The 55,908-nt window shown below is 59.5% G+C and carries 54 protein-coding genes (1 of these 54 only partly in view); 30 read left to right on the top strand and 24 right to left on the bottom strand.

The features are described 5' to 3' along the window. Positions 1-46: the end of an inorganic phosphate transporter gene (locus tag AC1Q6D_RS11755; protein WP_103403545.1), read on the top strand. The gene continues 1,430 nt to the left of window position 1, outside the view; 46 of the gene's 1,476 nt are visible here — the last part of the coding sequence; the start codon falls outside the window, past its left edge; it ends in the stop codon at positions 44-46. Between the two features lie 187 nt (positions 47-233). On the opposite strand, the gene ccoM is transcribed toward AC1Q6D_RS11755, so the two are convergent. The 3 genes from ccoM to AC1Q6D_RS11740 all read right to left on the bottom strand — a co-directional run bounded on the left by ccoM (position 234) and on the right by AC1Q6D_RS11740 (position 1,107). Continuing rightward, positions 234-350 carry a cytochrome c oxidase subunit CcoM gene (gene ccoM, locus AC1Q6D_RS11750; protein ID WP_305887962.1) on the bottom strand — a complete coding sequence of 39 codons (117 nt, stop codon included), beginning with the start codon at positions 348-350 and terminating at the stop codon, positions 234-236. Between the two features lie 153 nt (positions 351-503). Continuing rightward, complete coding sequence (locus AC1Q6D_RS11745; protein WP_007998358.1) at positions 504-665, bottom strand: hypothetical protein; 162 nt, start codon at positions 663-665, stop codon at positions 504-506. A gap of 100 nt (positions 666-765) precedes the next feature. Next, entirely contained in the window at positions 766-1,107 is a 342-nt protein-coding gene (locus AC1Q6D_RS11740; RefSeq protein ID WP_103403546.1) for an aspartate-semialdehyde dehydrogenase, read from the bottom strand. A gap of 230 nt (positions 1,108-1,337) precedes the next feature. Here AC1Q6D_RS11740 and rapA point away from each other — a divergent pair, with 230 nt between their 5' ends. Continuing rightward, the gene (gene rapA, locus AC1Q6D_RS11735; RefSeq protein WP_103403547.1) at positions 1,338-4,184 is read left to right on the top strand and encodes an RNA polymerase-associated protein RapA; all 2,847 of its coding nucleotides are present in this window, start codon (positions 1,338-1,340) and stop codon (positions 4,182-4,184) included. A gap of 175 nt (positions 4,185-4,359) precedes the next feature. Here the strand turns inward: rapA and AC1Q6D_RS11730 are convergent, their stop codons facing one another. Then, the gene (locus tag AC1Q6D_RS11730) at positions 4,360-5,709 is read right to left on the bottom strand and encodes a spinster family MFS transporter (RefSeq protein ID WP_103403548.1); all 1,350 of its coding nucleotides are present in this window, start codon (positions 5,707-5,709) and stop codon (positions 4,360-4,362) included. Between the two features lie 358 nt (positions 5,710-6,067). Between AC1Q6D_RS11730 and AC1Q6D_RS11725 the strand changes: the two genes are divergently transcribed. After that, a complete protein-coding gene (locus AC1Q6D_RS11725) occupies positions 6,068-8,218 on the top strand; it encodes a putative bifunctional diguanylate cyclase/phosphodiesterase (protein WP_492573971.1) in 2,151 nt (716 codons plus the stop codon). Here the strand turns inward: AC1Q6D_RS11725 and AC1Q6D_RS11720 are convergent. Then, positions 8,175-9,071 (bottom strand): NAD(P)-dependent oxidoreductase, encoded by an 897-nt coding sequence (locus AC1Q6D_RS11720; RefSeq protein ID WP_178083110.1) that lies wholly within the window; start codon positions 9,069-9,071, stop codon positions 8,175-8,177. The genes AC1Q6D_RS11725 and AC1Q6D_RS11720 overlap by 44 nt on opposite strands. Positions 9,072-9,268: 197 nt before the next feature. Between AC1Q6D_RS11720 and AC1Q6D_RS11715 the strand changes: the two genes are divergently transcribed. Further along, a complete protein-coding gene (locus tag AC1Q6D_RS11715; RefSeq protein WP_103403550.1) occupies positions 9,269-11,473 on the top strand; it encodes a hypothetical protein in 2,205 nt (734 codons plus the stop codon). Between the two features lie 242 nt (positions 11,474-11,715). On the opposite strand, the gene AC1Q6D_RS11710 is transcribed toward AC1Q6D_RS11715, so the two are convergent. Next, positions 11,716-12,021, bottom strand: coding sequence for a DUF2288 domain-containing protein (locus tag AC1Q6D_RS11710; RefSeq protein WP_103403551.1), 306 nt, complete (start codon positions 12,019-12,021; stop codon positions 11,716-11,718). Between the two features lie 352 nt (positions 12,022-12,373). Here AC1Q6D_RS11710 and AC1Q6D_RS11705 point away from each other — a divergent pair, with 352 nt between their 5' ends. From AC1Q6D_RS11705 to AC1Q6D_RS11685, 5 genes are all read left to right on the top strand, one after another. Then, on the top strand, positions 12,374-13,501 hold the full coding sequence (locus tag AC1Q6D_RS11705) for a branched-chain amino acid ABC transporter substrate-binding protein (RefSeq protein ID WP_047526476.1): 1,128 nt from the start codon (positions 12,374-12,376) through the stop codon (positions 13,499-13,501). A gap of 232 nt (positions 13,502-13,733) precedes the next feature. Next, positions 13,734-14,657, top strand: a complete 924-nt coding sequence (livH, locus tag AC1Q6D_RS11700) for a high-affinity branched-chain amino acid ABC transporter permease LivH (RefSeq protein ID WP_047526475.1) — start codon at positions 13,734-13,736, stop codon at positions 14,655-14,657. Further along, complete coding sequence (locus tag AC1Q6D_RS11695) at positions 14,654-15,910, top strand: high-affinity branched-chain amino acid ABC transporter permease LivM (protein ID WP_103403552.1); 1,257 nt, start codon at positions 14,654-14,656, stop codon at positions 15,908-15,910. The genes livH and AC1Q6D_RS11695 overlap by 4 nt, the downstream gene beginning before the upstream one ends. Continuing rightward, on the top strand, positions 15,907-16,674 hold the full coding sequence (gene livG, locus AC1Q6D_RS11690; RefSeq protein ID WP_047526471.1) for a high-affinity branched-chain amino acid ABC transporter ATP-binding protein LivG: 768 nt from the start codon (positions 15,907-15,909) through the stop codon (positions 16,672-16,674). Before AC1Q6D_RS11695 ends, livG begins: the two co-directional genes overlap by 4 nt. Beyond that, complete coding sequence (locus tag AC1Q6D_RS11685; RefSeq protein WP_047526470.1) at positions 16,675-17,376, top strand: ABC transporter ATP-binding protein; 702 nt, start codon at positions 16,675-16,677, stop codon at positions 17,374-17,376. Between the two features lie 187 nt (positions 17,377-17,563). Here the strand turns inward: AC1Q6D_RS11685 and AC1Q6D_RS11680 are convergent, their stop codons facing one another. Continuing rightward, entirely contained in the window at positions 17,564-18,478 is a 915-nt protein-coding gene (locus AC1Q6D_RS11680; RefSeq protein WP_103403553.1) for a LysR family transcriptional regulator, read from the bottom strand. 105 nt (positions 18,479-18,583) lie between these two features. Between AC1Q6D_RS11680 and AC1Q6D_RS11675 the strand changes: the two genes are divergently transcribed. The 3 genes from AC1Q6D_RS11675 to AC1Q6D_RS11665 all read left to right on the top strand — a co-directional run bounded on the left by AC1Q6D_RS11675 (position 18,584) and on the right by AC1Q6D_RS11665 (position 21,617). Then, positions 18,584-19,183 carry a short chain dehydrogenase gene (locus tag AC1Q6D_RS11675; protein ID WP_047526466.1) on the top strand — a complete coding sequence of 200 codons (600 nt, stop codon included), beginning with the start codon at positions 18,584-18,586 and terminating at the stop codon, positions 19,181-19,183. A 59-nt stretch (positions 19,184-19,242) separates the two neighbouring features. Beyond that, positions 19,243-19,908, top strand: a complete 666-nt coding sequence (locus AC1Q6D_RS11670; RefSeq protein WP_103403554.1) for a COG3650 family protein — start codon at positions 19,243-19,245, stop codon at positions 19,906-19,908. A 95-nt stretch (positions 19,909-20,003) separates the two neighbouring features. Continuing rightward, positions 20,004-21,617: an NAD(P)/FAD-dependent oxidoreductase gene (locus AC1Q6D_RS11665; protein ID WP_103403555.1), complete on the top strand. Its 1,614-nt coding sequence runs from the start codon at positions 20,004-20,006 to the stop codon at positions 21,615-21,617. Positions 21,618-21,672: 55 nt separating this feature from the next. Here the strand turns inward: AC1Q6D_RS11665 and AC1Q6D_RS11660 are convergent, their stop codons facing one another. Next, the gene (locus AC1Q6D_RS11660) at positions 21,673-22,767 is read right to left on the bottom strand and encodes a PLP-dependent cysteine synthase family protein (RefSeq protein WP_103403556.1); all 1,095 of its coding nucleotides are present in this window, start codon (positions 22,765-22,767) and stop codon (positions 21,673-21,675) included. A gap of 250 nt (positions 22,768-23,017) precedes the next feature. Between AC1Q6D_RS11660 and nhaA the strand changes: the two genes are divergently transcribed. Beyond that, the gene (gene nhaA, locus AC1Q6D_RS11655; RefSeq protein ID WP_047526460.1) at positions 23,018-24,205 is read left to right on the top strand and encodes a Na+/H+ antiporter NhaA; all 1,188 of its coding nucleotides are present in this window, start codon (positions 23,018-23,020) and stop codon (positions 24,203-24,205) included. Positions 24,206-24,349: 144 nt separating this feature from the next. Here nhaA and AC1Q6D_RS11650 read toward each other — a convergent pair whose 3' ends face one another. Continuing rightward, complete coding sequence (locus tag AC1Q6D_RS11650) at positions 24,350-24,814, bottom strand: outer membrane lipoprotein (RefSeq protein ID WP_047526458.1); 465 nt, start codon at positions 24,812-24,814, stop codon at positions 24,350-24,352. 167 nt (positions 24,815-24,981) lie between these two features. On the opposite strand from AC1Q6D_RS11650, the gene AC1Q6D_RS11645 reads away from it, so the two are divergent. Next, the gene (locus tag AC1Q6D_RS11645; RefSeq protein WP_047526457.1) at positions 24,982-25,218 is read left to right on the top strand and encodes a hypothetical protein; all 237 of its coding nucleotides are present in this window, start codon (positions 24,982-24,984) and stop codon (positions 25,216-25,218) included. Positions 25,219-25,222: 4 nt separating this feature from the next. Here AC1Q6D_RS11645 and pdxH read toward each other — a convergent pair whose 3' ends face one another. The 5 genes from pdxH to dinG form a co-directional block, all read right to left on the bottom strand. Then, on the bottom strand, positions 25,223-25,870 hold the full coding sequence (gene pdxH / locus AC1Q6D_RS11640) for a pyridoxamine 5'-phosphate oxidase (protein ID WP_103403557.1): 648 nt from the start codon (positions 25,868-25,870) through the stop codon (positions 25,223-25,225). A gap of 24 nt (positions 25,871-25,894) precedes the next feature. Further along, positions 25,895-26,875, bottom strand: a complete 981-nt coding sequence (locus AC1Q6D_RS11635) for an OmpA family protein (RefSeq protein WP_103403558.1) — start codon at positions 26,873-26,875, stop codon at positions 25,895-25,897. A gap of 113 nt (positions 26,876-26,988) precedes the next feature. Then, positions 26,989-28,134, bottom strand: a complete 1,146-nt coding sequence (locus AC1Q6D_RS11630) for a serine hydrolase domain-containing protein (RefSeq protein ID WP_103403559.1) — start codon at positions 28,132-28,134, stop codon at positions 26,989-26,991. A gap of 181 nt (positions 28,135-28,315) precedes the next feature. Further along, a complete protein-coding gene (locus AC1Q6D_RS11625; protein WP_103403560.1) occupies positions 28,316-30,829 on the bottom strand; it encodes a beta-galactosidase in 2,514 nt (837 codons plus the stop codon). Between the two features lie 95 nt (positions 30,830-30,924). Continuing rightward, a complete protein-coding gene (gene dinG / locus AC1Q6D_RS11620) occupies positions 30,925-33,069 on the bottom strand; it encodes an ATP-dependent DNA helicase DinG (protein WP_047526450.1) in 2,145 nt (714 codons plus the stop codon). Positions 33,070-33,168: 99 nt separating this feature from the next. Between dinG and AC1Q6D_RS11615 the strand changes: the two genes are divergently transcribed. Continuing rightward, positions 33,169-33,633, top strand: a complete 465-nt coding sequence (locus AC1Q6D_RS11615) for a CopD family protein (RefSeq protein ID WP_103403561.1) — start codon at positions 33,169-33,171, stop codon at positions 33,631-33,633. A 103-nt stretch (positions 33,634-33,736) separates the two neighbouring features. Here the strand turns inward: AC1Q6D_RS11615 and AC1Q6D_RS11610 are convergent, their stop codons facing one another. The 4 genes from AC1Q6D_RS11610 to AC1Q6D_RS11595 form a co-directional block, all read right to left on the bottom strand. After that, positions 33,737-34,495, bottom strand: a complete 759-nt coding sequence (locus AC1Q6D_RS11610) for a collagen-like triple helix repeat-containing protein (RefSeq protein ID WP_047526448.1) — start codon at positions 34,493-34,495, stop codon at positions 33,737-33,739. After that, the gene (locus AC1Q6D_RS11605; RefSeq protein WP_103403562.1) at positions 34,488-34,766 is read right to left on the bottom strand and encodes a DUF1145 domain-containing protein; all 279 of its coding nucleotides are present in this window, start codon (positions 34,764-34,766) and stop codon (positions 34,488-34,490) included. Before AC1Q6D_RS11605 ends, AC1Q6D_RS11610 begins: the two co-directional genes overlap by 8 nt. Before the next feature lie 148 nt (positions 34,767-34,914). Beyond that, positions 34,915-35,634: a PA1041 family peptidoglycan-binding anchor lipoprotein gene (locus AC1Q6D_RS11600; protein ID WP_103403563.1), complete on the bottom strand. Its 720-nt coding sequence runs from the start codon at positions 35,632-35,634 to the stop codon at positions 34,915-34,917. A gap of 90 nt (positions 35,635-35,724) precedes the next feature. Further along, positions 35,725-36,420: a PA1041 family peptidoglycan-binding anchor lipoprotein gene (locus AC1Q6D_RS11595; protein ID WP_103403564.1), complete on the bottom strand. Its 696-nt coding sequence runs from the start codon at positions 36,418-36,420 to the stop codon at positions 35,725-35,727. A 190-nt stretch (positions 36,421-36,610) separates the two neighbouring features. On the opposite strand from AC1Q6D_RS11595, the gene AC1Q6D_RS11590 reads away from it, so the two are divergent. Genes AC1Q6D_RS11590 through AC1Q6D_RS11575 form a run of 4 tightly spaced genes read left to right on the top strand, consistent with a single transcriptional unit; the run spans position 36,611 to position 38,324 of the window. Next, a complete protein-coding gene (locus AC1Q6D_RS11590; RefSeq protein ID WP_103403565.1) occupies positions 36,611-37,108 on the top strand; it encodes a DUF6231 family protein in 498 nt (165 codons plus the stop codon). Positions 37,109-37,112: 4 nt separating this feature from the next. Further along, positions 37,113-37,589 (top strand): YchJ family protein, encoded by a 477-nt coding sequence (locus AC1Q6D_RS11585; protein WP_090467491.1) that lies wholly within the window; start codon positions 37,113-37,115, stop codon positions 37,587-37,589. 43 nt (positions 37,590-37,632) lie between these two features. Continuing rightward, positions 37,633-38,118, top strand: a complete 486-nt coding sequence (locus AC1Q6D_RS11580) for an LEA/WHy family protein (RefSeq protein ID WP_103403566.1) — start codon at positions 37,633-37,635, stop codon at positions 38,116-38,118. 5 nt (positions 38,119-38,123) lie between these two features. After that, on the top strand, positions 38,124-38,324 hold the full coding sequence (locus AC1Q6D_RS11575; RefSeq protein WP_034146774.1) for an SEC-C metal-binding domain-containing protein: 201 nt from the start codon (positions 38,124-38,126) through the stop codon (positions 38,322-38,324). 102 nt (positions 38,325-38,426) lie between these two features. Here the strand turns inward: AC1Q6D_RS11575 and AC1Q6D_RS11570 are convergent, their stop codons facing one another. Further along, a complete protein-coding gene (locus AC1Q6D_RS11570) occupies positions 38,427-38,984 on the bottom strand; it encodes a cysteine hydrolase family protein (RefSeq protein WP_103403567.1) in 558 nt (185 codons plus the stop codon). Between the two features lie 190 nt (positions 38,985-39,174). Here AC1Q6D_RS11570 and AC1Q6D_RS11565 point away from each other — a divergent pair, with 190 nt between their 5' ends. From AC1Q6D_RS11565 to AC1Q6D_RS11540, 6 genes are all read left to right on the top strand, one after another. Next, complete coding sequence (locus tag AC1Q6D_RS11565) at positions 39,175-41,625, top strand: penicillin acylase family protein (protein WP_103403568.1); 2,451 nt, start codon at positions 39,175-39,177, stop codon at positions 41,623-41,625. A 351-nt stretch (positions 41,626-41,976) separates the two neighbouring features. After that, on the top strand, positions 41,977-42,759 hold the full coding sequence (locus AC1Q6D_RS11560) for a transporter substrate-binding domain-containing protein (RefSeq protein WP_047526433.1): 783 nt from the start codon (positions 41,977-41,979) through the stop codon (positions 42,757-42,759). 56 nt (positions 42,760-42,815) lie between these two features. After that, the gene (locus AC1Q6D_RS11555) at positions 42,816-43,544 is read left to right on the top strand and encodes an ABC transporter permease (RefSeq protein ID WP_090467485.1); all 729 of its coding nucleotides are present in this window, start codon (positions 42,816-42,818) and stop codon (positions 43,542-43,544) included. Next, on the top strand, positions 43,541-44,251 hold the full coding sequence (locus AC1Q6D_RS11550) for an ABC transporter permease (protein ID WP_047526431.1): 711 nt from the start codon (positions 43,541-43,543) through the stop codon (positions 44,249-44,251). Before AC1Q6D_RS11555 ends, AC1Q6D_RS11550 begins: the two co-directional genes overlap by 4 nt. Before the next feature lie 12 nt (positions 44,252-44,263). Next, positions 44,264-45,382, top strand: a complete 1,119-nt coding sequence (locus AC1Q6D_RS11545; RefSeq protein WP_103403569.1) for a succinylglutamate desuccinylase/aspartoacylase family protein — start codon at positions 44,264-44,266, stop codon at positions 45,380-45,382. A 13-nt stretch (positions 45,383-45,395) separates the two neighbouring features. Next, positions 45,396-46,160, top strand: a complete 765-nt coding sequence (locus AC1Q6D_RS11540) for an ABC transporter ATP-binding protein (RefSeq protein ID WP_047526429.1) — start codon at positions 45,396-45,398, stop codon at positions 46,158-46,160. Positions 46,161-46,211: 51 nt separating this feature from the next. On the opposite strand, the gene AC1Q6D_RS11535 is transcribed toward AC1Q6D_RS11540, so the two are convergent. From AC1Q6D_RS11535 to dcd, 3 genes are all read right to left on the bottom strand, one after another. Further along, positions 46,212-46,592: a hypothetical protein gene (locus AC1Q6D_RS11535; RefSeq protein WP_103403570.1), complete on the bottom strand. Its 381-nt coding sequence runs from the start codon at positions 46,590-46,592 to the stop codon at positions 46,212-46,214. A gap of 337 nt (positions 46,593-46,929) precedes the next feature. Continuing rightward, on the bottom strand, positions 46,930-47,139 hold the full coding sequence (locus AC1Q6D_RS11530; RefSeq protein WP_017336784.1) for a hypothetical protein: 210 nt from the start codon (positions 47,137-47,139) through the stop codon (positions 46,930-46,932). A 107-nt stretch (positions 47,140-47,246) separates the two neighbouring features. After that, a complete protein-coding gene (gene dcd / locus AC1Q6D_RS11525) occupies positions 47,247-47,813 on the bottom strand; it encodes a dCTP deaminase (RefSeq protein ID WP_007904652.1) in 567 nt (188 codons plus the stop codon). 354 nt (positions 47,814-48,167) lie between these two features. On the opposite strand from dcd, the gene AC1Q6D_RS11520 reads away from it, so the two are divergent. Next, the gene (locus AC1Q6D_RS11520) at positions 48,168-48,377 is read left to right on the top strand and encodes a cold-shock protein (RefSeq protein ID WP_002554837.1); all 210 of its coding nucleotides are present in this window, start codon (positions 48,168-48,170) and stop codon (positions 48,375-48,377) included. A gap of 108 nt (positions 48,378-48,485) precedes the next feature. Here AC1Q6D_RS11520 and AC1Q6D_RS11515 read toward each other — a convergent pair whose 3' ends face one another. Beyond that, positions 48,486-49,493, bottom strand: coding sequence for a DUF481 domain-containing protein (locus AC1Q6D_RS11515; protein WP_103403571.1), 1,008 nt, complete (start codon positions 49,491-49,493; stop codon positions 48,486-48,488). Between the two features lie 163 nt (positions 49,494-49,656). On the opposite strand from AC1Q6D_RS11515, the gene AC1Q6D_RS11510 reads away from it, so the two are divergent. The 4 genes from AC1Q6D_RS11510 to AC1Q6D_RS11495 all read left to right on the top strand — a co-directional run bounded on the left by AC1Q6D_RS11510 (position 49,657) and on the right by AC1Q6D_RS11495 (position 54,442). Next, entirely contained in the window at positions 49,657-50,010 is a 354-nt protein-coding gene (locus AC1Q6D_RS11510) for an MGMT family protein (RefSeq protein ID WP_103403572.1), read from the top strand. Between the two features lie 44 nt (positions 50,011-50,054). After that, positions 50,055-51,614, top strand: coding sequence for an AmpG family muropeptide MFS transporter (locus AC1Q6D_RS11505; protein ID WP_103403573.1), 1,560 nt, complete (start codon positions 50,055-50,057; stop codon positions 51,612-51,614). A 141-nt stretch (positions 51,615-51,755) separates the two neighbouring features. After that, positions 51,756-53,471 carry a proline--tRNA ligase gene (locus tag AC1Q6D_RS11500; protein WP_103403574.1) on the top strand — a complete coding sequence of 572 codons (1,716 nt, stop codon included), beginning with the start codon at positions 51,756-51,758 and terminating at the stop codon, positions 53,469-53,471. A 17-nt stretch (positions 53,472-53,488) separates the two neighbouring features. Continuing rightward, the gene (locus AC1Q6D_RS11495) at positions 53,489-54,442 is read left to right on the top strand and encodes a hypothetical protein (RefSeq protein WP_090467476.1); all 954 of its coding nucleotides are present in this window, start codon (positions 53,489-53,491) and stop codon (positions 54,440-54,442) included. Between the two features lie 62 nt (positions 54,443-54,504). Here AC1Q6D_RS11495 and dinB read toward each other — a convergent pair whose 3' ends face one another. Then, a complete protein-coding gene (gene dinB, locus AC1Q6D_RS11490) occupies positions 54,505-55,566 on the bottom strand; it encodes a DNA polymerase IV (protein ID WP_090467474.1) in 1,062 nt (353 codons plus the stop codon). Positions 55,567-55,908: the final 342 nt, after the last annotated feature.

Below are 55,908 nucleotides of genomic sequence, written 5' to 3'. Positions count from 1 at the left end.
GTCGGCCGGGCTGTTCTGGCTGGCCTCGAAGGCACTCGGCAGCTGATACGCAGCCGAACGAACAAGGCGCGCTCCGCAAGGACCGCGCCTTTTTTATTGACGTGCAATTCTGCAGAAACAGCAATCCTCCTCTGGGAGCGAACCCTGCATTGTCGATCAGTTTTTCGCAGACAAAAAAAAGGGCAACCGAAGTTGCCCAAAATGCCTTGCGTGCTCATTACATCAAGAAAGACTTACGGTTTTTTCCGCTTGTGCGAGTCCTTCCAGATAAATAATCCGAATCCTGCAAAGAACACCAACATGAGGCTGACGGTCAGCACTCCGGCGATCACCACGTTGTCGAAAAACATGACGCGTCTCCTGCAGTTGCCTTGTTGCGATGGGATTAAGTTATCCAAACAGGCAGGAGAGAATATTGACCGGGATCAATGTGGCCGGATAACGGACGCCGGACCGGGAGTAAAGGAGGGAGAAACTGACCTGCATCAATTAATGCAGTGGGTTTAGCGCTTTTTCGGTTTGTTTTTTGGCTTTTTCTTCGCTTTACCCAAAGGCATGGCCTGCTCGAACGCCTGGCGCACTTCATTCAAGCGCTTGTCGTTGAGGTCATGGATGCGCTTGGCGCGTTCGGCGTTGAGGTCGATCAGCTTGTCGTCTTGGCTCATGGGGTTAAGTGCATCGCTTGAATTGAGATTGCGCTGCCGTATCGATTGGCAGGGTTTTGCCAATAATGCGGTCTGATGACCTCGCTGACCAGTCGCGAACTCAAATCTCGATATCGACCCACAAACCTTGACGTGGCTGATCCTCCATCAGCGGCGCCACGGGCACGGTGTTATCGGCGTTCAATTCATCGCCCGGGATCGCCAGGTGCGCCTCGGGGTCATCATCGGCTTCACGACGGCGTCGTTCACGCTCCTGCCGCCGCCGCTGTTCCTCGCGCAACAGCAAAGTGGCTTCGTCGGAGTCGCGATTTTTCAGGTCAATGGTGCTGTCGCTGGAGCTCTCCTGTGCAGGAACCACAGGTGCAATGTCAGGGCGTGGACGGACCGGGTCATGCTGTGAAGTGATCGGCACGGCACTCAAGGGGAGCATCGGTGGCAGCATATTTAGTGGTCTCCTGTCAGCAGGCTGTCGGCTGCGGGGGTGGCGACTTGAGCCATCGGTCGCAAACTGTGACTCAGTTGGCACTCGTGAATGCCGTACCACCCGCAAAAAATGCATCCGGTTCAACTGGCGGCCTGGCGCTTAAAGCTTGCCGCCGCTCCTATTCTTTTGGCCCTCAAGCCCTCATTCCGTTAAGATAGCCCGCTTTTTCAAGGTGGGAGTCAGGCAGCATGGCGCAGCAGTATCAACCGGGGCAACGCTGGATCAGTGACAGCGAAGCCGAGCTGGGTTTGGGCACCGTTCTGGCACAGGACGGCCGCTTGTTGACCGTGCTCTACCCGGCCACTGGCGACACCCGCCAGTACGCGCTACGGAATGCGCCCCTCACCCGCGTGCGGTTCTCGCCGGGTGACACCATCACTCACTTCGAAGGCTGGAAACTGACCGTTCGCGAAGTCGACGATGTCGATGGCCTGCTGGTTTACCACGGCCTCAACGCGCAGAACGAAGTGGTCACCCTGCCGGAAACCCAACTGTCGAACTTCATCCAGTTCCGTCTGGCCAGCGACCGACTGTTCGCCGGGCAGATCGACCCGCTGCCCTGGTTTTCCCTGCGTTACCACACCCTGGAACACACCAGCCGCCAGTTGCAGTCCGCGCTGTGGGGCCTGGGTGGCGTGCGTGCGCAACCGATCGCACACCAGTTGCACATCGCCCGCGAAGTCGCCGACCGTATCGCTCCACGGGTTCTGCTGGCCGACGAAGTGGGCCTGGGCAAGACCATCGAAGCCGGTCTGGTGATCCATCGCCAACTGCTGTCGGGTCGCGCCAATCGCGTGCTGATCCTGGTGCCGGAGAACCTTCAGCACCAGTGGCTGGTGGAAATGCGTCGTCGCTTCAACCTGCAGGTCGCGCTGTTCGACGAAGAACGCTTCATCGAAAGCGATGCCAGCAACCCGTTCGAAGACACTCAGCTCGCACTGGTGGCCCTCGAATGGCTGGTTGAGGATGAAAAAGCCCAGGACGCACTGTTCGCAGCGGGTTGGGATTTGTTAGTGGTCGACGAAGCGCACCACCTGGTGTGGCACGAAGATCAGGTCAGCCCTGAATATTCGCTGGTCGAGCAACTGGCCGAAACCATCCCTGGCGTACTGCTGCTGACCGCGACCCCGGAACAACTGGGCCAGGACAGCCACTTCGCCCGTCTGCGCCTGCTCGATCCGAACCGTTTCCATGACCTGCACGCCTTCCGCGCCGAAAGCGAAAACTATCGCCCGGTGGCCGAGGCCGTTCAGGAATTGCTGGACCAGGGGCGTCTGTCGCCTGAAGCGCACAAGACCATCCACGGTTTCCTCGGCAACGAAGGCGAAGCCCTGCTGGCAGCCGTCAACGATGGCGATACCGAAGCCAGCGCCCGCCTCGTGCGCGAACTGCTCGACCGCCACGGCACTGGCCGCGTGCTGTTCCGCAACACCCGCGCCGCCGTACAGGGTTTCCCGGAACGCAAACTGCACCCGTACCCGCTGCCGTGCCCGGATGAGTACCTCGAGTTGCCATTGGGCGATCACGCCGAGCTCTACCCGGAAGTCAGCTTCCAGGCGCAGCCGGACGCCAACGAAGAAGATCGCTGGTGGAAATTCGATCCCCGCGTCGAATGGTTGATCGACACCCTCAAGATGCTCAAACGCACCAAGGTACTGGTGATCTGTGCTCACGCCGAAACCGCCATGGACCTGGAGGACGCGCTGCGCGTGCGCTCCGGCATCCCGGCCACGGTGTTCCATGAGGGCATGAACATCCTCGAGCGTGACCGCGCCGCCGCTTACTTCGCCGACGAAGAGTTTGGTGCGCAAGTGCTGATCTGCTCGGAAATCGGCAGTGAGGGTCGCAACTTCCAGTTCTCCCATCACCTGGTGCTGTTCGATCTGCCGTCCCACCCGGACCTGCTGGAACAACGTATCGGCCGACTGGACCGGATCGGTCAGAAACACGTCATTGAGCTGCACGTGCCGTACCTGGAAACCAGCCCGCAAGAGCGCCTGTTTCAGTGGTACCACGAAGCGCTGAACGCGTTCCTCAACACCTGCCCGACCGGCAACGCCCTGCAACATCAGTTCGGCCCGCGCCTGCTGCCTTTGCTGGAAGAGGCCGATGATGGCGAGTGGCAAGCGCTGATCGATGAAGCTCGCACCGAACGCGAACGTCTTGAAGCCGAACTGCATACTGGCCGCGACCGCCTGCTGGAACTCAATTCCGGCGGCGCCGGCGAAGGCGATGCCTTGGTCGAAGCCATCCTTGAGCAAGACGATCAGTTCGCCCTGCCGATCTATATGGAAACCCTGTTCGACGCATTCGGCATCGACAGCGAAGACCATTCGGAAAACGCACTGATCCTCAAGCCGAGCGAGAAAATGCTCGACGCCAGCTTCCCGCTGGGCGACGACGAAGGCGTGACCATCACCTACGACCGCAACCAGGCGCTGTCCCGCGAAGACATGCAGTTCATCACCTGGGAGCACCCGATGGTGCAGGGCGGCATGGATCTGGTTTTGTCCGGCTCCATGGGCAATACCGCCGTGGCGCTGATCAAGAACAAGGCACTCAAGCCTGGCACGGTGTTGCTGGAACTGCTGTATGTCAGTGAAGTGGTTGCCCCGCGCTCACTGCAACTGGGCCGTTACCTGCCGCCGGCCGCCCTGCGTTGCCTGCTCGACCCGAACGGCAACGACCTCTCGGCCCGGGTGTCGTTCGAAACGCTGAACGATCAACTGGAAAGCGTACCGCGCGCCAGCGCCAACAAGTTCATCCAGGCCCAGCGCGATCAGTTGACCCCACGGATCAACGCGGGCGAAGAAAAGATCACCCCGCGTCACGCCGAACGGGTAGCCGAGGCGCAACGTCGTCTGGCGGCCGATACCGATGAAGAACTGGCACGCCTGACCGCCTTGCAAGCGGTCAATCCGACCGTACGCGACAGCGAACTGGTTGCCCTGCGCAAACAACGTGAGCAAGGCCTGGCCATGCTCGAAAAGGCTGCGCTGCGACTGGAAGCGATTCGGGTGTTGGTGGCAGGTTAAGCCCCCCCTGCTCCACCGCTATAAATGAAAAGGCCCGCAGCGATGCGGGCCTTTTTTATTTCCTGTGATTAATCGGCTGCTGCTGATGGGCTCTTCGCGAGCAAGCGCCCGCAGGCTTGGGCTGTTTAAAGCTTCTGTGTTCGACTCGAACACAGAAGCTTGCTCACGAAAGCGATTATGCGGTCGCTGCAACCCCATCTGGCTCTACCACAGCAATCAACCCCTCCTTCATCCGCTTGGCATCGCGCACAAAACACCGCGCAGCCAGGAACAAAAACACCATGGTGAAAAACAGCGCTACCGGGATCAGGTACATCGCATCATGCAGGCCGACAGCCTTGAACGCTTCGGTCATCTGTTCGGCACCGGCGGCAAGCATCGCGGTATGGGCGAAGTGATCGGACAACGCGCCCACCACCACCGGCCCCAGTCCACCGCCCAACAGGTACAAGCCGGCAAAGAACAGCGCCATGGCCGTCGCCCGCAGACGCGGCTCGACCACGTCCTGAATCGCCGTGTACACGCAGGTGTAAAAGTTATAGGCGAACAACCAGCCCAGACTGAACACCGCCACGAACACGCCAATCTCGATCCGTCCCGAATGCAGCGCCCAGGCCGTGCACAGGGTCGATATGATCAGGCTGATCGCGGCAAACAGCAGACGTCCGTTGGCGACCCGTTGATGGATTTTGTCCGCGACCCAGCCACCCAGCGTCAGGCCAACCAGGCCGGTCACACCGACAATCACTCCTGTCGCCACGGCGGCCTCCTGCAAAGGCATCAGAAAGTAACGCTGAAGCATCGGTACCAGAAACGAGTTGCAAGCATAAGTTGCGAAGTTGAAACACAGCCCGGCCATCACCAGCCACAGAAAAGTCGGCACTGCCAAAACCCGGCGGACAGGTCGGTCAATGCGCTCTTGCGAGACTTGTACGCTCTCGGCAGCCCCCCGCTTCGGCTCCTTGATGAAAAACATGAACACCGCCAGGATCAGTCCCGGTACGGCAGCGATGAAGAAAGGTGCCCGCCAGCTGTCGAACGCCTTGACCATCGCCCCGATGGTAAAGAACGCCAGCAACAGGCCCAAAGGCAGGCCGAGCATGAAAATACCCATGGCCCGCGCCCGTCGGTGAGCGGGAAACAAATCGCCGATCAACGAGTTGGCGGCGGGCGCGTAACTGGCCTCACCGATGCCGATACCCATGCGCACGACCAGGAAACTCCAGAAACTGCCGACCATGCCGTTGACCGCGGTCAACCCGCTCCACACGGCCAGCCCCCAGCCCATCAACTTGCTGCGCGAACCGGTATCGGCCATCCGCCCCAGTGGCAGGCCGGCTATCGCGTAGACGAGGGTGAAGGCGGTGCCGATGATCCCCAGCTGAAAGTCGCTGAGGTGCCATTCCATGCGGATCGGCTCAATGATGATGGCCGGGATCGTGCGGTCGAAAAAATTGAACAGATTGGCCAGGAACAGCAGGAACAGAATGCGCCAGGCATTCGCCGCTTGGGTCGAGTTCTGCATGGGTCCGTCTCTTTTATTGTTATGGGGCTTCACTGCCAGCGCATCCGAGCCCGGAACTTGCAATCTAGTCAGGCCCGCGAATGCTGTCTGTCATTATTCGCAAGGCTGATACCCACCCATGGTGGCGGGCGCAGCCCATGCAACAATTTATTTCCAATCGCTCTAAAGCCCATTCCAAAAAGGTTGGATTCATTTAGCCACTATGGCTTGCGCTGCGTGCATGCCCTCTATACTTCAGTGCATTCGCCAGCGTCGATTGCGCAGGCCAGGGTGATTAACGACGGGGCATGCTATGGACTGGCTTGGTCTGCATTTCATTACCGAGCTACCAGTGAACGGGCAGGTCATACTTAACTGCATGCATGACCCCTTTCTGGTGTTACTGGCTTATCTGGTCGCCTGTGCCGGCAGTTTTGCCACACTGGACATGGCCGAACGGGTTGCCCACGCGGAAAACCTCTCCTCCCAACGACTGTGGCGCTGGGTCGGTGCCGGCTGCCTGGCCGGCGGAATATGGGCCATGCACTTTATCGGCATGCTGGCGTTCCAGGTACCGGTCGATGTTCATTTCCAACTGCCCGTCACCTTATTGTCCCTGTTGATCGCCCTGCTCACCTCCTGGCTGGTGATGTACACCCTCAGTCGCCCCTCCCTGAGCGTTTGGCAATGCCTGAAAGCCTCCGTCTGGATCGGCATGGGCATCGCGACCATGCATTACGTGGGCATGGGCGCCATGCAGTCGCAAGCGAAGGTCTATTACCAGCCAGTGTTGTTTGGGCTCTCCATCCTGATCGCGATTGGCGCCAGCCTGGCGGCGCTGTTACTGGCCAGCCATTTGCGCAACGGCACCGGGATGTTTCATCAGTTGTTCAAATACAGCGCGAGCCTGGTTATAGGGGCCGGCATCATCAGCATGCACTTTACGGGTATGGCGGCTTTCAATTTGTTGCTACCCGGCGGCACCGTCCTGCCGCAACCAGGGGAACACAACCACCTGCAATTGGGGGTGACTGTCGCAGTCATGACGCTGCTCATCATTGGCAGCTGCATCAGCGCGGCCCTGGCGGACAAGAAACTGCAAAAAAAGGATCATGACCTGCAACGGGTGAACTCGCTGCTCAGCCAACTCGACCAGGCACGCGTTTCCCTGCAACAGGTCGCGCACTACGACGCCTTGACCAGCCTGATCAACCGACGCGGTTTCAATCAGATCTTCGCCGAGAAGCTCATCGAGAAAACCCATGAAGGTGGCATGCTTGCCGTCCTGTTCCTCGACATTGACCATTTCAAGCGGATCAACGACAGCCTGGGCCATGATGCGGGCGACGAACTGCTCAAGGTACTGGCCAGCCACATCAAGGCCTCGGTACGCAGCCACGAAGATGTCGTGGCGAGATTCGGTGGCGATGAATTCTGCATCCTCATCGATCTGCACGATCGGGACGAAGCCCGACAAATGGCACAACGCATCATGCTGAAAATGAAGGACCCCATCGAGCTGGCCGGGCGGCGCATGGTCATGACGACCAGCATCGGCATCAGCCTGTTTCCGGAGGATGGAAAAACCTGCGAAGAACTGCTGAAAAATGCCGATTTGGCGCTCTATCAGTCCAAGGGTAGCGGTCGCAACGGCTTGAATTTTTTCAGCGCCAATCTCAAGGCCCGGGCCACGCTGGAACTGCAACTGGAAGAAGAACTGCGCCATGCCCTGCGCGAAGACACCGGCCTGATGCTCTATTACCAGCCAATCTACGACCTGAAAACCGGCCAGGCCAGCAAACTGGAAGCGTTGATTCGTTGGCAGCATCCCGTCCACGGCCTCCTTGCACCGGATCGTTTCATTGCCCTCGCCGAGTCCAATGGCCTGATCACCGAACTGGACAAATGGGTGCTGCGCAAGGCCTGCCAGGACCTCGGCGAATTGTCACGACAGGGCTGCGATGAACTGAAGATTGCCGTGAATTGCTCGCCCCTGAGCCTGGGTCGAGAGGAACTGGCCGGGGAAATCGAACAGGCCTTGCGCAGCGCCGCAGTAGCGCCAAGGCGGCTGGAACTGGAGGTGACTGAAAATGCATTGATGGGCAACATCACCGAAACGCTGGTATTGCTGCAGCAGATTCGCGCCCTCGGCGTGTCGCTGTCGATCGATGACTTCGGCACCGGTTACTCGTCCCTGGCCTACCTCAAACGCTTGCCACTCAACACGCTGAAGATCGATCGATCGTTCATTATCGACATCCCCAAATCCGCGCAGGACATGGAGATCGTCCAGGCCATTATCGTCATGGCCCACACGCTGCATCTGGACGTGGTCACCGAGGGCGTCGAAACGTTCGAGCAATACCAGTTTCTCGAACGCCACGGCTGTGACTTTGTTCAGGGGTACCTGCTAAGCCGCCCGGTGCCCCTCAATGATTTACGCCCGGTGCTGGACGAGATCAACCAGCGCAAGCACGCATACACCGTTACGCCGTTGAGTCTGGTTCACGGTACAACTGCACTAATGTAGACGGGTCCTGTTCCAGGAAGCCCTGGCTCCCATGCAATCGCATCAATTGCGCGGCCAGACCGCTGATCGGCGTTGCCGAGCCTTGCTCACGGGAAAACTTCACCGCGGTATCCAGATCCTTGAGCAGGGTTCGCACGTGCCATTTGACCGGTTCGAAACGGCTGTCGGCCATTTGCGGGCCGAGAATCTGCAAAGGTTTTGAGTCGGCAAAACCACCGGCCAGCGCCTCGGCGATCAGGCTCGCATCAACACCGGAGCGCTCCGCCAGCGCCACGACTTCAGCAATAACCAGCGCGTTGCAGGCCACGATCATTTGATTGCAGGCCTTGGTCACCTGCCCCGCCCCGACGGCCCCCATGTGCGTCACGCGCTGGCCAAGGCTCAACAAGACAGGTTTGACCCGATCAAGCGCCGCCGCCTCGCCGCCCACCATGATCGCGAGGCTTCCGGCCTCGGCTCCGACCACGCCGCCGGAGACCGGCGCATCCAGCCAACCCATACCGGTTTTACTGACAAGCTCCGAGGCCATTTCCCGCGTCGCAGTCGGTTCCAGGCTGGAAAAATCCACCAGCAACTGACCGCTTTTCGCCCCTTCGACAATCCCCGCCGCCCCGAAAACCACCTCACGGACGACCGGGGTATCGGCCAGGCACAACATCACCACATCAGCGTGTTGGCACAGCTCGGCAGGCGTGGCGACCTGGCGCGCCCCAGCCTGGACCAGCGGCGCGCACTTGGCCGGATTACGGTTCCACACCGTCAGCGGAAAACCCGCCGCAAGCAGGCGCTTGCACATAGGCAGGCCCATCAGGCCGACCCCGGCAAATCCCAACGAAGGTAGCGTTGACATCATTTGGCCTCCTTTTGATTAAAGAACGTTGAATATTGGCCGATTCATCATGACTTAGGAAAGGATTCCCCCGAGCGACATTCAGGCCAAGGCTTTGAAGCTTGGGACAAATACGCGCTGATAAAAGACGCGAGTTCTCATTCCGTGACGGTTCGACGACAGCGAGTCGCCCGACCACCAGCCCAGGTACATGGCGAACAATGACTTCTAAAAACAATCCGGCCCCTGTGGTATCCGACCTGACGTTGAGCCCTGCGGCGAACAGCCCCGCCCCAATGCCGTCGAAGCCATTGCTCCCGTCCCGCCCGCTGGCGACCCAGCAATACCTGTATTTCACCGAAACCAATACTGACCGCATCCTCGACAACCTCGATGGCCTGCGCGACCTGGTGTTCCCGCGCCCGTCGCATCTGGAAGGCGATAACGAACAGCACAACGATCAGGAATTCCCGTCGGTGTGCCTGATCGGCCTGGGTCGTTGCGGCTCGAACATCGCGCTGGATGTCGCGGAGCTGGTGTACAACGCCCGCAAGTTCTATCTCAACGAATTCAACAACGAAGATCGCCTGTCGCCGGACAAGCGCTTTGCCGAAAAGGGCTACAGCCCGGCCCAATGGATTCGCAACAACCTGCGCCTGGGGCCGAACAAGGCCACCAAACCGGTGTTCCTGGTAGAACCGCTGGTCATGCTCGGCGACCTGGACAAAGACATCGCCGGCCGTATCCGTTTCTCGCGCAAGGGCGAAAAAAGCGGGTTCCTGCGCGACTACAGCAAAATGAAAATCATGGACCTGTCGGAAGTCCACGCCGGTGGCGCCGGTAACGCGCCGATCCTCGGCCAGTACCTGGCCAAGATCATCCTCAATAAGGACACCCAGCGTTTCTCCAGCCCGGACTGGAAAATGATTCACTCCTACCTGATCGACAGCTGTGGCATCAAGGCCAACCAGTCGCGCCTGTATTTCTCGATTTTCAGTGCCGGCGGCGGTACCGGTTCGGGCATGGCTTCGGAGTTCGGCCTGGCCCAGCAGCACTCGTACATGAACAAGACGTTCGACACCAAGCCGATGGACGAGCACGACGGCAAGAGTGGTCATTCCTTCGTCTTCGAACCGATTTTCACCAGCGGTATCTGCGTGCTGCCGAACATTTCCGATCATCGCAGCGAAATGTCCGAAGCCTTGCACATCAACGCCGGTCGCCTGCTGTGCAAATACCTGTCGGAAGAGTGGGACTTCTCCTACAACTTCGCCAACGAGGACAGCAGCGAAGCCAGCGTCATGGGCCGTATCCGCCCATGGAATGCCATGATGCTGATCTCCAACGACATCATGCGTTACGCCGAAGAGAGCGATGACGGCAATATCCAGAACATTGATGTCAATGCCATGGAAAAGCACGCCAACCAATACATCTCACAACAGATCTTCAACATTCTGACGGCACAAGCGGTAACCACCGACTACGACCAGAACTATTTCCGTCGTGCCGGCATCGACATCGGCGAAACCATTCGCCTGGACGCCAACGACCTGTTCATGAGCCTGGCCGGCCCGGTGGCCATTGCCTACGCCGAATCCGTGGTGCCGGAAACCCCGCCGCCGACCAGCGACAAATTCAAGGTGTTCGAGAAAGAACCGCAGCGCCTGAACATCGATGACCTGTTCTTCCGCTCCATCGACCTGCCGCACTTCAACAAGGTCACTCAAGCCATCGAAGGCATCAGCCTGCTGCCCATTGAGTCCAAGCGCTATCGGGCGTCGCTGGAGCAGTACAAGAATTCGGGGTATGACGCGGCCGCGCTGCACGACCTGCACTTCTTCAAGAATTGCTCGTCGGTGGTGTCGATCGTTTCCCTGCCGAAGGACTACAAGCTGTCCTACATGGACCTGAACCGATTGAAGACCCACCTCAACAGTCTGTTCCCCAACACCACGCTCAAGCGCTATGCACTGGTGATCGGCGCCTCGGCCAACCTGTCCCTGACCACGCTGATCGCCAAGAGCCCATGCCTGTCGGACGACTTCCTGACGCTGATCGTTGCGTTCATCAAGCGTTGCTTCGCAAAAAACCCGTACCGCTTCGACGAGACCCTCGACAACTCGATCCTGGACTTCATCATCCATGATCACTTCGACGAAGGCTTGATCGACGACCTGCTCAACGAGTTCGAGAACCCGGCCAAGATCCTCGATACCAACTGGTACGCGATCAAGCCGATGTATGAGAAAAAGTATCGCGAACTGATCAATGACAAGGACAAGTTCGTCTCGATCAACGACATTCGCCTGTCCCGGGATTGCGTGAAAAAAGCCATCAAATACCTGCGCGAGATCTACCGCCACCGCATCGGCAAGACCAAGGTCATTTCGCTGAATAACCACACGGGTAAAACCGCTTACTAAGACCGGCGCCAGACCGCGTCGTGGCGAATCGCGAGCAAGCTTGCTCGCGATGACGACCTTGCCCGCCACACAAATCTCAACATCCAGAAACAATTGAGCAGCCCTTCGGCTGCTCTCTTAACTGTTCCCGTTACGTTTACGTCACCGTGAGGCTGTGGCCTTTCTCTACGGCAACGTGCCATCACGCTACTCGCCTACACACTTTTAGCTGGCAACGTCACGCACCAAACAAGTGCAGGCATTTATGGCTTTGCCCTTTCCTGGATCATTATCCACGGCGAAACGACCACCGCCCACAACTCGGGATCACGTTCAAACAGATCCAGCGCCCGCGTTTCAGACAGCTTGGCGACCTGATCGGCAGCCAGCCAGGCAGCCACTTTCTCCCCCTCATCGGTGGCCACGGCTTCGGCCGCGGCGATCAAATCCAGACCGGGGTCGACCCACAATAGGGCACCCTTGGCGAAGAACGGCTCCAACTCCTTCCAGGTGATAGATGCCGTTTCACCAAGCAGCTTGGCATAGAGGGTGCTAGGTTCTTGAGTCATGGGTTCCTGTCCGGATAAGAAATCGACGCAATGATAACGTCGGTGATCCTGATAGAAAAACCCAGTTGCACGTTGAGTCACCGAATGAAAAGAGCAGGAACGCCAAGGAATGCACGGAATCTGGCTATAAGCACTCCAAAGCCCCGCCGCAATTCTGTCTTTTTCTTTCAAAAAAGCGACACCCCAAAGTTTTGCCCCCCGCCGCCAGCTTCCCAGGCTGACAATCGGCGCTCTACACTGTACCGGTACAGTTGCCGAGGGGCATTTCCGGGGGATGTCGTGGATATCTGACCCGGTTCTGCCGCCCAAGGCGCCAGGACTATAAAAAATACAACAGTAAGAGTGGAGCACTATGACTAAGGCTACTAAGCAGATTTCCAAACTGTTTGCCGCTATGGTTCTGGCCGGGGTTGCCAGCCATTCGTTCGCAGCTGACACCATCAAGATCGGCATCGCCGGCCCTAAAACCGGCCCTGTAGCCCAATACGGCGACATGCAGTTCAGTGGCGCCAAAATGGCCATCGAGCAAATCAACGCCAAGGGCGGCGTCGACGGCAAGAAACTCGAAGCCGTTGAATACGATGACGCCTGTGATCCAAAACAAGCGGTCGCGGTTGCGAACAAAGTCGTCAACGACGGCGTGAAGTTCGTGGTTGGCCACCTGTGCTCCAGCTCCACTCAACCGGCTTCGGACATCTACGAAGACGAAGGCGTGATCATGATCACCCCGGCTGCCACCAGCCCGGACATCACCGCCCGTGGTTACAAAATGGTGTTCCGCACCATCGGTCTGGACAGCGCCCAGGGCCCTGCCGCCGGTAACTACATTGCCGATCACGTAAAACCGAAAATCGTTGCTGTGCTGCACGACAAACAGCAATACGGTGAAGGCATTGCCACCGCCGTGAAACAGACCCTCGAGAAGAAAGGCGTCAAGGTTGCTGTATTCGAAGGCATCAACGCCGGCGACAAAGACTTCTCTTCGATGATCTCCAAGCTCAAGCAAGCCAACGTCGACTTCGTCTACTACGGCGGCTACCACCCGGAGCTGGGTCTGATCCTGCGTCAATCCCAGGAAAAAGGCCTGAAGGCCAAGTTCATGGGTCCGGAAGGCGTGGGTAACGACTCCATTTCGCAGATCGCCAAGGACGCTTCCGAAGGCCTGCTGGTGACCCTGCCGAAATCCTTCGACCAGGACCCGGCCAACGTTGCCCTGGCTGATGCGTTCAAGGCCAAGAAAGAAGATCCAAGCGGTCCGTTCGTGTTCCCGGCCTACTCGGCTGTTGAAGTCATTGCCGGTGGTATCGCTGCCGCCAAGAGCGAAGACACTGCCAAAGTGGCTGCTGCCATCCACGCAGGCTCTTTCAAGACTCCAACTGGCGACCTGAGCTTCGACGCCAAGGGCGACCTGAAAGACTTCAAGTTCGTGGTTTACGAGTGGCACTTCGGTAAACCTAAAACTGAAGTTTCGCCTCAGTAAGGCCTTGCCTGACTGACTGCCAACAAAGCCCACGGCGTGCCGTGGGCTTTGTTTTACGAACGTATTGGGCCGTGCTGGCGTGATCCGCTAGTCTCCCCACCTGAAAATCTCAAAACCGTCATCAGCGGTTCGCTGGCAAACCTCGAATTCGAAGTGGATGCAGATCCATGGGGCTCGAGCGGGAAAATGACTCCACCAGTGAAATGCGTATCAGGTTTTTAGGAGCGCTGTAATGCCTGACATCTATCACTTCTTCCAACAGCTGGTTAATGGTCTGACCATTGGCAGCACGTATGCCCTGATCGCCATCGGCTATACGATGGTTTACGGCATCATTGGAATGATCAACTTCGCCCACGGCGAGGTGTACATGATCGGTTCCTACGTGGCGTTCATCGCCATCGCCGGACTGACCATGCTGGGACTCGACAGTGTTCCACTGTTGATGACCGCCGCTTTTCTCGCCACCATCGTGGTAACCAGTGCCTACGGTTACAGCATCGAACGGATCGCTTACCGCCCACTTCGCGGCAGCAACCGTCTGATCCCGCTGATTTCCGCCATCGGCATGTCGATCTTCCTGCAGAACACGGTTCTGTTGGCGCAAGACTCCAAGGACAAATCCATTCCCAACCTGATTCCGGGCAACTTCTCCATCGGGCCAGGTGGCGCACATGAAGTGCTGATTTCCTACATGCAAATCGTGGTGTTCGTGGTGACCCTGGTCGCCATGCTCGGCCTGACGCTGTTCATCTCCCGCTCTCGCCTGGGTCGCGCCTGCCGTGCCTGCGCCGAAGACATCAAGATGGCCAACCTGCTGGGTATCAACACCAACAACATCATCGCCCTGACCTTCGTCATCGGTGCCGCGCTGGCGGCCGTCGCGGCCGTGCTGCTGAGCATGCAATATGGCGTGATCAACCCGAACGCCGGTTTCCTCGTCGGCCTCAAGGCCTTCACCGCTGCGGTATTGGGCGGTATCGGCAGCATTCCGGGCGCCATGCTCGGCGGGCTGGTACTTGGCGTGGCGGAAGCCTTCGGTGCCGATATCTTCGGCGACCAGTACAAGGACGTCGTGGCGTTCGGCCTATTGGTTCTGGTGTTGTTGTTCCGGCCAACCGGCCTGCTTGGCCGCCCGGAGGTTGAGAAAGTATGACTAGGAATCTTAAACAGGCGCTGTTCAGCGCCTTGCTGGTGTGGGCCGTGGCCTACCCGGTACTCGGTCTGAAGCTGACCATCGTTGGCATCAACCTCGAAGTCCATGGCACCAGCAACGCCACGCTGATCACCATCGCCGTGTGCTCGGTGCTGATGTTCCTGCGCGTGATCTTCGACCGGGAGATCAGCTCGGCCTGGCGTTCCTCACCCGGCGTGCCGCTGATTCCGGCCAAGGCCAGCAATTTCCTGACCCTGCCGACCACCCAGCGCTGGATCATCATTGCGCTGATCGCCGGTGCGCTGGTCTGGCCGTTCTTCGGCTCTCGCGGCGCGGTGGACATCGCGACACTGGTGCTGATCTACGTGATGCTCGGCCTCGGCCTGAACATCGTGGTCGGCCTGGCCGGCCTGCTCGACCTCGGTTACGTTGGCTTCTACGCCGTCGGCGCCTACAGCTATGCGCTGCTGTCGCACTACTACGGCCTGAGCTTCTGGATCTGCCTGCCTATCGCTGGCCTGATGTCCGCCACCTTCGGCTTCCTGCTCGGTTTCCCGGTACTGCGTCTGCGCGGTGACTACCTGGCGATCGTGACCCTGGGCTTTGGTGAGATCATCCGTCTGTTCCTGCGTAACCTGACCGGCCTCACTGGCGGTCCGAACGGCATCAGCAACATCGAGAAACCGACGTTCTTCGGCCTGACCTTCGAACGTAAAGCCGCCGAAGGGATGCAGACTTTCCACGAGTACTTCGGCCTGGAATACAACTCGATCAACAAGGTGATCTTCCTTTACCTGGTTGCGTTGCTCCTGGCTTTGGCTGCGCTGTTCGTCATCAACCGCTTGCTGCGCATGCCGCTGGGTCGCGCGTGGGAAGCCTTGCGTGAAGACGAAATCGCCTGCCGAGCACTGGGCCTCAACCCGACCGTGATCAAGCTTTCAGCCTTTACCCTGGGCGCCAGCTTCGCCGGTTTTGCCGGCAGCTTCTTCGCTGCCCGTCAGGGCCTGGTAACGCCGGAATCCTTCACCTTCATCGAGTCGGCGATCATTCTCGCCATCGTCGTGCTGGGTGGCATGGGCTCGCAGTTGGGCGTGATCCTCGCGGCCGTGGTGATGATCCTGTTGCCGGAAATGATGCGTGAGTTCAGTGAGTACCGCATGTTGATGTTCGGTGCCTTGATGGTACTGATGATGATCTGGCGCCCTCAGGGTCTGCTGCCCATGCAACGTCCTCACATGGAGCTGCGCAAATGAGCCGCGAGATCCTGAAAGTAGAAAACCTGAGCATGCGCTTCGGCGGCTTGCTGGCGGTCAACGGCGTAGCCTTGAGCGTGAAAGAGAAACAAGTGGTCGCCCTGATCGGCCCCAACGGCGCCGGCAAGACCACCGTGTTCAACTGCCTGACCGGCTTCTACAAGCCGAGCGGTGGCAGCATCCTGCTGGACGGCGAGCCGATCGAGGGCCTGCCGGGCCACAAGATCGCCCTCAAAGGCGTGGTGCGTACCTTCCAGAACGTGCGGTTGTTCAAGGACATGACTGCGGTCGAGAACCTCTTGATCGCCCAGCATCGTCACCTGAACACCAACTTCCTGTCCGGCCTGTTCAAGACCCCGTCGTTCCGCAAAAGCGAACGCGAGGCCATGGATTTCGCCGAATACTGGCTGGAAAAAGTTCATCTCAAGGAGTTCGCCAACCGTCCGGCCGGCACCCTGGCCTACGGTCAGCAACGTCGCCTGGAAATCGCTCGCTGCATGATGACCCGCCCGCGGATCCTCATGCTCGACGAGCCCGCAGCCGGCCTGAACCCGAAGGAAACCGAAGACCTCAAGGCGCTGATCAGCGTGCTGCGTGAAGAGCACAACGTCACCGTGCTGCTGATCGAACACGACATGAAACTGGTCATGAGCATTTCCGACCACATCGTCGTGATCAACCAGGGCACGCCTCTGGCCGACGGCACGCCGGAACAGATCCGCGACAATCCTGAAGTGATCAAAGCCTACCTGGGGGAAGCGTAAATGCTGCAGTTCGAAAACGTTTCCACCTTCTATGGCAAGATCCAGGCCCTGCACAGCGTCAACGTGGAAATCCGTCAGGGCGAAATCGTCACGCTGATCGGCGCCAACGGCGCAGGCAAATCCACCCTGCTGATGACCCTCTGCGGCTCGCCGCAAGCCCACAGCGGCAGCATCCGTTACTTGGGTGAAGAGCTGGTGGGGCAAACCTCGGCGCAGATCATGCGCAAGAGCATCGCCGTGGTGCCGGAAGGTCGCCGGGTGTTCTCGCGCCTGACCGTGGAAGAGAACCTCTCCATGGGTGGTTTCTTTACCGCGAAGGGTGATTACCAGGAACAAATGGACAAGGTCCTCGGACTTTTCCCACGCCTGAAAGAGCGCTTTAGCCAACGCGGCGGCACCATGTCCGGCGGCGAACAGCAAATGCTTGCCATCGGCCGTGCGCTGATGAGCAAACCCAAGCTGCTGCTGCTCGACGAGCCATCGTTGGGCCTGGCACCGATCATCATCCAGCAGATCTTCGACATCATCGAACAGTTGCGCAAGGACGGTGTGACGGTGTTCCTGGTAGAGCAAAACGCCAACCAGGCGCTGAAAATCGCTGACCGTGCCTACGTGCTGGAAAACGGCCGGGTCGTGATGCAAGGCACCGGTGAAGCCTTGCTGACCGACCCGAAAGTGCGCGAAGCGTACCTCGGCGGCTAAGCGATTGCGGTAACCAGAAAACGGCCTTTGCGGGCCGTTTTTTTATGCCTGACAACCTCTAAAACCATGAAGATCCACTGTAGGAGCGAGCTTGCTCGCGAAGAACCTGAGAGCGCAGCGCTCATCGAAACATTCCTTGTCATGGTTGACGACCATCGTCGGAATACCGCCCGAAACAAGCTCGCGCCTACAGTCGATCCAACGCCTCCCCACTGCGTTTGAACCAGCCAATCAGATAATCCGACAACACTTGCGTACGCTTGGGCAGCCCACCCTGATACGGATGCACCAGGTACATCGGCATGCTCCGGGTCTGGTAATCGCGCAGGAGCCAGCGCAAACGTCCGTCAGCCAATTCCGCCGGCAGCAAGTAGGACGGCAAACGCGCGATACCCGCCCCGGCCAGGGCGGCCTTCTTCAACAAGTTGTAATGGTTGCTGGCAAACGGCCCGGACACACGTACCCGCAACAATTCGTGTTGCTGGTGATACAGCCATTCTTCGCGACCGCTGTAGTGGCTGTTGAGCAGGCAACAATGATCGGCCAATGCCTGAGGCGTCAGCGGCTCGCCATATTGTTCGAGATACGCAGGGCTGGCGCAGGTCATCTCGTGCCACGCCAACAGCGGGCGTGCCACCAGACGCTGATCGTTAGCCACCTCCGAGCGAACCGCGAGGTCATAGCCATCACGAGATAAATCGCGATAGTTATTGCTCAGGTCCAACTCGATCTGCACTTCTGGGTACTGGCTGGAGAACTCCAGCAACAGGCCGTCGAAGAAGGTTTCCCCGAGGGAAACCGGAACCGTCATCCGCACCGGCCCGGCCATGTCGTCCTTCAGTCGCGCCAATGCCTGACGCGCCCGCTCGACCTGCACCACCAGCGCCTGCGCCTGCGCCTGCGGCAGCAAGGCAGCGCCCGCAGCCGTCAGGCTCAAGCGCCGAGTGGTGCGCTGCAGCAAGACCACGGAAAACTGCGCTTCCAGCTGACTGATACGCTTGGACAATTGCCCCTTGCTGCAACCCAATTGTTGCGCCGCCAAGGTAAAGCTCCCCGCCTCGACCAGTACCGCGAACGCCGCGAGATCATCCATTTCACTCATGGATTGTTTCCATTTGAAAACCAAAGGTTGCCTATTAGCGCGCTTATCAACGTAAAAAACCACTCTAAACTGAGGTCTCATACAACCCAATCGAGGATCAGCACCATGAAAATTCTTTTGATCGGCGCAGGCGGCACCATCGGTTCAGCAGTCGACAAGGAACTGTCTCAACGCCATGAGATCGTTCGTATCGGCCGCAAGAGCGGTGATTTTCAGGTGGACATCAGCGACAGCGCGTCGATTCGCAAACTGTTCGAGCAGACCGGAAAATTCGACGCGCTGATCTGCGCCGCCGGTAACGTGACCTTCGCACCACTGGCCGATATGACGGAAGAGAGTTTCGCCCTCGGCCTCAAAGACAAACTGATGGGTCAGGTCAATCTGCTGTTGATCGGTCGCGAGTACGCCAATGACGGCGCCTCGTTCACCTTCACCACTGGCGTGCTCAGCCACGACCCGATACGTAGCGGCGCGTCGGCAGCGCTGGTCAACGGTGCACTGGACAGTTTCGTCCGCGCCGCCGCCATCGAACTGCCACGCGGCCTGCGAGTGAATTCGATCAGCCCGAACGTGCTCGTCGAAGCCATGGGCAAATACGCGCCGTACTTCCGTGGCTTCAAACCGGTTCCTGCGGCGGATGTCGCACTGGCCTACGCGAAAAGCGTGGAAGGCCTGCAGACAGGCCAGACCATTCACGTGGGCTAAAGCCTTGTGATGAACGGTCAGGCTGAGTAACGTGGCGGCACTTGTCAGGAGACCCCAAGATGCGTGTTGCCCGTTCCCTCGTCCTCGTTGCCTTGCTTCCGCTGTTCGCCGCGTGTCAGTTACTCGATGGCTCGCGTGAAAGCGCCTCCCATGTCGGCCAGACCCGCCTGCAGGGCCAGTTGAGCGCAGCTGATGGCAAGCTGTTGTTCCAGCCTTGCGGCGAGCAGCGTCGTTATGTGGTCAACGACACGGGCGGCACCAGTGTCCTGCAACAGGCTGCCAGTCTGGCCGACGCCCAGGGCAAGCTGTTTGCCGATGTGCGCGGGCGAATCGTTCCCGGCAGCGGCGACGGTCAGTTCGACCTGGAAACGCTGTACCGCGTCGAGCGTTCGGGCAACGCCTGTGACGACCCCAACTTCAAACGGCTGATCCTGCGCGCGGCCGGCCATTCTCCGGAGTGGAGCGTCAACGTCAGCGGCAAGGGCATGGTCATCGGCCGTGCCGGCCAGCCTCCCCTCGCTGTCCCCTATGTCGAAGAACAACTGGGCGATGGCCGCTTCAACCTCAGCACCGAAGCCAACAATCAGCACATCGAACTGTGGGTCGCGCCACAACGCTGCGTCGACGCCAGCACCGGCAGTATTCAGCACATGAGTGCCGAGTTGCGCATCGACGGGCAGGTTCAGCGTGGTTGCGGGTATTTCGGCGGATCGCGCAACGACTGATCGTTTTTGCCTCACGGGACCGGGCGTTTGAGGCTTATAATCGCCCGCTTCAAACGCCCTGGCGCAGTTGTGCGCCCCGCGAACCGGATCCCGTCATGTTACGAATCACCGAACTCAAGTTGCCGATCGACCATCCCGATGAAGACCTGCGCCCTGCCATTGTGCAGCGCCTGGGCATCGCCAGCGATGACCTGCTCGACTTCACCTTGTTCAAGCGCAGCTACGATGCGCGCAAGAAATCTTCCGAGCTGTGCTTCATCTACACCATCGACCTCACATTGCGCGATGAGGCCTCGGTTCTGCACAAGTTCGCCGATGACCGTAACGTCAACGTGGCACCGGATGTCAGTTACAAAATGGTCGGCCAGGCGCCGGCTGATCTGAGCGCACGCCCGATCGTCGTCGGCTTCGGCCCCTGCGGGATTTTTGCCGGGCTGCTGCTGGCACAGATGGGTTTCAAGCCGATCATCCTCGAACGCGGTACCGAAGTGCGCCAGCGCACCAAGGACACCTGGGGCCTGTGGCGTAAAAACGTGCTCAACCCCGAATCCAACGTGCAGTTCGGTGAAGGCGGTGCGGGAACGTTCTCCGACGGCAAGCTCTACAGCCAGATCAAGGACCCGAAATTCCTCGGTCGCAAGGTCCTGCACGAATTCGTCAAGGCCGGTGCGCCGGAAGAAATCCTCTACGTCAGCAAACCGCACATCGGTACGTTCCGTCTGACAGGCGTCGTGGAAAACATGCGTGAGCAGATTCGCGCCCTGGGTGGCGAAGTACGCTTCCAGCAACGGGTCACCGACGTGCTGATCGACGACGGCCAACTGGTTGGCGTCGAACTCAATGGTGGCGAGCAGATTCATTCGAAACACGTGATCTTGGCCCTCGGCCACAGTGCCCGCGACACGTTCCGCATGCTGCATGGCCGCGGCGTGTTCATGGAAGCCAAACCGTTCTCGGTGGGCTTCCGTATCGAGCACCCGCAATCGCTGATCGATCGCGCACGCCTTGGCAAGTACGCCGGCCACCCGAAACTCGGCGCCGCCGATTACAAACTGGTGCACCACGCCAAGAACGGCCGCTCGGTCTACAGCTTCTGCATGTGCCCAGGCGGAACGGTAGTGGCGGCGACTTCTGAGCCGAATCGCGTCGTCACCAACGGCATGAGCCAATACTCGCGCAACGAGCGCAACGCCAACTCCGGGATCGTCGTTGGCATCACCCCGGAAGTCGATTATCCGGGCGGCCCGCTGGCGGGTATCGAGTTGCAGGAACGCCTGGAGTCCCACGCTTTTGTGCTGGGCGGCTGCAACTACGAGGCCCCGGCGCAACTGGTCGGCGACTTCATTGCCGGCAAGCCGTCCACCGAGCTGGGCACTGTCGAGCCGTCCTACAAGCCGGGCGTTGCCTTGGGGGACCTGGCCCTGGCCCTGCCGGAATTCGCCATCGAAGCGATTCGCGAAGCCTTGCCGGCGTTCGAGAAGCAGATCCGTGGTTACTCGCTGCATGACGCGGTGTTGACCGGGATCGAAACCCGTACTTCGTCGCCGCTACGCATTACCCGTAATGAGTCGATGCAGAGCCTGAACGTGAAGGGCTTGTTCCCGGCCGGTGAAGGTGCAGGGTATGCGGGGGGGATTCTGTCGGCGGGTGTCGATGGTATTCGCATCGCCGAAGCCGTGGCGCGGGATATTCTCGGCCTGCAAGCCTAGAACAACACCCTGTGGGAGCTCGCTCCCACAGGGTGCTTGGGATATTTGAAAGACCTCAGATATTGGCGCGCAGAATGCTGGCCGGCAACGGCTCACCCCGCTCGACCGTCGCCGCAACCGCCGCGATCAAACCGGTCAGCTCATACCCCTGGGCCTTGAGCCAGGCTTGATTGTAGTAAGTCGTGGCGTAGCGTTCGCCGCCATCACACAATATCGCCACGATTGACCCCGCCTCCCCCGCCACCGTCATCTGCTGCGCTGCCATCAAGGCGCCAATCAGGTTGGTCCCGCTCGATCCGCCCACATGACGCCCCAAACGCTCGGCCAGGTAATGCATGGCGGCCAGCGACAGCGTATCCGGAACCTTGACCATCGCATCGATCACCTTGGGCAGGAACGACGCCTCCACCCGTGGCCGGCCAATTCCTTCGATCCGCGAGCCATGGTCAAGACTCAGGCTGGCATCGCCGCTCTGGTAGTAATCGAAAAACACCGAGCGCTCGGCATCGGCACACAGCACGCGGGTGCAATGCTGGCGATAACGCACGTAACGCCCCAGGGTCGCCGTGGTGCCACCGGTGCCGGGGCTGGAAATCAGCCAGCTCGGCTCCGGGTGCTGCTCGAAACGCATCTGCTGGAAAATCGACTCGGCGATGTTGTTGTTCGCCCGCCAGTCGGTGGCGCGCTCGGCGTAAGTGAACTGATCGATGAAGTGCCCATCGTGCTCACGGGCCAGGCGTTCGGACTCGGCATAGATCTGCGTCGGATCATCCACCAGATGGCTCTGGCCACCGTAGAACGCGATCTGTGCGATTTTTTCCCTGGAGGTGATCGCCGGCATCACCGCAATGAACGGCAAACCCAGCATGCGGGCGAAGTATGCCTCGGAAATCGCCGTCGAGCCGCTGGACGCCTCGATCACCGGCGCGCCGGGCTTGAGCCAGCCATTACACAACGCATAGAGGAACAGAGAACGAGCCAAGCGGTGTTTGAGGCTGCCAGTGGGATGACTGGATTCGTCCTTGAAGTACAACTCGATGCCCGGAAAACCCGGCAGCGGCAAAGGGATCAGGTGGGTGTCGGCGCTGCGCTGGAAGTCGGCTTCAATGATCCGGATGGCTTCGCGGGCCCACTGTCGGTTGTCGCTCATGGTGGTTTTCTCGTGGAGTCGGGCAGGAGTCGGCCATGTCACAAGCCTCAGCCATCAAGCTTAGGAAAAATCCTACATCACGCACAGGTACAGCTGAGCTTCAATACGCCCGGCAACTGCTAGGCTCAAGTTCTTGCGGGACAATCGCGTTGTAACGACATATAACAAAAAAGAATATAACTTTTGTTTTAACAACTAACCGTACGGGTTAGGGTGTCCCACCTTTTGAATTCACCGATGGAGAGCGACCTTGCCTCTGCGTAGCACTTTCACGCGTTTCTTTCAGTTGGAAGCTGCCAGCGGTCTGTTACTGATCGCTGCAGCTGTCCTCGCTTTAGTCATCAACAACTCCCCGCTGTCGTGGCTGTACAACGGCCTGCTGGACACCCCCGTGGTTGCCCAGGTCGGCGCCTTGAAAATCGCCAAGCCGCTGCTGCTTTGGATCAATGACGGCCTGATGGCGCTGTTCTTCCTGCTGATCGGTCTGGAAGTTAAGCGCGAAGTACTCGACGGGCAATTGTCGAAACCCTCACAGATCGTCCTGCCCGGCGCGGCCGCCATTGGCGGCATGGTGGTGCCGGCGCTGATCTACTGGTTCCTCAACCGTGACAATCCACCGGCCTTGAACGGCTGGGCGATCCCGACCGCCACCGATATCGCCTTCGCGCTGGGCGTACTGGCACTGCTGGGCAAACGCGTCCCGGTCTCGTTGAAACTGTTCCTCATGACCCTGGCGATCATCGACGACCTCGGCGCGATCATCATCATTGCCATTTTCTACTCCGGTGCGCTGTCGACCCTGTCCCTGGCACTGGCCGCCGCCTGTATTGCGGCGTTGATCGCGATGAACCGACTCGGCGTGGTCAAGCTCGGGCCGTACATGATCATCGGCCTGATTCTTTGGGTCTGTGTGCTCAAGAGCGGCGTGCACGCCACGCTGGCCGGCGTGACTCTGGCGTTCTGCATCCCACTGCGCACGAAAAATGCCGAACCCTCGCCGCTGCTGACCCTGGAGCACGCGCTGCATCCATGGGTAGCGTACGGCATCCTGCCGCTGTTCGCCTTTGCCAACGCCGGCCTGTCCCTGAGCGGCGTCACCGTCGACAGCTTCACCCACGACGTGCCGATGGGCATTGCGGTCGGCCTGCTGCTCGGCAAAACCCTCGGTGTGTTCGGTTTGACCTGGCTGGCAGTGAAAACAGGCATCGCCGCCCTGCCCCAAGGCGCCAATTGGGGTCAGGTGCTGGGTGTGGCGATTCTCTGTGGCATCGGTTTCACCATGAGCCTGTTCGTCGGCTCCCTGGCCTTCGAACCGGGCGCCAGCGACTATGCAGGCATGGATCGGATGGGGATTTTGACCGGTTCGATATTGGCGGCGTTGATCGGTTATGCGGTGACGGCCATGGCGAGTCGCAAGCACGCTACGTTGCCTTCCTGAACATCAGAGGCCACTTTCCAGGCCGTCAAAGTGTCGCCCTGAAGCCACAACCTGTCCCGGCCAAGTGTCATCAGTAATGGCTTGCGCAACAAAAAACCCCGACCAGCTCACCTGATCGGGGTTTTCTTTTAACCTTATTCCGGCTTAGTGCGAAACGCGGCTGGTCCCGCCAACGGTGGAAATGCGAACACGCTCACCCACACGGAACACTTCGTTTGGCTGAACTTCCTGAACGTAGGCGCGCATGCTGCCGTCGTCTTCGCGCACGGTGATCTCGACACCCTGGGTACGCGTCAGGCCTTCTTCGGCTGCCGAACCCACCAGGCCGCCGGCGACTGCGCCGATGACTGCCGCGACGATGCTGCCCTTGCCGCCACCGATGGCGCTGCCGCCAACGCCGCCGACAGCTGCACCGGCGAGGCCGCCGATCGGGGTCTTGGTGCCTTCGATTTTCACCGGACGCAGGGATTCGATGGTGCCCATGCGGACGGTCTGCACGCGACGTGCTTCGTCACGGGAGTAGGAGTCACCGGTCAGGCTCGATTGGCAGCCGGTGAGCAACATCGCCATCGTGGAAAAGGAAGCAACCAGCAGAACAGACTTACGCATAGCATCAACTCCAAAGGACGGGTAATCATTTAACTCCGCAGCTTGACGCCTGTCACGGCATCGCTCGGATAAAAATGTTCTGATTCAGGCCTTGTACAGGCATTCTCACGAATTAATCACACGGTAGTGGCAAATTTCTCGATCTGCGCGACTGAACCAGGATTTTCATGGATTACTTTATCATTGTCGTCACTACGGTTGCCGGTCTGTATTTCCACTGGTGGCTGTACGTAAGGATCAAACGCTGGATGGACCGCGATCTGGCGCTGGCACTGGCTGGCAAGGACGAACGGAAAAAGGCGTTCATGCTCCAGCAACTGGCGAGCGCTCACGCGCAAAAGATCAAACGCCGAGACCTGCCGCAATGGCTGGAGGCCGCTGCGGCAGGCTATCCCGACCAGTAGGCGCTTAAGGTGCCAGACGCTCAAGAAGCCAGTCGGCACCCAGCAGGCGATAGTTGAGGCGGTCGTGCAGGCGGCTTGGGCGGCCTTGCCAGAACTCGATGCGCTGCGGCACCAGACGGTAACCGCCCCAATGTTCCGGGCAATGCGGCTGGGTGTCGCTGAATCGTTGCTCGGTATCTTTGAGCAGCGCTTCCAGCTCCGCGCGATCGGCAATCACCCGGCTTTGGGGCGACGCCCAGGCACCGAGGCGGCTGCCCAATGGGCGAACCTGATAGTAAGCGTCGGACTCTTCAGGCGTGACCTTCTCCACCCGCCCCTCGATGCGCACCTGACGCTCCAGGGTTGGCCAGAAAAAAGTCATGGCCGCAAACGGGTTCTCGGCCAGGTGCTGACCCTTTGCACTGTCGTAATTGGTGAAGAAGGTGAAGCCCTGGGCGTCCAGGCCCTTGAGCAACAGGATACGGCAATGCGGTCGACCGTCCTGATCGACAGTGGCCAAGGTCATGGCGTTTGCCTCCACCGGTGCCTGTTCGGTTTTCACCGCATCAGCGAACCACTGGTGGAACAGCGCAAACGGCTCGGCCGGCGCTTGCGCCTCGGTCAGGCCATCACGGGTGTAGTCGCGACGCATATCAGCCAGAGCCTTGGTCATGGCGTTTTCCTTTTGGTTAACGAATCACTTCTTTGTGGTATCGGCGTCAGCGACTTTTTTCGTGTCGGCAGCGGCTTTGGCCGGTGCAGTCTTTTTCGCTGGAGTCGCTGTCTTAGCCGGTGTCTTCTTGGCGGCGGCTTTCTTGGCCGGCGCTTTTTTCGTCGCTGGAACCGCAGCTTTTTTGGCCGCAGGTGCCGGGGTCACTGGCTTGGCAACTGGCTTGACGTCTTGCGCGGCAACCATTGTCACTGGCGCAGGGGCCGGCATGTTGTACTTGCTCAGCAATGCAACCATGGTGTTCTGCGGAGTGACCAGCAGCTCTACACGACGGTTCAAGGCGCGACCTTCAACGCTGTCATTGGCGGCACGCGGGGCTTCACCACCCATGCCGCGCAGCATCAGGCGATCACGCTGAAGACCACTGAGACGGAAGATCGCAGCCACGGCCTGTGCACGCTCCTGACTCAACTTCACGTTGGCCGGTGCGGCACCCGAGGTGTCACTGTGGCCTAGCACCAGTACGGCAGTCTTCGAATCGACTTCTAGGATTTTCGCCACGCGGGTGAAAGGACCAAGGGTCACTGGCAGCAGCATCGCCGGGCGATCCGGGTTGAACGAGCCTTCGACCGGCGCTGTCACCACCAGCACGTTTTCACGACGTTCGAGTTGCAGGTTACTGCCCTTGATCGCTTCGCGCAGGCGCGGTTCGTAGTCATCGAGCCAGGCCTGGGTCACTTTCGGGTCCGGCATCGGCACGACTTTGGCGGTGCTCTGGTCCTTGCCACCGAACGGCCACCACCACTTGCCACCAGAATCGGCGTCAGCCTTGGCAACCGGAGCGGTAACGGCAGGCTTCAGCGGGGCAGGTGCGGGTTCTTTGGTTGCGACTTTGTCGGAGGAACCGAACGGCCACCAGCTACCGCCGTCTGCATCATTTTTAGGAGTCTGTGCACAACCGGTAATAGCGAAGCACAGTGCCAAAGCGAGTGTTGGTTTGGATGACATTGGATATCCACAAAAATGAAGTCATAAAAATCAGGCCGGGTTGGCCCGCACAAACAGATGATTCGAAACTGAAAAGGCTTTCGGGTTCCAACTCCGGAACCCTTGGGCGTGATTTACAGACAAGTGGCCAGTACCCGCACAAGCTTTTGTGCGCGCGGATCCATCAAGACGTACGGCCCCAGTGTATTTGTCACAAAACCGAAGGCGACATCGTGCTCCGGGTCAGCAAAACCGATGGAACCGCCCGCGCCCGGATGACCGAACGCTCGCGGGCCGAGGCCGAACGTCGCGTTGGGCACGTCCGGCTGATCGAGCATGCACCCCAGACCGAAACGGGTCCGGGTCAGTAATGTCTTGTCCTCGCCGAGGCTGTGCTCGCGGGTCAGTTCGTCGAGCATTTCGCCTTCCAGCAAACTGCCATCGAGCAGGCCGGCATAGAACCCGGCCAGGCTACGGGCATTGCCGTGACCATTGGCGGCGGGTTGTTGCATGCGCCGCCATTCCGGCTTGTTGGTGCTGGTCATGATCGAAGGCGGGTTGGTAAACGCCCGGGTGGTCATGGCCGTGGGTTCGCGCATGGTCACTTGCAGAAGGCGCTGGGCAGCGGCATCGCCCACATTGCCCTTGCCACGGGCGATATGCGCCACGCGATGAAACTCTTCGTCGGCCAGACCGACGTGGAAATCCAGCCCCAAAGGCTTGGCTACCCGCGCCACGATGGACTCACCCGGCCCGCGCCCATCGGCACGGCGCAACAATTCACCGACCAGCCAGCCATAAGTGATCGCCGCATACCCATGCCCCTGTCCCGGCGTCCACCACGGTGTTTCAGCAGCCAGGGCGTCGACCATGGTTTGCCAGTCGTAAAGGGCTTCGGGTGCCAGCAATTCCCGTAGCGCCGGCAGACCGGCCTGGTGGCAGAGCAGTTGGCGCAACGTCACGGACGCTTTGCCGGCGGCGGCAAACTCAGGCCAATAATGCGCAACCGGCGCATCCAGTTGCAGCTTGCCTTCGGCAACCAGTTGCAGGGCAGTGACGGCAGTAAAGGTTTTAGTGCAGGAAAACAGGTTGACGATGGTATCGCTGTGCCAGGCTTGCGCGCCGTCCTTGTCGCTGGTGCCGGCCCAGAGGTCGACGACGGTTTCGCCGCCGATCTGGATGCACAGCGCTGCGCCACGCTCCTGCGGATCGTCGAACAATGCCGCGAAGGCCTCGCGTACCGCTTCGAACTTGAGCTCGTAATAACCCTGAATCTGCACCCGCAACTCCCCTGGACAAGCGTTCTACAAAGTGGCCCGCATTGTTCCAGCCCTTGAGGGATTTGGGAACAGGGTCGGGCCGGGCGGTCAATCGCCCCTGGAAGTGATCAGTTTTTCCGGCGTCCTTACAGACGCCATCGCGAGCAGGCTCGCGATGAACGCTGACGCGGTGTGTCAGGACTCAGTGCCCCTTTCCGGAATGCCCGCCGGCAGCCTTGCCCGGCCCTTTGCCGGCCTCGGCCTTGCGTCCGCCTTCGGCGTCGTGTTTCTGTCTATCGGCCTCGGCGCCGGCCTTTTCAGCCTCTTTGCCTAATTGATCCACGGCCGCCAGGTTGCTCTTGCGCACACTGTCGACAAAGCCCTGAAATGGCAGGTCGGTAATCCCCACCAGACCGAAATGACCGTTTTCGCCATCCAACAGACGCCCGGTCACGGGTTGGTCGAGGTATTGGAACCAGTGCACGCCGACGATCGACGGCTCGCTCAGCGCCTGCTTGAGGAAGTTGGCGTAGGCCGGACCACGGTCCTCTTCCTTCGCCAGTTGCGTTACGCCGCCCCAGAACGGGCCACGGTCCGTCGAACCGAAGTTGAATTCGGTAATCAGTACTGGCTTGTCGAGGCTGTTCAGTTGCGCGAAGTCATAACCGTCCTGTGGTTTCAGGGTGTACATGTTGAAGCTCAGCACATCGCAGTATTGAGCGCAGGACTCCACGGCTTCTGGCGTGCTGATGGCAAAGCGGCCACCGAGCAGCATCTGGTTCGGCGCGTGCCATTTGAGCGAATCAGAGATCGTCTTGAAGTAGGTGTCGGCGAAGACCTTCTGGAAGTATTTGAAGTCGGCCTCGATTTCCGGATGGTCGGCGCTTGGCTGCGGCGGCTCGAAACCGGGGTCTTCCATCAGTTCCCATGCCGGCAAATCAATGCCCCAGGCTTTCGACAGGCCTTCCTGGTTGCGGTATTTATCGCGCAGCTGCTTGAGAAACGCGCGTTTGGCCGGCACGTCGGTGGTCATTTTCAACGTACCGTAGGCCAGGGCGTAGCGGGCCTTCGGATCGTCGCCGGGGCCAGCCCAGGCCAGTTCATTGTCGGCGTAGAAGCCGATCAGCCAAGGATCGTCGCGGTGATCGCGAGCGGCAATGGCCACGGCGCGCTCGGTGGCCATGGCGAAACGCGGGTCGAACGGATCGGGCATACCGCCCCACCAGTCCGTTCCCGTGCTGATGCTCGCGTAATCGCCGACGATCGATAGCGGCAAGGTGTATGGCACACGATCGGCGTTGCCCAGTGCCGGCGCACTCCAGTTGCCAATGGTGTTGAAGCCCCAGGCTTGCAGACGGTCGAGGGTATGATCGGCCCAGCGCTTTTCATCGAAGGTCGCTTTGCAGGGCTCGGCAGTTTTTTGCTCGGCCGCGTTCGCGACTGTCGCGTCTGCGGCGTCGGTCTTGGCCGCTCCGGCAATCCCGGATTCGGCCGTCGAAGGAACAACCGGTGGCTCGGCGGCCTTCTCCGCCGTGGCCTCTGCCGCATCAGCCTTGGCCGCTGCGGCGACACCGGCCTTGGTATCGCTGCCCAGAGCACAAGGGTCGCCATACAGGCGCTGTAAATTGGCACCATAAAAGTCGTACCAGCGCCCGACGTTGAACCCCCGGCCCTGATCAACGCCGTTGCCGCCACGGGTGTCACCTTCACCGAAGTGACTGGCCAGGGGCTCACCGGCCTTGGGCAGGGACTGGAACATCCATTCACGACCGGCGATATAAGTCTGATTGACGTCCGGGGTAACCGTGTTGACCCCCAGCGAATAGAACGGATGCCCTTCCGGAGTCACCAGGTACCAGCGACCGTCGCGTTTCTCCGTGCGGAAGAAACCGCTGGCCTTGAAGGCCGGACCGTTGGTCCAACCTCCGAATTTGTCCAGGGACGACTTTTCGCGCTCGGCCAGCCAGGTTTTCAGCTGTTGCTGTTCCTTGGCCGCGGCGCCTTTGAGTTGCTCATCGCTGCTGACCTTTTCCGGCCATTTGGCCCGGGTCGATTGACCGTAGGCATCCACCAAGGCGCCATACACGGTCTCAGTCACGGCCTCGGCGTCCTGAACGCCGAAGCGCTCAAGCAAAATGCTCTGGGCCACTTTCGGCTGATCCATCGACACGCTCACTGCCACCACCTGGCCGCGATCCAGCTCACCAGCGCTGCTGGCCAGCAGGATGCGCTGACCGTCGACCGTCATCGGCATGGGCGGCCCGGCCTTCATGCCCAGGCTCAACGGCGATGTCGGCTGCAACGGCACCAACAGGGTCTGCGCCGGGCCGGCCGGCAGATCGACACGGCTGACCAGCGTCTTGCCATCGTTGCTCTGGATGGTCACGTACAGGGTCAGCGCCCAATTCATGGCGTTCTGCACCCGCAGGCTCATGAAACCCGACTGCGACCAGTCCCAGGCCCCTGTCTGCGGGGTCAACCGCAGGGTCGGACGAGCGACCGGGTTGAACGTCACCCGCCGCAGCACTTCACCTTCGGCGGTTTGCTCGGCGTTGGATTGCGGCAGGTTGGCGTCCTGAGTGGTTACCTGGACCACATCGGCGGGGCGCACAAAGTTGAACAGCGTCTGCTGGGTGGCGGGTGCCGCCAGCAAGGGCGATGCAAACAACAGGGCAAAAACGGCAGGTAACGATTGGCGCAGCGAACGGCGAATCATGAGAACGGAATTCTCCCTAACGACCCGGATGGGCCAGTGGAAAAGCAATGGCAGAGAGATAGACAACACGATGGGCAGATTTGCCCACCGATGTATCAGGAAATTTCACGACGGAATGGCGGCAACGCATTGAGGATCGCCTTGCCATAGCGCTGGGTGACCAGACGCCGGTCAAGCAGGGTGATGGTGCCGCGATCTTCCTCGGTGCGCAGCAGGCGACCGCAGGCCTGGACCAGTTTCAGCGAGGCGTCCGGTACGGAGATTTCCATGAACGGATTGCCGCCACGGGCTTCGATCCATTCGGCCAACGCCGCCTCGACCGGGTCATCCGGCACCGAGAACGGAATTTTGGCGATCACCACGTGCTCGCAATAGGCGCCGGGCAGGTCGACCCCCTCGGCAAAACTCGCCAGGCCGAACAACACGCTGGAGTCCCCGCCATCCACCCGCGCCTTGTGCTTGTTCAGGGTTTCCTGCTTCGACAGGTTGCCTTGAATGAACACTTGCTTGCGCCAGTCGCGGTCCAGGCCGTCGAACACGTCCTGCATCTGCTTGCGAGAGGAAAACAGCACCAGGGTGCCGCGGGAACCTTCGACCAGATCAGGCAAGTCGCGAATGATCGCGGCGGTGTGCGCCGCCGCATCACGGGGGTCGGCATTCAGATTCGGCACCCGCAGCACGCCGGCATCGGCGTGATGAAACGGGCTGGGCACCACGGCAGTCACGGCTTTCTTCGGCAGGCCGGCGCGCATGCGAAAGCGGTCGAAGGTGCCGAGGGCGGTCAAGGTGGCCGAGGTCACGAGCGCACCGTAGGCCACGTTCCACAGGTTGCGTCGCAGCATTTCCGCCGCGAGGATCGGGCTGGCGTTGACTTCGATGTCGAACAGCGAGCCGCTTTCGGCCAGGGTCAGCCAGCGGGCCATCGGTGGGTTGTCTTCCGGGTCTTCAACGGTGAAGGCGGTCCACAACTCCCAATTGCCCGAAGAACGGGACAACAGGCTGCCGAACAGTGGATACCACTCTTCAGCCTGGTTGCTGGCGATACCGATGTTGACTTCGCCGTCCATGCCTTCCTTGAGCAAATCGGTCAGGCGGGTGAACAGGTCGGTCAGGCGGGCGAAGCCTTTTTTCAGCTCGATGCCCATTTCCCGCATGTGTTCGGGAATCACCCCGCCGACGAAACGGTGACGCGGTCGTTCGCGACCTTCAACGTCTTCGCCGGGTTTGAAATCGGCGACTTGCTCGCAGGCGGTGAACATGAACTGCTGCTGGGTCTTGATCTCCCGCGCCAGCTCCGGCACCTGTTCGATCAACTTGCCCAGATCACCGGGCAACGGGTGTTGGGCCAGCAACTTGGTGAGGTTCTTGGCGGTGGTTTCCAGCCAGTCGGCGGTCGAGCGCAGGCGCGTGTAGTGGGCGAAGTGGCCGATGGCCTTGTCCGGCAGGTGATGGCCTTCGTCGAATACGTAAATGGTGTCTCGCGGATCGGGCAGCACCGCGCCACCGCCCAGGGCCAGGTCGGCCAGGACCATGTCGTGGTTGGTGACAATCACATCGACCTTGCCCATGCCTTCGCGGGCCTTATAGAAGGCGCACTGGCCGAAGTTCGGGCAATGACGGTTGGTGCACTGGCTGTGATCGGTGGTCAGGCGCGCCCAGTCGGCGTCTTCCAGTGCGGTGGACCAGCTGTCGCGATCGCCGTCCCATTTATTGCCGGCGAGTTTTTCGATCATGCTGGTAAACAGCTTCTGACTGGCCTCATCGACCTCGATCTTGAAGCCTTCTTCTTCGAACAACTGCGCCGTGGCGGTTTGCGCGTGGCCTTCCTGGAGCAACATGTCGAGCTTGGACAGGCACATGTAGCGCCCGCGCCCCTTGGCCAGCGCGAAACTGAAATTCAGCCCGCTGTTGCGCATCAGGTCAGGCAAGTCCTTGTAGACGATCTGCTCTTGCAGGGCGACGGTGGCCGTGGCGATCACCAGGCGCTTGCCGGCCGCTTTCGCCGTCGGGATGGCGGCCAGGCTGTAAGCGACGGTCTTGCCGGTACCGGTGCCGGCTTCCACCGCGACAATCGCAGGCTCGCCGCTGCGCCGACCTTCGTCGTCGGTGTCGATATCCCCGAGGACCTTGGCCACTTCGGCAATCATCAGGCGTTGGCCATAGCGCGGCTTAAGGCTCTTGGCTTCGAGAAAACGCGAATAGGCGCCCTGGATCGTGGTTTTGAGTTCAGTGCTGATCATGGATTGTCGGGCGCAAAAAACGCTGGATAAATTTTCAGTGGTTCGGAACGACGGCTATCATACCCCGCTAATTAATCCCGCGCAGAACGGAGTACCCCAATGACCGCTTTTAGCCTTGTTTATAGCCTGCATGTCCTCGCCGCACTGGTGTGGGTCGGCGGCATGTTTTTCGCCTGGATGGTCTTGCGCCCTGCGGCTGTGAAAGCACTGGAGGGCCCTGCCCGACTGAAATTGTGGGTAGAAGTGTTTCAAGGTTTTTTCCGCTGGGTCTGGGTGGCGGTCGTGCTGCTGCCCGTCAGCGGTGTGGGCATGCTGCATATGCACTTCAACGGATTTGAAACCGCTCCGCGCTATGTGCAGGTGATGATGGGCTTGTATGTGGTGATGACGGCGCTGTTCATCCGGATTCAGGCGCTGATGCTGCCTGAGTTGCGCACGGCGGTCATTGCACAGGATTGGCCGGCGGGGGCTGCGGTGCTCGGGAAGATTCGGCGCCTGGTGGGGATCAATCTGATTGTCGGGTTGGTGCTGGTGGCGATTGCTGCGGCGCGGCCGATGTTCTAAAAGCATCGCGAGCAAGCTCGCTCCCACAGGTTCGGAGCAATCCCGTGGGAGCAAGCTTGCTCGCGAAGACCATCGATCAGACGACACACACTTCAGAAATTGCTTACAACCGCTGAACCGTCACCGAGCCCGCCGCACCCGCGGGCCCCGGCTGGCCATCGGCGCCAGGTTTGCCGCTTTTGCCGCCATCGGCCTTGTAGATGAAGCAACCCTTGGCCTTACCGCCCGCTCCCGGCTTGCCGCCGGGACCGGCCAAGCCACCGGCTCCGCCAGCGACCTGAACCTTGATTTGTTCGGCGGGATATTCGCGCGGCACTGCCAGCTTGACCAACGCCCCCGGCGCTCCGGGCTGGCCATTACTGCCATCGCTGCCATCGGCACCGCGCCCCGCCTGCCCCCAGGTGCAGCCTGGAGGCTGGCCGTTGGCCCCGTCGAGGCCGACGAATCCCGGCGCTCCCGCACCACCGCGAGCATCCACCAACAATTGCGGCGCCTTCAGTGCCTTGATCTGCAAATTCAGATTACGCCCGGAGCGGGCCGCCTTCTGGTAAGTGCCGGGGGCGCCGCGAGCGGTGATCTGGCTGCCCTCGGCCAACTCGGCACGACTGACTTTCAACTCCAGCGCCTGTTCGCTGGGCACGATAGCGATCCGCGCATCACGGCCCAGGTGCAATTCGCCGACGGTGACCTCGGTTACATTCGACGGAATGAGCAATGTGCCGTAATCAGCCACTTCCAGGCGATCCAGCTGCAAGGTGCTTGCGGTGTTGGGCAAGCGCATCAGCGAGTTGGTTTCAACACTCACCACCTGTGCGCAGGCCAGTGGACTGATGAGTACGGCGAGCAGACAGAGTTTACGCATGGAAAGCCTTCGGTGCAGTCGGAGCGGGAATGGTTTGCAGGTGGAAAACGCCGAAAAAGAGAATGTTCAAGCGATCACGCCAGGGATGGGCGCGCGCCCTGAGGCTGCGGAAGCAGAAGACAATCTCCAGCAGGTGGAGCCCTGCCAGCAGGCTGCCGGCCAGGTTGACCAGCAGGTGCAGCGGATGGATGAACGGCATGAGCAGATTGACCAGCACCACCGACCAGAACAGCAGGGTCAGCAGCTTCCCCAGCCCCCAGAACACCTTCATACGCTCCCCCGAACAGAATTATTATTTGCACGCACAGTAACGGCTTCCACGCGGGATAAGCCAGAGGGCAACCAAAAATTCTTCATGAAGATCGCTGACTGGCTGTCGGGACGACCTGAAAAGTCACCCGACAGCTCTATTTCGAGGTTCAGCGATTGATGTGCAGCTCCACGCGACGGTTTTTCGCGCGGCCTTCATCTGTTTCGTTATCGGCCACAGGCTGGCTTTCGCCTTTGCCTTCGCTGGTGATTTTGTTCGGCGCCACGCCCTGGCTCAGCAGGTATTCGGCGACACTGCTGGCGCGCCGCTGCGAGAGTGCCTGGTTATTAGCATCCGATCCGACGCTGTCGGTGAAGCCAACCACCTTGATGCTGACCACATCGGCGTCTTCCAGCTTGCCCATGATCGAGTCCAGTTGACTCTTCGCGGTGGGTGTCAGCTCGGACTGGTTAAAAGCAAACAGCACATCACCGGCATCACTCAGGGTAATGACCTCCGATTGCGCCGGTTCGGCAGGCTTCACACTGGCCGGGTACTGGGGCAGCGGGCAACCTCGATGATCGACAGGGGTGTTGGCCGGTGTATCAGGGCAGCGATCACGGCGGTCGAAAACGCCATCGCCGTCTTCGTCGCCATCCTGGGCATAGCAAATCAAACCACCGGTCAAAATACCGAGCGCCGCTCCACCGGCCGCCCATCCGCCACTTTCGACAGCGCCAAGGCCTCCGCCGACCAGTCCGCCAATGACGCTGCAGATCGGCCAGGTACGTTGATTGAGGGGAGCAGTGCCGTCACTGTGAGTGGCGCAACCGGTCAACAGGCTGCCAAGTAGCAGAACCGGCAAGACGGTCCGTGTGAATTGGGTCATTTTGAGAAGCTCCTGTGTCACCGGTCAATGCCGGTTACACAGGAGTAAAGACGGGCATCCGCGACTGCACAAGCCGCGGATGCGAGGGACTTAGCGCTGGATTTTGATTTCCGTGCGACGGTTCTGTGCACGGCCGTCGGCGGTTTTGTTATCGGCAACCGGCTGGCTTTCACCGGCACCGGAAACAGACACGAAGTTGCTCCGCGGCACGCCTTGCTGGATGAGGTACTCAACCACCGAGTGGGCGCGTTTGTCCGACAGTTTCTGGTTGTAGCTATCGCTGCCCACGCTGTCAGTATGACCGGTAACGGTCATCCGTGCGGTTGGGGCTTCCGCTTTCAAGCGAGTGGCGATCTTGTCGAGCACCTGCTTGTCAGACGCAGTAAGTGTCGCTTTGTCGAACTGGAAGTGAACATCGCGGATGACAATCGTTTCTTCCTTGACCACCACGGCCTCTTCGACCACTGGTGCAGGTGCTGGTGGTGGGCAACCATCGGCATCGACTTTCACGCCATGAGGCGTGCCCGGGCACTTGTCGCGGCTATCCGGCACACCATCGCCGTCTTCGTCGCCATCCCCGTGAACCCAGCAATAGGCCGCTGCCGTACCACCGACAATCAGCGCGCCATAACCGGCCCAGGAGGAGCTCTCGGTTGCACCGAGACCCGCGCCCACGACACCACCGACGGCCGCACAGGTCGGCCAGTCGGTTTTCTGCAAACCTGCGCAACCAGTCAACACACTGGTTAGCAGAACCAGGGGTAATGCTGTCCGAACTATGCTCATCTAGTTTTCTCCTGAAGGATCGGCTTAGAACCGATTCAGGGAGTAAAGACCGGAGTTTTAATCTCCGCCAGCAATAGGCCATTGCTGTTTTTTCCACTGTTCAGCACTGATCGCCGGTTTTGCGTCAAAGCCGCTCTAGGCTCGGACTCACAGGCAAGCTAGTCTTGGCAGATCTGATTGAGGATCTTTGATGATTGCAGGTAACTCTTCGCGCACGCCGCAGCAGGCGCTGGCCGCTTTGCTCGATCTTTACGCCCCTTCGCGCCTGTTGCTGATCGGCGCCAGCGAATTCCCCGCGCTTGAAGCGTTCAAGCTCGCACACCCCGACAGCTGCGTGGCGCACGCGGCACCCGGGCCGTTACCTGCCGAGCTGGCGGCGCGCCGGTTTGACCTGGCGCTGGTGGTCGATTGCCTTGAGCACCTGCCCAAGCGTGACGGCCTGAATTTGCTCGGTGGTATCCGCAACCTCAATGCCAGTCGCATTGCGGTGCTGGCGGACCTGCCCGCCAGTGGCTGGCAAGAAACGGATTTTTTCTCCCTGGCGCTGCAGGCCAGCGAACGCTTCCAGCGTGACGATCAAGTGCTGACGCTGTTCACCTATGATCTGCTTGACTACAAACAAGTCCCCGACTGGCTCAACTCGCGGTTCTGGGCCAATCCGGAAAACTTCGGGAAATATTGGTGGTAATGCAATGAGTACATCCATTTGCCCTTGCGGCAGCGGCACCCTGCTCGATGCCTGCTGCGGTCATTACCATGCCGGCCACCCGGCTCCTTGCGCCGAAGCCCTGATGCGCTCGCGCTACAGTGCCTACGTGCTTGGCCTGATCGATTATCTGGTGGCCACCACCCTGCCCGCGCAGCAAGCCGGCCTTGATCGGCAATCGATCAGCGACTGGAGCGCACAAAGCACCTGGCTGGGTCTCGAGGTGGAAAGCTCCGAAGTCCTCGGCGGTCAGCCCGAACACGCTTTCGTGACCTTCACCGCGCGCTGGCACGACGGCAGCGGTGAACACAGTCATCGTGAGCGTTCGTCGTTCGTTCAGAACGCCGAACGCTGGTATTTCATCGATCCGACCGTGCCCCTCGTCGTCGGGCGTAACGACGCCTGCCCCTGCGCCAGCGGTCAGAAGTTCAAGAAGTGCTGTTCGGGTTATTTCGGCCGTTGATGTGAATCCAGGGAGCTAGACTGGGCATCAAAGGAGTCCCACCATGCTCAGTCGACGACGCACACTTCAAACACTCATCCTGCTGTTGTTTCTGGGGCTCGGCGGCTGTGCGTCGTGGTTCAGCGACGACGAGCCGGACCCCGAGGTGCATCTGGTCAGGGTTGAAGTCGTGCGAGCCAAACTGTTGGAGCAGCGCTTTGTGTTGCATTTCCGGATCGATAACCCCAACGACAGCGACCTGACGGTGCGAGGCCTGGAATACCGCATTCATCTTGGCGACATTCTGCTGGCCGAGGGCGAGCATGAACACTGGATCACCGTCGGCCCCAAACGCAGCGGTTTTTACAAGGTGCCGATCCGCACCAACCTGTGGCCGAAAGTGAGGGATCTGGTCAAGCAACTGAAAAGTCCCAAGCAACCCGTCCCCTATCGACTGGAAGGCGAAATGGAAACCGGTTTATTCATCGCCCACTACGTGCACCTGGCGCGTAATGGCGTGATAATCCCCGCCGATCTAATTCCGGAGTAACCCCGATGACCCAGCAACCCCATGTTCATGGCCCAGACTGCAACCACGATCACGACCACCATGATCACGACCATGGCCATGTCCACGGCCCGAACTGCGGCCACGCCCACCAGGAACCGGTGCGCAACGCCCTGAAAGACGTCGGCCGCAATGACCCTTGCCCGTGTGGCAACGGCAAGAAGTTCAAGAAGTGCCACGGCGCTTGATGGGTTAGACCCATTTCCCTTGAGGAGTCGGCTTGCTGGCGATCAATGCGACGCGTTTTGTCATACGCACCGCTTCGCTGGCAAGCCAGCTCCCACAGGTTTTCAATCGGCCATCAATATCTGCGCCGAATTGACCACCGTCGCATACTCGCCATGCAAATTCCCCAGCGACATCCCATGTACCTCTTCAGCTGAACGGGCATGCCCGAAAAAGTCGACCTTGTCGAAGGTAAAGCACGCGTCCTCCGCCACCCACGTATCGAACCCCAGATTGCCTGCGGTACGCGCCGTGGACTCCACGGAGTTGTGAGTCGCCACGCCGACGATGATCAATTGTTCGACCCCCGTTTCTCGCAAACACGCCTCCAGCCCCGTCGAGCAAAACGCATCCGGCACCTGTTTTTGAATCAGTCGCTCGCTTGGCAATGGCTGAAACCGCTCCTGAAATTCGACGCCCGATTGTTGTGGCCAGAACACCGAGTCCTCCGAGCGGGACAGGTGTTGCACATGAATGATCGGCCGCCCGCTGCGACGCCAGTGGCCCAAGAGCGCCAGCATGCGATCTTCGGCCCGGGGATTGTTGCGCCGGCCGAGTCTGGGGTGAAGGATGCCTTTTTGCTGATCGATGATGATCAGTGTCGCGTTTTTCTCAAGCTCCATGCTCGCTCTTCTCACGCCAGGTCAGTTGATTTCCTGCACTTCAACATCGGCCCCGGCCAGTGGCAAGCCATCGAATGCAAACGGGATCTCGGACAAAACCTGAAATAACCTTGCCGCCCGCTTGCGCGGCCACCTCCTGCTCACTAACGTAGCGCCTTTACTGACGTTACCGCCCCGCAGGAGCTTTACCATGGCCTCGCCAGCCCTTACACATTTTCTACCCCGGTTCGGCGTTGCCGCAGCAGTTGCAGGTGTTTTGAGCCTGACCGGCTGTCAGAGCTTCAACGCACAGGACTCCGTCCCGCCGACTTCCGGCGTACAGCCGCTCAAAGGCCTGGCGCAGAACGTTTCGGTACGCCGCAATGCCATGGGCATGCCGCTGATCGAAAGCAGCAGCTTCCACGACGCACTGTTCACCCTCGGCTATGTGCACGCCAGCGACCGCATCACGCAAATGGTCACCTTGCGTTTGCTGGCCCAGGGTCGTCTGGCCGAGATGCACGGTTCGGACCTGCTGGACGCCGACCGCTACATGCGCGCGGTCAATCTGAAGAAAAGCGCCGGCGAGCTCTATAAGGCATCGTCGCCACGCCTCAAGCGCTTCTTCGAAGTCTATGCCCGCGGGGTCAACGCTTACCTGTTCCGCTACCGCGACAAGCTGCCGGCGGACCTCGCTTCCAGCGGCTACAAGCCTGAATACTGGCAACCGGAAGACTCGGCGCTGATTTTCTGCCTGCTCAACTTCAGCCAGTCAGCCAACCTGCCCGAAGAGATCTCCACGCTGGTACTGGCCCAAACGGTCTCCACCGACAAACTGCCATGGCTGACCCCATCCGCCCCTGATGAACAATTGCCAGTGGCCGAAAGCGAAAAGCTGCAAGGCATCAAACTCAACGGGCAAGTACCGGGACTGGCTGAAATCAGCAAAGCCACGAGCCAGCTCGCCGAGCTGAATCTGCTCGGCGCCACTTCATCGAACAACTGGGCCATTGCCCCACAACGCAGCCGCAGCGGCAAGAGCCTGCTGGCAAGCGACAGCCATGGGCCGATGGGCGTGCCGTCGTTGTTCAGCTACGTGCAGATTCGCGCACCGAAATACCAGGCATCCGGCGTGACCATCGCCGGGTTGCCGATGGTGCTCGGCGGCTTCAACGGCAAGGTCGCGTGGAGCACGACCAGCGTCATGGGTGATAACCAGGACCTGTTCCTGGAAAAAATCAAACGCCAGGGCAATGGCCTGGCCTACGAAAACGGCGGCAAATGGCAGCCGGCGGTGGTGCGCAACGAAACCTATTTCGTCAAAGGCCAGCGGCCGATTCGCGAAGCGGTGTATGAAACCCGCCACGGCCCCCTGCTCAACAGCGCTCAGGGGTTTGCCCAGGGCAGCGGATTCGGCCTGGCCTTGCAGACGCCGAGCTTCACCGATGACAAAACCCTGGATGCGTTTTTTGACCTGTCCCGCTCGCAGAATGTCGAGAAGGCGTCGGACGCCAGCCGAGAGATCCGCGCCATTGCGCTGAACCTGGTGTTTGCCGATGCCAGCAACATTGGCTGGCAAGTCACCGGTCGCTACCCGAACCGTCGCGAAGGCGAAGGCCTGTTGCCCTCACCAGGCTGGGAAGGTCGCTACGATTGGGATGGCTACGCCGACCCGATGCTGCACCCCTACGATCAAGACCCGGCCCAGGGCTGGCTCGGCACCGCGAACCAACGGGTCATCCCCCATGGCTACGGCATGCAATTGTCTAACTCCTGGTCGGCACCGGAACGCGGCGAACGTCTGGCTGAGCTGGCCGGGGTGGGCAAGCATGACACCCGCAGCCTGATCGCGATGCAGTACGACCAGACCACCACCTTCGCCGCCAAATTAAAGAAAATGTTCGCAGCGCCGGGCATGTCCCAACCGCTCAAACAAGCCATCGCGGCTTTGCCCGCAGCGGATGGAGCCAAGGCACGCGAAGCGTTCACCCGTTTGATGACGTTCGATGGCAAACTCAGCCCGACCTCCGCCGATGCGGCGATCTACGAGCTGTTCCTGCAGGAAAGCGCCAAGCAGATTTTCCTTGATGAACTGGGGCCAGAAAGCAGCCCGGCATGGAAGGCCTTTATCGCCAACGGCAAGTTGTCCTATGCCGCGCAGGCCGATCACCTGCTGGGCCGCGAAGACAGCCCGTTTTGGGATGACGTGCGCACCGCGCAGAAAGAAGACAAGCCAACGATTCTCGCGCGCAGCCTGGCAGCCGCGATCAGCGCCGGGGACAGTCAACTGGGCGGCGACCACAAAGCCTGGCAGTGGGGCAAACTGCACCGCTACGAATGGAAGAATGCCACTGGCCAGACCGTGCGCGGTCCGTTGCCGGCCGGCGGCGATCACACCACGCTCAACACGGCTGCGTTCGCCTGGGGCCAGGACTTCAACACCACGCTGGCGCCTGCCATGCGCTTTATCGTCGACTTCGGCCAGGCCGAACCGCTGATGGGCCAGAATGCCACCGGCCAGTCCGGTAACCCGGCCAGCCCGAATTACCTGAACGGCATCGAGCCGTGGCTGAAAGGTCAGTATCAGAGCTTGCCGATGCAGCCGCAAAACTTTGACAAGGTGTACGGGACCAAACGATTGACCCTGACACCTGGCAAGTAAACCCATTCCCTGTGGCGAGGGAGCTTGCTCCCGCCGGGCTGCGAAACGGCCCTTGAATCTGTCCACGCGGCACATCCGTCAAACGTCACTGTCGCGTTTACGGCTGCTGCGCAGTCGAGCGACAGCAAGCGCCCTCGCCATAGGGCTTCGCCACATTCGACCTAAAAAAGTGCAGGCTTCCCACGTCGCCCAATTTCGTGCACTAATCCCTTCCGGCAATTTCCTGAACACCTTTTAAAACGCTTGTTCGGCACTCTGGTTCGGAAATTGCTACTTTCATTAAGTCTTACGCTCACCAGTAACAATAATTCTGCGCCACAAGCGCTCATATTGGTTCTTAGGGATTGAATAATGAAAAAAGCATTGCTGACCCTTTCTGCACTGGCATTGTGCGTTGCCGCTGGCTCCGCGCTGGCAAAGGAATACAAGGAATTGCGTTTTGGCGTTGACCCTTCCTACGCACCGTTCGAGTCGAAAGCGGCCGACGGCAGCCTGGTCGGTTTCGACATCGATCTGGGGAACGCAATCTGCGCCGAGCTGAAGGTCAAGTGCAAATGGGTCGAGAGCGATTTCGACGGCATGATTCCTGGCCTGAAGGCCAATAAATTCGACGGTGTGATCTCTTCGATGACCGTCACTCCGGCCCGCGAAAAAGTCATCGACTTCTCCAGCGAACTGTTCTCCGGCCCAACCGCTTACGTGTCCAAGAAAGGTTCTGGCATCACGGCAGACGTCGCGTCGCTCAAAGGCAAAACCGTCGGCTACGAGCAAGGCACCATTCAGGAAGCCTATGCCAAAGCCGTTCTGGACAAGGCTGGCGTGAAAACCCAGGCCTATCAGAACCAGGACCAGGTGTACTCCGACCTGACTTCCGGTCGTCTCGACGCCGGGATCCAGGACATGCTGCAAGCCGAACTGGGCTTCCTGAAATCGCCAAACGGCGCCGATTACGAAATCAGCAAGCCGGTCGACAGCGAACTGCTGCCAGCCAAGACAGCGGTCGGTATTAAGAAAGGTAACACCGAGCTGAAAGCCCTTTTGGATAAAGGTATCAAAGCGTTACACGATGATGGCACCTACGCCACCATTCAGAAGAAACACTTTGGCGATCTGAATCTGTACAGCGGCAAATAATGCCCGGCGCCCATTTCGCGATGGGCGCTTTTTTCTTCCGATCAGGTTGCTGATTTATGTTTGAAAACCTCCTACAAAATCTGGGGCTCTCAGCCTTCAGCCTCAAGGGCTTCGGTCCGTTGCTGATGGAAGGCACCTGGATGACCATCAAATTATCGGCGATGTCGCTGCTGGTGGCCGTATTGCTCGGCCTGCTCGGCGCCAGTGCCAAACTGTCAAAAGTCAAACTGCTGCGCTTGCCTGCCCAGTGCTACACCACGCTGATTCGCGGGGTGCCGGATCTGGTGCTGATGCTCCTGATTTTCTACAGCCTGCAAACCTGGCTGACATCGTTCACCGACTACATGGAATGGGAATACATCGAGATCAACCCGTTCAGCGCCGGTGTTTTGACCCTGGGCTTCATTTACGGCGCGTACTTCACCGAAACGTTCCGCGGCGCGATCCTCGCCGTGCCTCGCGGCCAGGTTGAAGCCGCCACCGCCTACGGTCTCAAACGCGGCCAGCGTTTCCGCATCGTGGTGTTCCCGCAGATGATGCGCTACGCCCTGCCGGGTATCGGCAACAACTGGATGGTCATGCTCAAGGCCACCGCGCTGGTATCGATCATTGGCCTGGCTGACCTGGTCAAGGCCGCGCAGGACGCCGGTAAAAGCAGCTACCAGCTGTTCTATTTCCTGGTACTCGCCGCCCTGATCTACCTGGCGATCACCAGTGCCTCCAACTTCATTCTGCGCTGGCTGGAACGCCGCTATGCCGCCGGGACACGGGAGGCCGTGCGATGATCGAACTCCTTCAGGAATACTGGAAAGCCTTTCTCTACACCGACGGCCAGAACATCACCGGCCTGGCCATGACCCTGTGGCTGCTCAGCGCGTCGATCTTCTTCGGTTTCATCGTATCGATTCCGCTATCCATCGCCCGGGTCTCACCGCACTCCTACATTCGCTGGCCGGTGCAGTTCTACACCTACCTGTTCCGGGGCACACCACTCTATATCCAGCTGCTGATCTGCTACACCGGTATCTACAGCCTGGCCGCCGTGCGTGCGCAACCGCTGCTGGACAGTTTTTTCCGCGACGCAATGAACTGCACCATCCTGGCGTTCGCCCTGAATACTTGCGCCTATACCACGGAGATTTTCGCCGGGGCGATTCGCAGCATGAACCACGGTGAAGTCGAAGCGGCCAAGGCTTACGGCCTGACAGGCTGGAAGCTGTATGCCTACGTGATCATGCCTTCGGCCCTGCGTCGCTCGTTGCCCTACTACAGCAACGAAGTGATTCTGATGCTGCACTCGACCACCGTGGCGTTCACCGCGACCATCCCGGACATCCTGAAAGTCGCTCGGGATGCCAACTCGGCGACCTTCCTGACCTTCCAGTCGTTCGGCATCGCCGCACTGATCTACCTGACCGTCACCTTTGCGCTGGTCGGCCTGTTCCGTCTCGCCGAACGCCGATGGCTGGCCTTCCTCGGGCCGACCCACTAGGACTTCTCGCACATGCGCCACCAGATACATGACTTGCTGTCCCCGCTGCCGGGGACCGCACGACAGATCCACAGTTTTCACTTCGGGCCGCAACCGGCCAACGGCAAGATCTACATCCAGTCCTCCCTTCACGCCGATGAAATGCCCGGCATGCTGGTGGCCTGGCACCTCAAGCAACGCCTGGCGGAGCTGGAAGCCGCCGGCCGCCTGCGCAGCGAAATCGTTCTGGTTCCGGTGGCCAATCCGGTCGGCCTGGAGCAAGTGCTGATGGATGTACCGCTGGGCCGCTACGAGCTGGAAAGCGGTCAGAATTTCAACCGCTGGTTCGTCGATCTGAGCGAAGAGGTCGGCAACGAGATCGAGGGCCGACTGGGCGATGACCCGCAGCACAACCTCGAACTGATTCGTGACAGTTTGCGTAATGCACTTGCCCGGCAGACCGCCAGCACCCAGTTGCAATCCCAGCGCCTGACCCTGCAGCGGCTGGCCTGCGATGCCGACATGGTGCTGGACCTGCATTGCGATTTCGAAGCCGTCGCGCACCTGTACACCACACCGGATGCATGGCCCCAGGTCGAGCCTCTGGCCCGCTACATCGGTGCCGAGGCCAGCCTGTTGGCCACTGACTCCGGCGGGCAGTCGTTCGACGAATGCTTCACCTTGCTCTGGTGGCAGTTGAAAGAGCGCTTCGGCGAACATTTCGACATTCCGGCGGGCAGCTTTTCGGTGACCGTCGAACTGCGCGGCCAGGGTGACGTCAACCACCCGCTGGCCAGCCTGGACAGTCAGGCGCTGATCGATTACCTGATTCATTTCGGCGCGATCACCGGTGAGCCGGCGCCCATGCCCGAGCTGCCCTACCCGGCCACACCGCTGGCGGCTGTCGAACCCGTGGCCACGCCCGTCGGCGGCTTGCTGGTGTTCACTGCGCTGCCAGGGGAATACCTGGAAGCCGGGCAATTGATCGCTGAAATCATTGACCCGATCGCGGATCGCGTCACCCCCGTTCATTGCACCGCCGCCGGGTTGATGTACGCCCGCTCGCTGCGCCGCATGGCCACTGCCGGCATGGTAATCGCCCATGTCGCGGGCACCGAAGCCTATCGCAGCGGCTACCTACTTTCGCCTTGAGGATGCCTGTTCCATGTACAAACTGACCATCGAAGGCCTGCATAAAAGCTACGGCGATCATCAGGTGCTCAAAGGCGTTTCGCTCAAGGCCAACACCGGCGACGTCATCAGCCTGATCGGCGCCAGCGGCTCGGGTAAAAGTACCTTTCTGCGCTGCATCAACTTTCTCGAACAACCCAACGACGGCGCCATGAGCCTCGACGGCCAGGCGATCCGCATGATCAAGGATCGACACGGCATGCATGTCGCCGATCCCGATGAGCTGCAACGGATCCGTACCCGCCTGGCCATGGTGTTCCAGCACTTCAACTTGTGGAGCCACATGACCGTGCTGGAAAACATCACCATGGCCCCGCGCCGGGTGCTGGGGTGCAGCAAGCAGGAAGCCGAAGACCGCGCACGACGCTATCTGGACAAGGTTGGCCTGGCAGCGCGGGTGGCGGACCAATATCCGGCATTCCTCTCCGGCGGCCAGCAACAGCGGGTGGCCATTGCCAGGGCGCTGGCCATGGAGCCGGAGGTCATGCTGTTCGATGAGCCGACTTCGGCACTCGACCCGGAGCTGGTGGGTGAGGTGCTACGCGTAATCCAGGGCCTGGCCGAAGAAGGCCGGACCATGATCATGGTGACCCACGAAATGAGCTTCGCCCGCAAGGTCTCGAGCCAGGTGCTGTTCCTGCATCAGGGCCTGGTGGAAGAGGAAGGCGCGCCGGAAGATGTGCTGGGCAATCCGAAGAGTGAGCGATTGAAGCAATTCCTCAGCGGTAACCTGAAATAAACGCCGAACGAAAAAAGGGGAGCCGCATTCCCGGCTCCCCTCGCTCAAACATCAAGCACTCGCATCGTGCTCAAGCCTGAAACGGCCATTGGTCACTTCCAGACCGTCTGCATCTATCCCACTGAAGCTTCCGGCAAACTGCGCATCTCCACCCACGGTCAAATCAAGTGCGCCTCGATACAACTCGGCTTCGGAGTTGCCCGTCACATGGATAACCATGGGGGACCGCTCACTAAGCCCCAGACTGAAGCTGCCACTCTGGATTCCAACCGGCAGATAGACATAAAACGCTGTCCCCTTCCCGTTATCAGCCTCGATACAGTGGATGCCTGGCCGATCATGGAAGTAGAGTCCGTGCGTCACGCGAAACGGTAGTGGATCGCCGGCCGTGCTCACATCGGCGCTTAAGTGCCCCGATCGATTTGTACTCATCTGAATGTCCTTTTCATAGGCGGAATAACTGCCCGCCGCCGACCTTTTCCAAAAAGTCGCAGAACGAGCAACGCCGGAATAAAAACACGGCCGGATCGGAAATAGGTTTCGACGACGATTACAGTTATTGCAGGATATGAGTCGATCAACACTGGAGCGAACTTCGCCCGCGCCGACGCACAAGCAGCAGCGCTTTCGATGCGTTTGCTGGTGACCATGAAGTCCGCCGGGACAACAACTGTAGGATCTTTGTCATCGGCGACAACGAAATATGGTCAGTCAGCTGAAGTCTTCACAGACCTCAGCTGACTGACCATTCATTTTTCTGCGCAGGCAATCAGGCCACAGGGGCGGGAGGCGGCTCATCCGGCAGGGTGGGCTCACCGGGCTCGGTGGGCTGTTCGTTGGGGGTATCGGGATCAGGCTGGCCGGGGATGCCTCCTGCCATGCTGATCGGAGGGTGTGCCAACAAGGACCAGGCCAGGACGCCAACCTGATTGGGCTCAAGCCTTGCCAGTTCGGCACTTATTCGCGGGTCGATCTTCATAAAGCACTCCTGAGCGATGGTCCGGTCCGCGTTGCGCGAATCAGAGCAGTACACTCCATAGAGTGTACGCTCGCCCAGGAATTCCCACGGTTCGTCAGACGGCTGACTCAGGTCCGCGGCAGGGTCACGCCACGCTGGCCCTGATACTTGCCGCCACGGTCCTTGTAAGACACTTCACACTCTTCGTCAGACTCAAGGAACAGCATCTGTGCCACGCCTTCATTGGCGTAGATTTTCGCCGGCAGGTTGGTGGTGTTGGAAAATTCCAGGGTCACGTGACCTTCCCACTCAGGCTCGAGCGGCGTGACGTTGACGATGATGCCGCAACGCGCGTAGGTACTTTTACCCAGGCAAATGGTCAGCACATTGCGTGGAATGCGGAAGTATTCGACGGTGCTGGCCAGGGCGAAGGAGTTCGGTGGAATGATGCATACGTCGCTGTGGATGTCGACGAAGCTGCCAGCATCGAAGTTTTTCGGGTCGACGATAGCCGAATTGATGTTGGTGAACACCTTGAAATGATTGGTGCAACGCACATCGTAGCCGTAGCTGGACACACCATAGGAGATCACACGGCTATCGTCGCTGCCGCGCACCTGACGCTCCACGAAGGGCTCGATCATGCCGTGCTCTTGCGCCATGCGGCGAATCCACTTGTCCGATTTGATGCTCATGGCGGGTGTCCTGAATAGCGAGGTGGAAAAAATCTGTCCGGCATCTTACCGGGGCACGCCCTTGGGTTCAAAGACCGGGGCACAATTCTCGACAATCATCCGAAATCACTGACCCCTTGAAACAATCGGATGCACCGTCGATCACGAAAACCAAGAAACCTTCGCAAGAAACATTGGCACGTTCCGGAAAAAGGGTTAAGGTGGCGTCACTGTGCTGCTTGTGTCACTGAGAATCTCTACACGATATGTTGAATTTCGATCCAACCATCTACAAGAATTTTTCCTGCTCTTTGCACTCAGTCTCGGCCAGGGTTCTTCCTGAGTCGCAGTTATCTTTGTTCAAGGAGTTACACCATGTCTAATCGCCAAACCGGTACCGTTAAGTGGTTCAACGATGAAAAAGGCTTCGGCTTCATCACTCCACAATCCGGTGACGACCTGTTCGTTCACTTCAAAGCTATCCAATCCGACGGCTTCAAAAGCCTGAAAGAAGGCCAACAGGTTTCTTTCATCGCTACCCGCGGTCAGAAAGGCATGCAAGCTGAAGAAGTTCAAGTTATCTAACTTGTACTTGCTTTAGTAAAAAGCCCCGCTCTCAACAGCGGGGCTTTTTTGTGCCTGCGTGTTTTTCCAGGCATAGAAAAACGCAGCCGAAGCTGCGTATTTCAGCACTTACCAAGTCACGCCAAACCCTGCGGTGTAACGGGTCTTACTCAAGTCAGCCTCATCGGAACCACTGACAATATCCCTCTCGGCCTTCAGGTTCAGCGACGCCCAGTCGGTCACTTTATAGCGCAGCCCCATCTCGGCATCGAGCGCGTAGTCGGCCACGCCCGACAACGGCTTGGCCACCTCACCACTGGTGAAAAACTCCACCTTCTTGCCAATCAGGTAACGGTTGTAATCCCATTTCATGGCCAGGGAATAGAAATTCTCCTTGCTGCCGTCGCGGTACTCATAATCGGTGCGATTGACCAGCGACCCCAGGGAAAATGCACCTAATTCGTCATCCCAGAACTGATAGCCAGGACCGGTACCCACGGTACGCTGACGAGACAGGTCTTCTACCTTGTCGCGCTTGTAAACCAGACGACCTTCCCAGAACCATTTGTCGGTGATGAAGCGGTCGAGGGAGTATTCAGCTCGCCAGTTGTCCGTAGTGACAACGTCATCCTGGAACTCGCGGTTGTATTCGCCTTCCGCGATGTGCCGCCAACGACCATGGCGGGCAGTGGTCTTGAAGTCGATGTCGTAATCATCGGTATCTTTGTCCGCACGCTGGTAATCCAGGGCCGCGTCGATATTGCCCTTCCATACCAAGTCTTCGACCACCGGCTTGGGTTTGAGGATCTGTTGGACACTGGCCAGCTCGACTGTCTTGGGAGCCTCGCCATTGGCCAAAATGACCTTGCCATCCTCCGCAGCATGCAACGACTTGGCCTTCTCGCCGGTGTAGGCGTCCTGCTTGACCAACAGTTCCTGATCACTTTCCAGTGTTTTGACCTGCTTCCAGTCAATGGGGACCGCGCCGGCGTATTCGGTCTGGATCAACAGCTTGCCACCATCGAACAGAATGATCTTGCCACTCAACTTGTCACCGTTCTTCAACCACACGGTATCCGCGAGCAAGGGGGTAGAAGCACTGACGATGGCGAGACACAACACGGTTCTGGAGAACATAAGCAAATACAGGCTCAGGTACGCGAAAAGAATTGGCCCTATTCGCAGGAATAAGGCCCTGGGTAGGACTGACCCCGACCCTATCTATTGAGTTCATTTCTCAATGGACGATCAAGGATTTACTCTACAGACGGTACTGCGAACTTTTTCAGGAACCCCGGACGTGATCGAACCAACCAATGGCACCGAGAGTGCGGCACAAATCCGACGCACGGCGCTCTACCTGACACTCGCACAAGTGCCGGAGGGCAAAGTGGTGAGTTATGGCCAATTGGCCGAACTGGCCGGACTGGGGCGCGCCGCCCGCTGGGTCGGTCGGACACTGAGCCAGTTGCCCGGCGACAGCAAATTACCCTGGCACCGCGTACTCGCCGCCGGCGGGCGCATCAGCCTGCCCGCGGGCAGTCCATCCGGGGACGAACAACGCGCCCGATTGCGCATGGAGGGCATCAGTATCCTGAACAATCGTGTTGATATTCAGCGTCATGGCTGGCGCCCGGTAGAGCACAGCGGTTAGAGTGCGCGCTTTGTTTCCGTATTTCTTGAGGCAGACTCCAGCCCATGCCCCGTAAAACCTGGCGCGCCGCGCTCGCCGCATATGCCAGCCCCTCGACGCTTGTACTGTTACTGCTGGGTTTCGCCGCCGGCCTGCCGTACATGCTGGTGTTCTCGACTCTTTCGGTCTGGCTGCGCGAAGCCGGTGTGGCTCGCGAAACCATCGGCTATGCAAGCCTGATCGGTCTGGCCTATGCCTTCAAATGGGTCTGGTCGCCTCTGCTCGACCAATGGCGCCTGCCCCTGCTGGGCAAACTCGGTCGACGACGCTCCTGGCTTGTTTTGTCGCAATCACTGGTGATCCTCGGCCTGATCGGGATGGGCTTTTGCGACCCGCAAAAACACCTTTCCTGGCTGATCGCCATCGCGGTCATTGTCGCATTCGCCTCGGCAACGCAAGACATCGCCGTGGACGCCTACCGCCTGGAGATCGCCGAAGACAGTCGCCAGGCCGCCCTCGCCGCCAGTTACATGTCCGGCTATCGGATTGCCGCTTTGCTGGCGACGGCAGGCGCCCTGTTCTTCGCCGAAGGCTTCGGCTCCACCGGTTTCAACTATCAGCACTCCGCCTGGACCGGCACCTACGTGCTGTTCGGCGCCCTGATGATACCGGCGCTGCTGACTTCCCTCTTCATGCGCGAACCACCGGTCCCGCTGCGCACCCAGCTGCAGGCCGGGCGTTATAGCTTCGCGCATCAACTGGCTTCAGTGTTCGTACTGATCGTACTGCTGGTGTCCGTCCCGGCGATGTTTACCCAGCTCTACAACACCGACTTTGCCAGCGTGCTCTTCCATGGCGTGAGCCTGCTCGATCTGCTGCTCGAAGACCGCGCGTTCCTTCGGGCAATTCTCTATACCACGCTGACTGCGCTGTGCCTGTCGACCATGGGCCGCCGTGGCCTCGCGCCAGTGCTGACGCCGGTCAACGACTTCATTCTGCGTTACCGCTGGCAAGCCCTGCTGCTGCTTGGGCTGATCGCCACCTATCGGATGTCCGATACGGTCATGGGTGTGATGGCCAACGTCTTCTACATCGACCAGGGCTTTACCAAAGATCAGATTGCCAGCGTCAGCAAAATATTCGGCCTGGTCATGACGCTGGTGGGCGCCGGCATGGGCGGCCTGCTGATCGTGCGTTTTGGCATCCTGCCGATCCTGTTCATCGGCGGAGCCGCATCGGCGGGAACCAACCTGTTGTTCCTGATGCTCGCGGACATGGGCCCCAACCTGAACATGCTGATCGTCACCATTTCACTGGATAACTTCAGCTCCGGCATGGCGACTTCAGCCTTCGTCGCCTACCTGTCGAGCCTGACCAACCTGAAGTTCTCAGCCACCCAATATGCCCTGCTCAGCTCGATCATGCTCTTGCTGCCACGCCTGATCGGCGGCTACTCAGGCGTCATGGTGGAGAAATTCGGCTACCACAACTTCTTCCTGATCACCGCCGTGCTGGGCGTTCCGACCCTGGTATTGATCGCCTTGCACTGGTTCCAGGAGAGCCGCCGCGCAGGACCGACACCGACGCCGGAACCGGTTCCGACCCAGGTCGCGGAGGAATCGTAAGAAATACGCAGGAAACCTTGCAGAGGGCGCATAGATTCCCGCCCTCCTGCCACACCGCCGGCCGCACTTCTGTACGACAGCGGATCTCGCCCGTACAATGCTCCGTCATTTCTCGTCATCAGCAACCGACAACGGCCAACCATGCGCACCAGTCAATTTTTGCTCGCCACACAGAAAGAAACGCCTTCCGATGCGGTCGTGATCAGCCACCAGCTGATGCTGCGCGCCGGCATGATCCGCAAACTCGCCTCGGGCCTGTATACATGGCTGCCGATGGGCTTGCGAGTAATGCGCAAGGTCGAAGCCGTCGTTCGTGAAGAAATGAACGCTGCCGGCTCGCTTGAAGTGTTGATGCCGAGCACTCAACCGGCAGAACTGTGGCAGGAATCCGGTCGCTGGGAAGAGTACGGCCCTGAATTGCTGCGCTTCAAGGATCGTCATGGTCGCGATTTCTGCGCCGGCCCGACCCACGAAGAAGTCATCACCGATCTGATGCGCAACGAGTTGAGCAGCTACAAGCAGCTGCCGATCAACCTCTACCAGATCCAGACCAAGTTTCGTGACGAAATCCGCCCACGCTTTGGTTTGATGCGCGGCCGCGAATTCATCATGAAGGACGCCTATTCGTTCCACGCTGACCAGCCATCGCTGCAGGTCACCTACGACCGCATGCATCAGGCGTACTGCAACGTGTTCACCCGTCTGGGCCTGAAATTCCGCCCGGTTGAAGCCGATAACGGCTCCATTGGCGGTGCCGGCTCCCACGAATTCCACGTACTGGCCGAGTCCGGCGAAGACGATATCGTCTTCAGCAATGGTTCCGACTACGCCGCGAACATCGAGAAGGCTGAAGCCGTACCGCGCGAAACCTCCCGCGCAGCACCGACTGAAGAACTGCGCCTGGTCGACACGCCGAACGCCAAGACCATCGCGCAACTGGTCGAAGGCTTCAACCTGCCGATCGAGAAGACCATCAAGACCCTGGTGGTTCACGCTGAAGAGAAAGGCAAGCTGATTGCCCTGATCATCCGTGGCGACCATGAACTGAACGAAATCAAGGCCGCTAACCAACCGGGCGTTGCCAGCCCGCTGGTCATGGCTTCCGAAACCGAACTGCGCGACGCCATCGGCGCCGGCGCCGGCTCCCTCGGCCCGCTGAACCTGCCACTGCCTATCATCATCGACCGCTCGGTCGAGCTGATGAGCGACTTCGGCATCGGTGCGAACATCGACGACAAGCACTATTTCGGCGTGAACTGGGAACGCGACCTGCCGGTTCCGACCGTTGCCGACCTGCGTAACGTCGTCAGCGGCGACCCAAGCCCGGATGGCAAAGGCACCCTGGAAATCAAGCGCGGCATCGAAGTCGGGCATATCTTCCAGCTGGGCAACAAGTACAGCAAAGCGATGAAGTGCGAAGTGCTGGGCGAGAACGGCAAGCCGATCACCCTGGAAATGGGCTGCTACGGCATTGGTGTTTCCCGCGTGGTTGCCGCTGCCATCGAGCAGAACAACGACGAAAAAGGGATCATCTGGAGCGACGCGCTCGCACCGTTCCAGGTCGCCCTGGTACCACTGCGCTACGAAACCGAGCTGGTTCGCGAAGCCACCGACAAGCTGTATGCAGAACTGACTGCAGCCGGCTTCGAAGTGCTGCTGGACGACCGCGACAAGAAAACCAGCCCGGGCATCAAGTTCGCGGACATGGAGCTGATCGGCATTCCTCACCGGATCGTGGTCAGTGACCGCGGCCTCGCCGAAGGCAACCTGGAATACAAGAGCCGTACCGAGGCCGAGCCGCAAGCGCTGCCGGTCGCTGACGTACTGTCTTTCCTGCAGGCCCGTATCCGCCGCTGAAACCAGATAGAGACGTCATGTTCAAGCGAAACACCTTAGGCCTCGGTGGTGCTGCCCTGTGCGGCACCCTGCTGGTCAGCGGCTGTGCCAATCACATGTCACAACGCAGCGAGCACGAGGAACGTGTCGAGCGCAAATTGCTCGATCACAGCCTGCAGATCGATGTCGGCGAGCCCAAGGTGCTTGAGCTCCCGCAACGCCGGGTAAAGATCCACGAGCAGAAGACCTTCGAAGTCACCGAGTTCGAAGTCACCCGTCATTACGATCGCTATACGCCTTATCAACCCTGGCGGGAGATCTACGAGATCCCGCTGGGTGCAGTGGCGGTGGTGGGCGGCGTGGGCGCGAACGTGGTTAACGTGTTTGCCCTGGGCAATCTTCCCGACAGCATGACCAAGGACTGGCTCAGCTACGGTTTCGCCGGACTCAACCCGTTCATGAACGTCCAATCCAACGGTCGTGCGCAACAGAACCTGGCCGGTATCGATGAAGTCCAGCGCGACAAGCGTAAGGAATACTCAAGCCTGCCGTGGAGCGAACGCCCGGTCGAGGTCAAGGCCGGCAAGGAAACCTTCGAACTGACCACCGACAAAAATGGCGTCTTGCGCCTGAATCTGCTGGACAGCCCGTTCGCCGAATATGACCTCAATCATCTGGGTAAGCTGCAGATCAGCGTCGATGACTCAAAGGGCGATGTGCATAGCGATTCGTCCCTGGCGCTCAGCAGCACGCTGCGCGGCAAATTGCTCGAAGCTCATGGCCTGATTTACGACGACCTCGAAGACGACGAAGTGAGCCAATGGGTACACCGGGTCAAACGCCTGTCGGAACTGGGGCTGGAGGAAGAAGCCAGTGAACTGGAACAAAGCCTGATCGAACTGACCCGTAACGATCCCGAACTGCAGACCGAATTCCTCAAGGCACTGACCAAGGATGCCGGACGACTGGTAGCAGATCCGGGGCCGAACTAAACGCTCAGAGCATCGCGGGCAAATCGAATCGCCCGCGAAGGGGCCTGGGAGGCACCCTGGAACTACCGCTCAAACAACTCCATCTGCTCGAACCCGCCGCGCAAATCCTCCAGCCTCACTCCCACACCCAACAATCGCACCGGCTTACCGCCGCGATTGAACGCCTGGGTCAGCATCAACTGATAACTGCCCAAATCCCGCCCTGCCCCGGCCTGCTCCAGTGTGGTTTGGGTAAAGTCATGAAACTTCACTTTGACGAACGGCTTGCCTGGCCGATAGCTGCTGTCGATTCGCTCCATGCGGGTTTTCAGGGTTTCCAGCAGTTCTGGCAACTTATCCAGGCAACTCCGCAAATCGGGCAGATCGACATCGTAGGTATTTTCGACACTGATCGACTGTCGGCGACTGTCGTTATGCACCAGGCGTTCGTCAATCCCACGGGCCAGACTCCAGAGTCGCTCACCAAAACTGCCGAATTCGCGCACCAGCGCCAACTTTTCCCACTCGCGCAATTGCAGACAATCGGCAATTCCGAGTTTGGCCAACTTATCCGCAGTGACCTTGCCGACCCCGTGCAACTTGTTCACCGGCAAGCCGCTGACAAAGTCTTCGACCTGATCCGGCGTGATGACAAACAAACCGTTGGGCTTTTTCCAGTCGCTGGCGATTTTGGCCAAAAATTTGTTCGGCGCCACGCCTGCTGAAACGGTGATATGCAACTGATTGGACACTCGTCGGCGAATATCCTGGGCAATTCGCGTGGCACTGCCGCCGAAATGCGCGCTGTCCGACACATCGAGATAGGCCTCATCCAGGGAGAGCGGCTCGATGATGTCGGTGTAATCGCGAAAAATCGTGTGAATTTCCTTGGACGCCTCTCTGTAGGCATCCATTCGCGGCCTGACGATGGTCAGGTCCGGACACAGCTTCAACGCATGCCCGGAGGACATCGCCGAGCGCACACCGTAAGCCCGCGCTTCGTAATTACAGGTCGCGATCACTCCACGCCGATCCGCCGACCCACCTACCGCCAGGGGTTTACCGGCCAGGCGCGGGTCGTCACGCATCTCGATGGCGGCGTAGAAACAGTCACAATCAACGTGGATGATTTTTCGCTGGGTCATATCAACGCGGTGTTCAGGGTGGAGAAACGGCGTCATGCCGTGTCAGACGGCCAGTATCTCACTGACACCTGTATATAGCACCAGTAGTCGGAATGTTCTTTTCCAATCGTAGGAAAGCCGCCGACAAATTTATTTTTTCAATCGAATTACTTACGCCAATAGAGCTGAAAGCCTTGCCACGCCTGCCTTCCAGCCCTGCCACATACCGTCAAAAGCAAGCTAAGCGATTGAACAGAAACAGGTTTTATCGAAATTTATGATTGACACGCTGACGTATCTCTATAGAATGCCGATCCACAGACGCGGGATGGAGCAGTCTGGTAGCTCGTCGGGCTCATAACC

The organism is Pseudomonas sp. MT92 (genome assembly GCF_058792515.1).
This window is presented reverse-complemented; position numbering and strand designations above follow the sequence as displayed.

Bases quoted from the DNA above. Each gene is read 5' to 3' on its own strand.
- AC1Q6D_RS11515 (WP_103403571.1), bottom strand. From the start codon at position 49,493: ATGTTCTCCAGAACCGTGTTGTGTCTCGCCATCGTCAGTGCTTCTACC.
- AC1Q6D_RS11670 (WP_103403554.1), top strand. From the start codon at position 19,243: ATGCGTGTTGCCCGTTCCCTCGTCCTCGTTGCCTTGCTTCCGCTGTTC.
- AC1Q6D_RS11530 (WP_017336784.1), bottom strand. From the start codon at position 47,139: ATGAAGATCGACCCGCGAATAAGTGCCGAACTGGCAAGGCTTGAGCCC.
- AC1Q6D_RS11555 (WP_090467485.1), top strand. From the start codon at position 42,816: ATGTTTGAAAACCTCCTACAAAATCTGGGGCTCTCAGCCTTCAGCCTC.
- AC1Q6D_RS11650 (WP_047526458.1), bottom strand. From the start codon at position 24,814: ATGCGTAAGTCTGTTCTGCTGGTTGCTTCCTTTTCCACGATGGCGATG.
- AC1Q6D_RS11495 (WP_090467476.1), top strand. From the start codon at position 53,489: ATGTTCAAGCGAAACACCTTAGGCCTCGGTGGTGCTGCCCTGTGCGGC.
- AC1Q6D_RS11500 (WP_103403574.1), top strand. From the start codon at position 51,756: ATGCGCACCAGTCAATTTTTGCTCGCCACACAGAAAGAAACGCCTTCC.
- livH (WP_047526475.1), top strand. From the start codon at position 13,734: ATGCCTGACATCTATCACTTCTTCCAACAGCTGGTTAATGGTCTGACC.
- pdxH (WP_103403557.1), bottom strand. From the start codon at position 25,870: ATGACCAAGGCTCTGGCTGATATGCGTCGCGACTACACCCGTGATGGC.
- AC1Q6D_RS11550 (WP_047526431.1), top strand. From the start codon at position 43,541: ATGATCGAACTCCTTCAGGAATACTGGAAAGCCTTTCTCTACACCGAC.
- AC1Q6D_RS11660 (WP_103403556.1), bottom strand. From the start codon at position 22,767: ATGAGCGACAACCGACAGTGGGCCCGCGAAGCCATCCGGATCATTGAA.
- rapA (WP_103403547.1), top strand. From the start codon at position 1,338: ATGGCGCAGCAGTATCAACCGGGGCAACGCTGGATCAGTGACAGCGAA.
- AC1Q6D_RS11545 (WP_103403569.1), top strand. From the start codon at position 44,264: ATGCGCCACCAGATACATGACTTGCTGTCCCCGCTGCCGGGGACCGCA.
- AC1Q6D_RS11625 (WP_103403560.1), bottom strand. From the start codon at position 30,829: ATGATTCGCCGTTCGCTGCGCCAATCGTTACCTGCCGTTTTTGCCCTG.
- AC1Q6D_RS11665 (WP_103403555.1), top strand. From the start codon at position 20,004: ATGTTACGAATCACCGAACTCAAGTTGCCGATCGACCATCCCGATGAA.
- AC1Q6D_RS11740 (WP_103403546.1), bottom strand. From the start codon at position 1,107: ATGCTGCCACCGATGCTCCCCTTGAGTGCCGTGCCGATCACTTCACAG.
- AC1Q6D_RS11595 (WP_103403564.1), bottom strand. From the start codon at position 36,420: ATGAGCATAGTTCGGACAGCATTACCCCTGGTTCTGCTAACCAGTGTG.
- AC1Q6D_RS11585 (WP_090467491.1), top strand. From the start codon at position 37,113: ATGAGTACATCCATTTGCCCTTGCGGCAGCGGCACCCTGCTCGATGCC.
- AC1Q6D_RS11575 (WP_034146774.1), top strand. From the start codon at position 38,124: ATGACCCAGCAACCCCATGTTCATGGCCCAGACTGCAACCACGATCAC.
- AC1Q6D_RS11680 (WP_103403553.1), bottom strand. From the start codon at position 18,478: ATGAGTGAAATGGATGATCTCGCGGCGTTCGCGGTACTGGTCGAGGCG.
- AC1Q6D_RS11520 (WP_002554837.1), top strand. From the start codon at position 48,168: ATGTCTAATCGCCAAACCGGTACCGTTAAGTGGTTCAACGATGAAAAA.
- AC1Q6D_RS11720 (WP_178083110.1), bottom strand. From the start codon at position 9,071: ATGATGTCAACGCTACCTTCGTTGGGATTTGCCGGGGTCGGCCTGATG.
- AC1Q6D_RS11695 (WP_103403552.1), top strand. From the start codon at position 14,654: ATGACTAGGAATCTTAAACAGGCGCTGTTCAGCGCCTTGCTGGTGTGG.
- livG (WP_047526471.1), top strand. From the start codon at position 15,907: ATGAGCCGCGAGATCCTGAAAGTAGAAAACCTGAGCATGCGCTTCGGC.
- AC1Q6D_RS11570 (WP_103403567.1), bottom strand. From the start codon at position 38,984: ATGGAGCTTGAGAAAAACGCGACACTGATCATCATCGATCAGCAAAAA.
- dcd (WP_007904652.1), bottom strand. From the start codon at position 47,813: ATGAGCATCAAATCGGACAAGTGGATTCGCCGCATGGCGCAAGAGCAC.
- AC1Q6D_RS11590 (WP_103403565.1), top strand. From the start codon at position 36,611: ATGATTGCAGGTAACTCTTCGCGCACGCCGCAGCAGGCGCTGGCCGCT.
- dinG (WP_047526450.1), bottom strand. From the start codon at position 33,069: ATGATCAGCACTGAACTCAAAACCACGATCCAGGGCGCCTATTCGCGT.
- dinB (WP_090467474.1), bottom strand. From the start codon at position 55,566: ATGACCCAGCGAAAAATCATCCACGTTGATTGTGACTGTTTCTACGCC.
- AC1Q6D_RS11615 (WP_103403561.1), top strand. From the start codon at position 33,169: ATGACCGCTTTTAGCCTTGTTTATAGCCTGCATGTCCTCGCCGCACTG.
- AC1Q6D_RS11635 (WP_103403558.1), bottom strand. From the start codon at position 26,875: ATGTCATCCAAACCAACACTCGCTTTGGCACTGTGCTTCGCTATTACC.
- AC1Q6D_RS11610 (WP_047526448.1), bottom strand. From the start codon at position 34,495: ATGCGTAAACTCTGTCTGCTCGCCGTACTCATCAGTCCACTGGCCTGC.
- AC1Q6D_RS11535 (WP_103403570.1), bottom strand. From the start codon at position 46,592: ATGAGTACAAATCGATCGGGGCACTTAAGCGCCGATGTGAGCACGGCC.
- AC1Q6D_RS11710 (WP_103403551.1), bottom strand. From the start codon at position 12,021: ATGACTCAAGAACCTAGCACCCTCTATGCCAAGCTGCTTGGTGAAACG.
- AC1Q6D_RS11645 (WP_047526457.1), top strand. From the start codon at position 24,982: ATGGATTACTTTATCATTGTCGTCACTACGGTTGCCGGTCTGTATTTC.
- AC1Q6D_RS11565 (WP_103403568.1), top strand. From the start codon at position 39,175: ATGGCCTCGCCAGCCCTTACACATTTTCTACCCCGGTTCGGCGTTGCC.
- AC1Q6D_RS11605 (WP_103403562.1), bottom strand. From the start codon at position 34,766: ATGAAGGTGTTCTGGGGGCTGGGGAAGCTGCTGACCCTGCTGTTCTGG.
- AC1Q6D_RS11505 (WP_103403573.1), top strand. From the start codon at position 50,055: ATGCCCCGTAAAACCTGGCGCGCCGCGCTCGCCGCATATGCCAGCCCC.
- ccoM (WP_305887962.1), bottom strand. From the start codon at position 350: ATGTTTTTCGACAACGTGGTGATCGCCGGAGTGCTGACCGTCAGCCTC.
- AC1Q6D_RS11685 (WP_047526470.1), top strand. From the start codon at position 16,675: ATGCTGCAGTTCGAAAACGTTTCCACCTTCTATGGCAAGATCCAGGCC.
- AC1Q6D_RS11600 (WP_103403563.1), bottom strand. From the start codon at position 35,634: ATGACCCAATTCACACGGACCGTCTTGCCGGTTCTGCTACTTGGCAGC.
- AC1Q6D_RS11580 (WP_103403566.1), top strand. From the start codon at position 37,633: ATGCTCAGTCGACGACGCACACTTCAAACACTCATCCTGCTGTTGTTT.
- AC1Q6D_RS11725 (WP_492573971.1), top strand. From the start codon at position 6,068: ATGCATGACCCCTTTCTGGTGTTACTGGCTTATCTGGTCGCCTGTGCC.
- AC1Q6D_RS11705 (WP_047526476.1), top strand. From the start codon at position 12,374: ATGACTAAGGCTACTAAGCAGATTTCCAAACTGTTTGCCGCTATGGTT.
- AC1Q6D_RS11745 (WP_007998358.1), bottom strand. From the start codon at position 665: ATGAGCCAAGACGACAAGCTGATCGACCTCAACGCCGAACGCGCCAAG.
- AC1Q6D_RS11540 (WP_047526429.1), top strand. From the start codon at position 45,396: ATGTACAAACTGACCATCGAAGGCCTGCATAAAAGCTACGGCGATCAT.
- AC1Q6D_RS11560 (WP_047526433.1), top strand. From the start codon at position 41,977: ATGAAAAAAGCATTGCTGACCCTTTCTGCACTGGCATTGTGCGTTGCC.
- AC1Q6D_RS11730 (WP_103403548.1), bottom strand. From the start codon at position 5,709: ATGCAGAACTCGACCCAAGCGGCGAATGCCTGGCGCATTCTGTTCCTG.
- AC1Q6D_RS11675 (WP_047526466.1), top strand. From the start codon at position 18,584: ATGAAAATTCTTTTGATCGGCGCAGGCGGCACCATCGGTTCAGCAGTC.
- AC1Q6D_RS11715 (WP_103403550.1), top strand. From the start codon at position 9,269: ATGACTTCTAAAAACAATCCGGCCCCTGTGGTATCCGACCTGACGTTG.